50 protein-coding genes (2 of these 50 cut by a window edge) are annotated in these 56454 nt (G+C 73.6%); 28 read left to right on the top strand and 22 right to left on the bottom strand.

The annotated features are described in order from the left end of the window. On the bottom strand, positions 1-170 hold the 5' portion of the coding sequence (locus AB2U05_RS29355; RefSeq protein ID WP_369184709.1) for an MFS transporter. The gene continues 1081 nt to the left of window position 1, outside the view; 170 of the gene's 1251 nt are visible here — the first part of the coding sequence; the start codon lies at positions 168-170; the stop codon falls past the left edge of the window. A gap of 138 nt (positions 171-308) precedes the next feature. On the opposite strand from AB2U05_RS29355, the gene AB2U05_RS29360 reads away from it, so the two are divergent. Next, positions 309-1244 carry a LysR family transcriptional regulator gene (locus AB2U05_RS29360; RefSeq protein ID WP_369184710.1) on the top strand — a complete coding sequence of 312 codons (936 nt, stop codon included), beginning with the start codon at positions 309-311 and terminating at the stop codon, positions 1242-1244. Positions 1245-1262: 18 nt separating this feature from the next. On the opposite strand, the gene AB2U05_RS29365 is transcribed toward AB2U05_RS29360, so the two are convergent. Beyond that, a complete protein-coding gene (locus AB2U05_RS29365; RefSeq protein WP_369184711.1) occupies positions 1263-2780 on the bottom strand; it encodes a hypothetical protein in 1518 nt (505 codons plus the stop codon). An 83-nt stretch (positions 2781-2863) separates the two neighbouring features. Between AB2U05_RS29365 and AB2U05_RS29370 the strand changes: the two genes are divergently transcribed. Continuing rightward, complete coding sequence (locus AB2U05_RS29370) at positions 2864-3334, top strand: DUF6210 family protein (protein WP_369184712.1); 471 nt, start codon at positions 2864-2866, stop codon at positions 3332-3334. A gap of 30 nt (positions 3335-3364) precedes the next feature. On the opposite strand, the gene AB2U05_RS29375 is transcribed toward AB2U05_RS29370, so the two are convergent. Continuing rightward, positions 3365-3877 (bottom strand): hypothetical protein, encoded by a 513-nt coding sequence (locus AB2U05_RS29375; protein ID WP_045695605.1) that lies wholly within the window; start codon positions 3875-3877, stop codon positions 3365-3367. 93 nt (positions 3878-3970) lie between these two features. Between AB2U05_RS29375 and AB2U05_RS29380 the strand changes: the two genes are divergently transcribed. Next, complete coding sequence (locus tag AB2U05_RS29380) at positions 3971-5338, top strand: HEAT repeat domain-containing protein (protein WP_369184713.1); 1368 nt, start codon at positions 3971-3973, stop codon at positions 5336-5338. A 10-nt stretch (positions 5339-5348) separates the two neighbouring features. On the opposite strand, the gene AB2U05_RS29385 is transcribed toward AB2U05_RS29380, so the two are convergent. Then, the gene (locus AB2U05_RS29385) at positions 5349-6161 is read right to left on the bottom strand and encodes an alpha/beta fold hydrolase (protein WP_369184714.1); all 813 of its coding nucleotides are present in this window, start codon (positions 6159-6161) and stop codon (positions 5349-5351) included. 154 nt (positions 6162-6315) lie between these two features. Between AB2U05_RS29385 and AB2U05_RS29390 the strand changes: the two genes are divergently transcribed. The 3 genes from AB2U05_RS29390 (at position 6316) to AB2U05_RS29400 (ending at position 11995) form a co-directional block, all read left to right on the top strand. Beyond that, positions 6316-6864, top strand: coding sequence for a PadR family transcriptional regulator (locus AB2U05_RS29390; RefSeq protein WP_369184715.1), 549 nt, complete (start codon positions 6316-6318; stop codon positions 6862-6864). 85 nt (positions 6865-6949) lie between these two features. After that, positions 6950-7432, top strand: coding sequence for a nitroreductase family deazaflavin-dependent oxidoreductase (locus AB2U05_RS29395; RefSeq protein WP_369184716.1), 483 nt, complete (start codon positions 6950-6952; stop codon positions 7430-7432). An 81-nt stretch (positions 7433-7513) separates the two neighbouring features. After that, entirely contained in the window at positions 7514-11995 is a 4482-nt protein-coding gene (locus AB2U05_RS29400) for a caspase family protein (RefSeq protein ID WP_369184717.1), read from the top strand. Positions 11996-12041: 46 nt separating this feature from the next. Here AB2U05_RS29400 and AB2U05_RS29405 read toward each other — a convergent pair whose 3' ends face one another. Continuing rightward, positions 12042-12611: a CGNR zinc finger domain-containing protein gene (locus tag AB2U05_RS29405; RefSeq protein WP_244178743.1), complete on the bottom strand. Its 570-nt coding sequence runs from the start codon at positions 12609-12611 to the stop codon at positions 12042-12044. 73 nt (positions 12612-12684) lie between these two features. Here AB2U05_RS29405 and AB2U05_RS29410 point away from each other — a divergent pair, with 73 nt between their 5' ends. The 5 genes from AB2U05_RS29410 (at position 12685) to AB2U05_RS29430 (ending at position 15163) form a co-directional block, all read left to right on the top strand. Further along, positions 12685-13989 (top strand): MFS transporter, encoded by a 1305-nt coding sequence (locus tag AB2U05_RS29410; RefSeq protein ID WP_369184718.1) that lies wholly within the window; start codon positions 12685-12687, stop codon positions 13987-13989. A 108-nt stretch (positions 13990-14097) separates the two neighbouring features. Further along, a complete protein-coding gene (locus tag AB2U05_RS29415) occupies positions 14098-14220 on the top strand; it encodes a hypothetical protein (protein WP_369184719.1) in 123 nt (40 codons plus the stop codon). Beyond that, entirely contained in the window at positions 14220-14384 is a 165-nt protein-coding gene (locus AB2U05_RS29420; protein WP_369184720.1) for an alpha/beta fold hydrolase, read from the top strand. The genes AB2U05_RS29415 and AB2U05_RS29420 overlap by 1 nt, the downstream gene beginning before the upstream one ends. Before the next feature lie 123 nt (positions 14385-14507). Continuing rightward, entirely contained in the window at positions 14508-14672 is a 165-nt protein-coding gene (locus tag AB2U05_RS29425; protein WP_369184721.1) for a hypothetical protein, read from the top strand. Between the two features lie 137 nt (positions 14673-14809). Beyond that, positions 14810-15163: a hypothetical protein gene (locus AB2U05_RS29430; protein WP_369184722.1), complete on the top strand. Its 354-nt coding sequence runs from the start codon at positions 14810-14812 to the stop codon at positions 15161-15163. Positions 15164-15305: 142 nt separating this feature from the next. Here AB2U05_RS29430 and AB2U05_RS29435 read toward each other — a convergent pair whose 3' ends face one another. The 3 genes from AB2U05_RS29435 to AB2U05_RS29445 all read right to left on the bottom strand — a co-directional run bounded on the left by AB2U05_RS29435 (position 15306) and on the right by AB2U05_RS29445 (position 18321). Beyond that, positions 15306-16043: an SUKH-4 family immunity protein gene (locus tag AB2U05_RS29435; protein WP_369184723.1), complete on the bottom strand. Its 738-nt coding sequence runs from the start codon at positions 16041-16043 to the stop codon at positions 15306-15308. 179 nt (positions 16044-16222) lie between these two features. Next, positions 16223-17023 (bottom strand): isocitrate lyase/phosphoenolpyruvate mutase family protein, encoded by an 801-nt coding sequence (locus AB2U05_RS29440; RefSeq protein ID WP_369184724.1) that lies wholly within the window; start codon positions 17021-17023, stop codon positions 16223-16225. Beyond that, positions 17020-18321: a hypothetical protein gene (locus AB2U05_RS29445; protein ID WP_369184725.1), complete on the bottom strand. Its 1302-nt coding sequence runs from the start codon at positions 18319-18321 to the stop codon at positions 17020-17022. Before AB2U05_RS29445 ends, AB2U05_RS29440 begins: the two co-directional genes overlap by 4 nt. Positions 18322-18386: 65 nt before the next feature. Here AB2U05_RS29445 and AB2U05_RS29450 point away from each other — a divergent pair, with 65 nt between their 5' ends. The 3 genes from AB2U05_RS29450 to AB2U05_RS29460 all read left to right on the top strand — a co-directional run bounded on the left by AB2U05_RS29450 (position 18387) and on the right by AB2U05_RS29460 (position 20010). After that, entirely contained in the window at positions 18387-19145 is a 759-nt protein-coding gene (locus AB2U05_RS29450) for an ArsR/SmtB family transcription factor (RefSeq protein WP_369184726.1), read from the top strand. Positions 19146-19303: 158 nt separating this feature from the next. Beyond that, positions 19304-19510, top strand: a complete 207-nt coding sequence (locus tag AB2U05_RS29455) for a hypothetical protein (protein WP_369184727.1) — start codon at positions 19304-19306, stop codon at positions 19508-19510. A 38-nt stretch (positions 19511-19548) separates the two neighbouring features. Then, the gene (locus AB2U05_RS29460; RefSeq protein WP_369184728.1) at positions 19549-20010 is read left to right on the top strand and encodes a hypothetical protein; all 462 of its coding nucleotides are present in this window, start codon (positions 19549-19551) and stop codon (positions 20008-20010) included. A gap of 34 nt (positions 20011-20044) precedes the next feature. On the opposite strand, the gene AB2U05_RS29465 is transcribed toward AB2U05_RS29460, so the two are convergent. Further along, the gene (locus AB2U05_RS29465) at positions 20045-20749 is read right to left on the bottom strand and encodes a hypothetical protein (RefSeq protein ID WP_369184729.1); all 705 of its coding nucleotides are present in this window, start codon (positions 20747-20749) and stop codon (positions 20045-20047) included. Between the two features lie 256 nt (positions 20750-21005). Here AB2U05_RS29465 and AB2U05_RS29470 point away from each other — a divergent pair, with 256 nt between their 5' ends. Further along, a complete protein-coding gene (locus tag AB2U05_RS29470) occupies positions 21006-21896 on the top strand; it encodes a caspase domain-containing protein (protein WP_369184730.1) in 891 nt (296 codons plus the stop codon). Next, complete coding sequence (locus AB2U05_RS29475) at positions 21815-22804, top strand: hypothetical protein (protein ID WP_369184731.1); 990 nt, start codon at positions 21815-21817, stop codon at positions 22802-22804. The genes AB2U05_RS29470 and AB2U05_RS29475 overlap by 82 nt, the downstream gene beginning before the upstream one ends. Here the strand turns inward: AB2U05_RS29475 and AB2U05_RS29480 are convergent. After that, positions 22713-23306, bottom strand: a complete 594-nt coding sequence (locus tag AB2U05_RS29480; RefSeq protein WP_045695644.1) for a TetR/AcrR family transcriptional regulator — start codon at positions 23304-23306, stop codon at positions 22713-22715. The two genes, AB2U05_RS29475 and AB2U05_RS29480, sit on opposite strands and share 92 nt — an antisense overlap. 129 nt (positions 23307-23435) lie before the next feature. Here AB2U05_RS29480 and AB2U05_RS29485 point away from each other — a divergent pair, with 129 nt between their 5' ends. Both AB2U05_RS29485 and AB2U05_RS29490 read left to right on the top strand, forming a co-directional pair. Then, complete coding sequence (locus tag AB2U05_RS29485) at positions 23436-24563, top strand: FAD-dependent oxidoreductase (protein ID WP_369184732.1); 1128 nt, start codon at positions 23436-23438, stop codon at positions 24561-24563. Positions 24564-24585: 22 nt separating this feature from the next. Then, entirely contained in the window at positions 24586-24990 is a 405-nt protein-coding gene (locus AB2U05_RS29490) for a DUF4440 domain-containing protein (RefSeq protein ID WP_369184733.1), read from the top strand. Positions 24991-25019: 29 nt separating this feature from the next. On the opposite strand, the gene AB2U05_RS29495 is transcribed toward AB2U05_RS29490, so the two are convergent. Next, positions 25020-25985 (bottom strand): GlxA family transcriptional regulator, encoded by a 966-nt coding sequence (locus tag AB2U05_RS29495; protein ID WP_369184734.1) that lies wholly within the window; start codon positions 25983-25985, stop codon positions 25020-25022. A gap of 120 nt (positions 25986-26105) precedes the next feature. On the opposite strand from AB2U05_RS29495, the gene AB2U05_RS29500 reads away from it, so the two are divergent. Together AB2U05_RS29500 and AB2U05_RS29505 are read left to right on the top strand one after the other, a co-directional pair. Continuing rightward, positions 26106-27014 (top strand): NAD-dependent epimerase/dehydratase family protein, encoded by a 909-nt coding sequence (locus AB2U05_RS29500; protein ID WP_369184735.1) that lies wholly within the window; start codon positions 26106-26108, stop codon positions 27012-27014. Positions 27015-27121: 107 nt separating this feature from the next. Next, complete coding sequence (locus tag AB2U05_RS29505) at positions 27122-31573, top strand: hypothetical protein (protein ID WP_369184736.1); 4452 nt, start codon at positions 27122-27124, stop codon at positions 31571-31573. Positions 31574-31580: 7 nt separating this feature from the next. On the opposite strand, the gene AB2U05_RS29510 is transcribed toward AB2U05_RS29505, so the two are convergent. Continuing rightward, positions 31581-32432: a hypothetical protein gene (locus tag AB2U05_RS29510; RefSeq protein WP_369184737.1), complete on the bottom strand. Its 852-nt coding sequence runs from the start codon at positions 32430-32432 to the stop codon at positions 31581-31583. Between the two features lie 241 nt (positions 32433-32673). On the opposite strand from AB2U05_RS29510, the gene AB2U05_RS29515 reads away from it, so the two are divergent. Continuing rightward, complete coding sequence (locus tag AB2U05_RS29515; RefSeq protein ID WP_369184738.1) at positions 32674-33468, top strand: SDR family NAD(P)-dependent oxidoreductase; 795 nt, start codon at positions 32674-32676, stop codon at positions 33466-33468. Between the two features lie 69 nt (positions 33469-33537). Next, positions 33538-34389, top strand: a complete 852-nt coding sequence (locus AB2U05_RS29520) for a helix-turn-helix transcriptional regulator (RefSeq protein ID WP_369184739.1) — start codon at positions 33538-33540, stop codon at positions 34387-34389. Between the two features lie 95 nt (positions 34390-34484). Here AB2U05_RS29520 and AB2U05_RS29525 read toward each other — a convergent pair whose 3' ends face one another. Both AB2U05_RS29525 and AB2U05_RS29530 read right to left on the bottom strand, forming a co-directional pair. Further along, positions 34485-35024 carry a flavoprotein gene (locus AB2U05_RS29525; RefSeq protein ID WP_369184740.1) on the bottom strand — a complete coding sequence of 180 codons (540 nt, stop codon included), beginning with the start codon at positions 35022-35024 and terminating at the stop codon, positions 34485-34487. Further along, positions 35021-36295, bottom strand: coding sequence for a helix-turn-helix domain-containing protein (locus tag AB2U05_RS29530; RefSeq protein ID WP_369184741.1), 1275 nt, complete (start codon positions 36293-36295; stop codon positions 35021-35023). The genes AB2U05_RS29525 and AB2U05_RS29530 overlap by 4 nt, the downstream gene beginning before the upstream one ends. A 177-nt stretch (positions 36296-36472) precedes the next feature. On the opposite strand from AB2U05_RS29530, the gene AB2U05_RS29535 reads away from it, so the two are divergent. From AB2U05_RS29535 to AB2U05_RS29550, 4 genes are all read left to right on the top strand, one after another. Next, positions 36473-36934, top strand: coding sequence for an ATP-binding protein (locus AB2U05_RS29535; RefSeq protein WP_369184742.1), 462 nt, complete (start codon positions 36473-36475; stop codon positions 36932-36934). Positions 36935-37304: 370 nt separating this feature from the next. Next, positions 37305-37544: a DUF397 domain-containing protein gene (locus tag AB2U05_RS29540; RefSeq protein ID WP_369184743.1), complete on the top strand. Its 240-nt coding sequence runs from the start codon at positions 37305-37307 to the stop codon at positions 37542-37544. Between the two features lie 73 nt (positions 37545-37617). Then, positions 37618-38100 (top strand): hypothetical protein, encoded by a 483-nt coding sequence (locus AB2U05_RS29545; protein WP_369184744.1) that lies wholly within the window; start codon positions 37618-37620, stop codon positions 38098-38100. An 8-nt stretch (positions 38101-38108) separates the two neighbouring features. Next, on the top strand, positions 38109-38996 hold the full coding sequence (locus tag AB2U05_RS29550) for a cupin domain-containing protein (protein WP_369184745.1): 888 nt from the start codon (positions 38109-38111) through the stop codon (positions 38994-38996). Between the two features lie 202 nt (positions 38997-39198). Here the strand turns inward: AB2U05_RS29550 and AB2U05_RS29555 are convergent, their stop codons facing one another. After that, on the bottom strand, positions 39199-39729 hold the full coding sequence (locus AB2U05_RS29555; protein ID WP_369184746.1) for a DUF6879 family protein: 531 nt from the start codon (positions 39727-39729) through the stop codon (positions 39199-39201). A 304-nt stretch (positions 39730-40033) separates the two neighbouring features. After that, the gene (locus AB2U05_RS29560; protein WP_369184747.1) at positions 40034-40222 is read right to left on the bottom strand and encodes a hypothetical protein; all 189 of its coding nucleotides are present in this window, start codon (positions 40220-40222) and stop codon (positions 40034-40036) included. 321 nt (positions 40223-40543) lie between these two features. Here AB2U05_RS29560 and AB2U05_RS29565 point away from each other — a divergent pair, with 321 nt between their 5' ends. Together AB2U05_RS29565 and AB2U05_RS29570 are read left to right on the top strand one after the other, a co-directional pair. Further along, complete coding sequence (locus AB2U05_RS29565; protein WP_369184748.1) at positions 40544-44098, top strand: caspase family protein; 3555 nt, start codon at positions 40544-40546, stop codon at positions 44096-44098. A gap of 280 nt (positions 44099-44378) precedes the next feature. Next, positions 44379-45605, top strand: a complete 1227-nt coding sequence (locus tag AB2U05_RS29570) for a S53 family peptidase (RefSeq protein ID WP_045708515.1) — start codon at positions 44379-44381, stop codon at positions 45603-45605. Positions 45606-45712: 107 nt separating this feature from the next. Here AB2U05_RS29570 and AB2U05_RS29575 read toward each other — a convergent pair whose 3' ends face one another. From AB2U05_RS29575 to AB2U05_RS29600, 6 genes are all read right to left on the bottom strand, one after another. Next, positions 45713-47473 (bottom strand): FAD-dependent monooxygenase, encoded by a 1761-nt coding sequence (locus AB2U05_RS29575; RefSeq protein WP_045703289.1) that lies wholly within the window; start codon positions 47471-47473, stop codon positions 45713-45715. Beyond that, the gene (gene ubiG, locus AB2U05_RS29580; RefSeq protein WP_045708517.1) at positions 47470-48243 is read right to left on the bottom strand and encodes a bifunctional 2-polyprenyl-6-hydroxyphenol methylase/3-demethylubiquinol 3-O-methyltransferase UbiG; all 774 of its coding nucleotides are present in this window, start codon (positions 48241-48243) and stop codon (positions 47470-47472) included. The genes AB2U05_RS29575 and ubiG overlap by 4 nt, the downstream gene beginning before the upstream one ends. A 13-nt stretch (positions 48244-48256) precedes the next feature. Beyond that, on the bottom strand, positions 48257-50098 hold the full coding sequence (asnB, locus tag AB2U05_RS29585) for an asparagine synthase (glutamine-hydrolyzing) (protein ID WP_369184749.1): 1842 nt from the start codon (positions 50096-50098) through the stop codon (positions 48257-48259). 67 nt (positions 50099-50165) lie between these two features. After that, the gene (locus AB2U05_RS29590; protein WP_052706177.1) at positions 50166-50678 is read right to left on the bottom strand and encodes an SRPBCC family protein; all 513 of its coding nucleotides are present in this window, start codon (positions 50676-50678) and stop codon (positions 50166-50168) included. 53 nt (positions 50679-50731) lie between these two features. Continuing rightward, positions 50732-51424 carry a class I SAM-dependent methyltransferase gene (locus AB2U05_RS29595; RefSeq protein ID WP_045703283.1) on the bottom strand — a complete coding sequence of 231 codons (693 nt, stop codon included), beginning with the start codon at positions 51422-51424 and terminating at the stop codon, positions 50732-50734. 52 nt (positions 51425-51476) lie between these two features. After that, on the bottom strand, positions 51477-56454 hold the 3' portion of the coding sequence (locus AB2U05_RS29600) for a type I polyketide synthase (RefSeq protein ID WP_369184750.1). Its footprint extends 2027 nt past the window's final position; only the last 4978 of its 7005 coding nucleotides appear in the window; the start codon falls outside the window, past its right edge; it ends in the stop codon at positions 51477-51479.

The raw sequence follows: 56454 nt of genomic DNA on the forward strand, positions 1-56454 counted from the left end.
ACCGCCGGCCCCACCGCGGACAGCGCCGACACCTGCGCCGGGCCGGCGTCCAGCGCCAGCACGGCGATCAGCGGTAACGCCCCGAACCCCAGCCCGGACCCGTACGCGCTCACCGCGTACGCCGCCCACAGCCAGCCGAACTGCCGGCCCAGCGGCCTCCTGCGCACCATCTTCCGCACTCCCGTCCCGAACCCGCCCGGACAAACCGACGTTGACCGGGGAGAGCCAACCGCCCGGCACAAGCGCAGGTCAAACAACCGCCGCAGCCGCGTCCCACAACCGATCGTTGTGCACTAGGGTCGGTGGGCGTGGACCTCGAAGCCGTACGCACCTTCGCCGCCGTCGCCGCAGCGGGCCAGTTCCAGAAGGCCGCCGCCGACCTCCGCCTCACCCAGCAGGCCGTCTCCAAGCGCATCGCGACGCTGGAACGCGACCTCGGCGTCCGGCTGTTCACCCGCACCCCGCGCGGGGCCGAACTCACCATCGACGGGCAGGCGTTCCTGCCGCACGCGCGCGAACTGCTGCGCGTCGCCGAGCGGGCGGTCGGCTCCGTGCGGGCCGGGCGGCGGCCGCTGCGCGTCGACGTGATCGCCTCGCGCGGCGCGGGGGCGAGCCTGATGCGCGGCTTCCACGGCGCGTACCCCGAGATCGACCTCGACGTGGTGATGCTGTTCGACGTCGAGGCGGCCGTCACCGGGATCCGGTCCGGCGCGGTGGACGCCTCCTTCCGCGCGGTCCGCGCACCCGGCCGGCCGCTGCCCGAGGACATCGCCTCCGCCCGGGTGCTCGACGAGCCGCTGGAGCTGCTCACCGGCCCCGGGCACGCGCTGGCGGGCGCGCGGTCGGTCACCCTCGACCAGCTGGTCGGGCACCGGATCTGGATGCCCGGCATCGTCCCCGGCACCGAGTGGGCCGCCTACTACGACGACCTGGTCGCCGAGTTCGGCCTCACCATCGAGGCGACCGGCCCCAACTTCGGCTCCGACGTGCTGCTCGACACCATCGCCGACACCCCGGCCCTGGCCACCTTCATGAGCGAGCGGACCAGGCTGGTCTGGCCCGCCGGCCACGACCTGCGGCGCATCCCGGTGACCGGCCCCGTGCCCGTCTACCCGCACTCGCTGCTGTGGCACCGCGACAACCCCCACCCGGCGCTGGCCACCCTCCGCGCCCACCTGGCGGCGGTCGGCGGCGGGCACGACGCCGCGGGGACGTGGCGGCCCGGGTGGGTGCTGCCGGACTGACGGCCCTTCCGGCGGGCGTCAGCCGCAGCGGTCGAGGAGGGCGTGCAGGCGGGCGGCGGGCAGCCCGGGGTTGGCGGCCGCGCCCTCGGCGGCGTCCGGGTCCGGGCCGTCCAGGAGCGCGTCGAGCACGGCGGGCGCGAGCAGCGGGTTGGCCGCGGCGGCGCGTCGGACGGGCCCGTCCGGGTCGGTGAGCAGCGCGGTGGGCGGCGCGGGGAGGGCGGGGTCGGCGGCGGCCAGGGCGCGGACCTCCGCGTCCTGGTGGCCGAGCAGGTGCGCCAGCCCGGTGCGGGGCAGGCGCGGCAGGGTGAGCAGGTACGGGCGCCGGCGCGGTAGGGCGAGGAAGGCGTCGAGGACGGCGGCGGGCGGCGCCAGCGGGTGGTTGAGCGCCAGCAGGTGGCGGACGTCCGGCTCGGGGTCGGCGGCCAGCCGGTGCACCACCTCCTCGGGCAGCAGCCGGCAGGTCGCGGCGACCCGGCGCAGCAGCGGGTGCGGTGAGTCGGCGCAGGCCGCGTACCAGGCGGTCTCCGGTTCGCGGACCATCTCGGGGACCGGGCCGACGCACTCCGCCGTGGACCGGGCCCCGCAGGCGGTGCCGCAGCCGCGCACCCGGTCGATGGCGCTGCGCTGCGGCCAGGTGCGGGGCAGCGGCTGGACCAGGGCGCGCAGCCGTACGGCCTCGTCCGGGTCCTCGGCCAGTTCGGCCAGCAGCGGCGGGTCGAGGTCGGCCCGCGCGGCGACGCGCTCGCGCACCTTCGGGTCGGGGTCGCGGGCGAGCCGGGCGACGGCGGCGGCCGGCGTGTGCGGGTTGGCGGCGAGGGACCACAGGTTGCGCCGCTCGGCGAGGCAGCGCTCGGCGACGGCGTGGGAGACGGCGTAGTTGACGAGCAGCATGTTCCGGGTGTGCCCGTCGCGGTCCGGGAGGTCGGCCTCCATCGCGGCCGGGTCCAGCTCGCGGTCGCGGCGGCGGGCCGCCGCTGCGACGGCCTCGTCCGGGTCGGCCAGCAGGGCGGCGCGCTGCTCGGGGGCCAGCCAGAGCCACAGGCCGGTGGCCTTGGCCCGCAGGGCCGGGTGCGGGTGGGTGAGCAGCGCGCGGCGGAACGCCTGCGGGATCTGGCCGGAGAACTCCAGCTCCTCGGCGATCTCGCCCGCCGTGAACCTCTGCTCGCCCGGGTGGTCCCCGTCCCGGGCCGTCAGCAGCGCCACCAGGACGGCGTCCGGCAGCGGCTCGGGCGGGCCCAGCCGGGGCCGCGGACCGGCGGCCAGGCTGATGCGCACGAAGGCCTCCGGGTCGTCGGCCAGCCGGCCGCGCTGCTCGGGCGCGGCGCACCGGCTGCGGGCGAAGGCCCGCCGCACCGCCGACTCCGGGTGCGCCAGCACCGCCTCGACGACGTCCGGCGGCAGGGCGCGCTGCTCGCACAGGACGGGCCAGGCGGGGCGTCCGGCCCGGGCCAGCAGGCGCAGCAGGACCTCGGACGGCGCGGCCGGGTTGGCGGCCACGCCGCGCAGCAGGGCCTCGGCGAGGGGGGTGGTGGACATCGGGCCATCATCGCAGGCGCCCCGCACGGGCGGGGGCGGATATTCGGTGGCCCGGCGGCGCGCGGCTGGAGTTCCATGCCCGCATGACTCCTGCCCAGCTGCAGCCCCAGCCGCTGCCGACTGCTGACGCCCCGAAGCGCTACGTCTTCCTCGACCCGGACGGGTGCGGCGGAGGCTGGGTGTTCGTCATCGTGGCCGCGCCCACCGGCGTCGTCTACCAGAACCAGTGCGGCGGCTACAGCTGCGACCAGTACGAGCAGGAGGGGTACCTCGTGCCGCTGTACGGGGCCGACCCGGACGAGGAGTTGCGGAAGATCTTCGTCGGCGAGCTGAAGGGCTGGGGCCACCGCGGCCGGGCGTGGTCGCCCGAGGTGCTGGAGCGGGTGCGCGCCGCCGTCCGGGACTTCGGCATCTACGGCTCCGGGGGCACCGACGAACCCGTCCCGCCGTCGCTGGTGCTCGACGAGTCCCGCCTCGCCGAGGCCGCCGAGGCCTGGCTCCCGGTCCTGACCCCGGACGGGCCGGGGGTGCTGGTCTGGGAGAACTCGGACTGACGCGGTTCGTTCGGCCTCACCGCGCTTCCTTCAGGCGGCGGCGCGGCCGGTGCCGGTGATCCCGTCGAGCCGGGCCGTGAGCGGGGGCAGGTCCGCGGCGGCGCGGCCGCCGGCGACGGCGCCGCTCAGGGCGAGCGCCGCCGCACCGAGCTCGGTGAGCGCGCGCCGCTCCCCGGCGGTGAGGCCGGTGCCGGGCAGCACGAAGCCGTTCAGCACCAGCGCGACGTCCGCGGAGACGCCCCCGGTGTCGTGGTCCGCCGGGTCCAGCTCCTGGCCGCAGGTGAGGACGGCGGCGCCGAACTCGGCCAGGTCGAAGTCGGCCGTGCGGGCGGCGAGTTCGAAGACCCACGCGGCCGCCCGTCCGGCCGCCGCCGTCGCCGCCTCCACCGCGACCAGGAGCGCGAGCCGCCGCTGGGCGTCCGGCTGCTCGCTCCCGGCCAGCTCGCGGAGCTCGCGCCGCACCCGGTCCGCGCGCTCGGCGGCGGCCCGGGCCCGGCGGGCGGGGCTCGGCGAGGCGGGCGGCTCGGGGAAGGGATTCGTCATGCCCTGCCCAACTCCCGTTCGCCGAAGCGGGTTACGGCATCGGCTGCGGCGATCGCGGGCCGGCTGTCGGTGTGCCCGGCTAGGGTGCGCGCCATGGACGCGCGCACGCTGACCGACGACCTCTCCGGGACCTTCCACGAGACCCGGGCGGCCCGCGACGCCCTCGTGGCGCGGGGCGCGGCGGTGGTCCCGGCCGTGCTGGGCCTGCTCTGCGACGTCGCGTCGCCCGTCGACTGGATCGTGCCGTCCGACGTGCTGCGCAGGGTCGGCGAGCCGGCCCTCGCGCCGCTGGTGCGGGCGGCCGAGGACGCCGGAACGCGGGAGGTGGCCCGGCGGGTGGCGTTCACGCTGGCGGGGGTGAAGGTGGCCGACCTCGCGGCCTACCTGCCGCTGCTGGACCACCCGCGCAGCGGGGTCCGGGCCTGCGCGCTGTCCGCCTTCCAGGACCGCGGCGAGGCCGCGGCCGGGTTCGTCGACCGGCTGGTCCCGCTGCTGGGGGACCGGGAGGGCACCGTCCGGGACCGGGCCGTCCTGGCCCTCCGGGCCATCGGCAGCGCGGCCGTCCCCGCACTGCGGCGGGTGCGCCGCCGCCCCGCGCCGGGGCCCCGGGTGCGGGCCGGCGCGCTGGAGGCGCTCGCGGCGATCGGCGGGCCGCCCGCGCTCGACGACCGGGACCGGGCCGCCTGGCGGCGGCTGACCGCGATCGAGCTGGCGGCCGAGCTGCCGGAGGCCATGCACGCGAGCGGGTGCTGGTACGCCGTGCCGACCACCGACCAGGAGGCCGTGCTGGCGGCCTTCGACCTCTCCGACGCCGAGCCCGTCACCCTCCGGACCGGTGAGGCGGCCTGGATCGCCGACCAGGGGTGGGTGGGCCGCCGCCCGCACGAGCGCTGCGCCCGGGTCTTCGTCAGCCCCGGCCTGGACGGCTGGACGCTGGTCTTCGGTGACACCGCCGAGGACTCCCACCGCGTCGACGACGCGGACGACCCGGAGGCGGCCCTCCCGCCGGTGGTGCGGCAGCGCTGCGCGGAGCTCAGCCGCCGGTTCGGCTCGGCCCAGTGGTACGGGACGAGCTGCGCCGACGACTGGACGGCCTGGTGCGTCGCCGAGGGCGGCGAGGTGGTGCGCCACTACGACGGGCACCTGGCGGCGGAGGAGGGCGACGACGGCCCCGGGCACCCGGCCGAGGCCGGCTACCTCCTGCCGCACCAGGACGGCTTCCCCGCCGGTGCCTTCGACGGGGTCGACCCGTACGACTCCGAGGCGTTCCTCGCCCGGCGCCGCCGGCTGAAGGAGGAGCTGGGGATCCCCGACACCTGCGACGCCTCCACCATCGCCGCCCGGCTCTCCGTCGACCCCGGCGGCCTGGGCCCGCGGGTCGCCGTCACCGGCCACGGCGTGCTCGCCCTCACCGCCTGCGGGCGGCGGCACGGCCACCCGGCGGGGGCCCTGCCGGTCTGACGCCCGCGGGTCAGGCGGCGGTCCGCAGGCTGGTCGCCTGCAGGAAGTCCCTGGTCAGCCGGGTGAACTCGGCGGGCCGCTCGGCGCGGAAGACGTGGCCGCAGTCCAGTTCGGCGTAGCTGCTGCCGGGGATCGCGGCCCGCAGCTCCCGGGCGTTCTCGACGGGCACCAGGGCGTCCTCGGCGCAGCCGACCACCAGCGTCTCGGCCTGGATCAGCGGCAGCAGGGGGCGGATGTCGAGGCGGCGGACGAGGTCGAGCTGCCGCAGGATGCCGCTGGTGGGCCGCATGACACCGGCGACGTGCTCGACCACCTCGTGGCCGACCGTGCGCAGGTGGCGGCGGCTGAGGGCGACCAGGGCGCTGTACCGGCCGAAGGCCTCGGGGTCGTGGGCGAGGTCCAGCCAGACGCCCGTGGCGGTGCGGAAGTACGGGTCCTCCGCGTGGCCGAGGCCCGCGACCAGCACGAGCCGGCGGACCAGGTCGGGGCGGGTGGCGGCCAGCGCGGCGGAGGTGACGGCGCCCAGCGAGTGGCCGACGACGTCCACCGGGCCGGGGCCGAGGTGCTGCTCCTGGCGCGCGTGCTCGATCACCGCGGCCACCTGTTCGGCGAGGACCTCGACGGTGAGGTCGGCGCCGTCGTCCTCGACGCGGGCGCTGCCGGAGAGGTCGGGCAGCAGCACGGTGTGCCGGTCGGTGAACCCGCCGCTGAGGGCGTCCCAGGTGACCGACCCGGGGCCGGTGCCGTGGACGAGCACCAGGCCGGGCCCGCTGCCTTCGGCGCGGTACTGGACGCGGGCGTTGCCGACGACGATCTCGGTCATGGTGCTTTCCTCCGGCGTGATCTGGCGGATGGTCAGACAGTCGGTGACTCTAATCGTGGCACTCGAATCGAGTCAACACTGATCGAGTGGGCTCTGGTCGAGTGGGCTCTGATCGAGTGGACACTGATCGTGGGTCGGCCGCTACGATGGCGGCGTGCTGAGCTTGAGCATCCTTGGATTCCTGGCCGAAGAGCCGCTGCACGCCTACGAGCTGCGGGCCCGCATCTCCGGCCTGTCCGGCCACGTCCGCCCCGTCAGCGACGGCGCGCTCTACCCCGCGCTGAACCGGCTCCGCAAGGCCGGACACCTGGACCGCCAGGAGGAGCCCGGCCGCGGCGCCACCCCGCGCCAGGTGCTCTCCCTCACCGCCGAGGGCCAGGCAGAACTGCTGCGCCGCCTCCGCGAACCCGCCGAGGTCGAGATCACCGACCGCAACTCGTTCCTCGTCCTGCTCGCCTTCCTCGGCCGGCTGCCCGACCCGGCCGACCAGGCCCGCGTGCTGCGCCGCCGGCTGGAGTTCATGGACCGCCCGGCCAGCTACTTCTACGCGGACGGCAAGCCGGTGCGCGCCACCGAGATGGACGACCGCTTCCGCCGCGGCATGCTCACCCTCGCCGCGGGCACCAGCCGCGCCGACCGCGCCTGGCTGCGGGAGACGATCGCCGAACTCGACGCCGAGTCGGCAACCTCGGGCGCGCCCTGACGCCGGCCCCGGCGGGCGGGCCCCGTGCGGGGCCGGGGGCTTGCCGTCACACTGGGAGGTGTCGGCGGAGAGTGGGGTGAAGGCGATGCCTCTTGAGGGCGAGTACGAGCCGAATCCGGCGCAGAAGCAGTGGATCCGCGAGCAGGTCGAGCTGTACGAGCGCTCGGGCGGCACGCAGGGCACGACGCTGTGGGACACGGGGCTGCCGGTCGTCATCGTCACGATGCGCGGCGCGAAGAGCGGCCGGATCCGCAAGCTCCCGCTGATGCGGGTGGAGCACGAGGGGCGGTACGCGGTGGTGGCCTCGAAGGAAGGCTTCCCGCGCCACCCGGACTGGTACTTCAACCTCAAGGCCAACCCGCAGGTCGACCTCCAGGACGGCCCCGAGCAGCGGGAAATGACGGCCCGTGAGGTCACCGGCGACGAGCGGGCCCGGTGGTGGCGGCGCGCGGTCGCCGCGTACCCGCCGTACGCCGAGTACCAGGAGCGGACCCACCGCGTGATCCCGGTCCTCGTCCTCGAAGCCCTCGAACCCCTCGAAGCCCTCGAAGCCCTCGGACCGGAATGACCGGGGCTATCCTGTGGCGATGGTGGATCGCTGAAGTCGGGGCGCTGATCCGGTCGTTGGGGTGGGTGGGGGACGGGCTGGGTGGGGAGATTCTCGGCGCTGCTGATCGGGGCCGCCGATTACGGCGAGGGCGAGTCGCTGCACTTCGTGCACCGGGACCTGGAGAAGCTGGGCGAGGCGCTGCGGGAGCGCGGGGTGGAGGTCCTCCGGCCCCGGCCGGTGGCGGGGCGCCAGGTGACGGCGAACTTCGTGAACGGCGAGGTGAACGGGTTCCTGAAGCGGGCGCGGCCGGGTGACCGGCTGCTGATCTGCCTCAGCGGGCACGGGACGCACATCGACGGGCAGGACTTCCTGGTGCCGGAGGACATCCACCCGGAGGTGCAGTACAAGTCGGGCTGTGTGGCGATCGATTGGAAGGAGCAGCTGCAGGGCACCCGGGCCGCGCAGGTGCTGATCATGATCGACGCGTGTCGGCAGGGTGTCCGGGACTACATGGCGGGCCCGGTGGGCTGGGCGTCGGGTGAGGTGCGGGCGGTCGCCGGGCGCAAGGTGGCGCGGCTGTACGCGTGTTCGCCGGGGGAGTTGGCGCGCTTCGCGCCGGCGGCGGAGCCGTCGTGGACGCAGGACGACGGTTCGTTCAGCCTGTTCTCGCGGGCGGTGCGCGACGTCCTGGTCGCGCACGACGGGCCGCTGGACCTGCAGCAGCTGTGCGAACAGGTGCAGGTGAAGGTCGAGTTGCTGCACCGCGAGACCGGGCGGAGCGGCGCGGCCCAGGCGGTCCGGCTGCTGACCGACGTCGTCCAGTCGGAGTTCGTGGTGGTGGAGGCGCGGCGGACGGCCGAGGTGCCGGAGGTGCCGGAGGCCGTCCCGGTGGAACTGTCGGTCGAACCGATCCCGGAGCCGCAGCCGGGTGTCACGGACTACGCGAAGCTGGCGGCGGACGTCGTCTACCAGGTGTTCTCCTCCGGGCGGACCGAGTACCTGGAGGAGTTCGCGACCGGCGGCCCGGCGCCCGCGCTGCTCGAACTGAGCCACCGGCTGCCCGGGTGGGCGGTGGAGGCGATGTGGGCGGCGGCGGCGCGGCTGCGGCCCGTCGAGGCGCTGGTCGAGCTGGCGGCCGCCGTCCACGGGGTGGGCCAGGCCGAACTGGCCCGGCGGATGGTGGAGTCGGCGGTCGCGGCCCGCGCCGCCGGCGACCTGCTGGCGCTGCTGCTCGCGGACGACGGCCTGCCCTCCGAACTGGTGGAGCCGTTGCGGGCGGCGGTGGTCCGGGCGGTGGGCGGCCTGCCCGCGCCGGACATCGCCGGGTTCGTCGGCAGCCTGTACGACGCCGACCGCGCCGCCACGGCGGAGCTGCTGCTGACGGCGGCGCGGCCGCTGGAGGACCTGCCGGACCTGCTGGCCGCGCTGGAGGCGGCGGGCCTGCGCAACCAGGCCGCCCGGCTGGTGCTGGAGGCCGCCGAGGGCGGTGAACTGCCGGCGCTGGAACAGCTGTTGGCCGTCCTGGCCGCGTCCGGGCGGGACCGGGACCGGGACGCCGTGCTGGCGGCGATCGCGGGTGGGGCACTGGATCGGCTGGTCGCGTGGCTGGCGGTCGCCGCGGCACGGGCGGGTGGCGGCGAGGAGGACACCGTACGGGTCCTGGAGACCGCCGTCGCGCTGCGCGGTGACGGGCACCTGCTGCCGGACGCGCTGCGGGCGTCGGGCCTGGCGGACCACCTGCGGTGGGTGTACGCGGAGGCGGTGCGACTCGCCCCCGCGCGGCTGCACGCGCTGCTGCGGCGCCTGCACGCGGTGGGCGCGGAGCAGGACGTCCGGGCCGTCCTGGGGCGGGCGGTCGAGCCCTTCCGCCCGTTCGAGGCGGCGGCGCTGGCGGGCCTGCTCCGGACGGACGGACCGGCCGGGCTGCTCGACACCCTCTGGGCGGCGCTGCGCCGGGCGCCCGTGGACGAGGCGGCGCTCTTCCTCCGGGTGGCGGGGGAGAGCGATGACCGCCTGGTCGACGAGGCCGTGGCGGTGCTGGCGGAGTCCTGTTCGCTGACGGAGCTCGACGCCCTGGCGGAGGCCCTGGACCGGTACGGCTTCGGCGCCGCACTCGTCGACCTCCGCCGAGCCGTCCAGGTCACCCGCCCGGTGGCCGACCTGCTGACCATGGTGGAGCGCGCCCGGGACGAGGACCGGCCCGTCCTGGTCGAGCGGGTGGCGTCGGTGATCCGGCTGCCGGAGGCGTACGCCGAACTCGTGGAGATGCCGGGCCGCCCGGCCCTGCGCGGGCGGATCGGCGCGCAGCTGGCGTCCGGCCTGCTCGCCCACGGCGACGACGAGGTGCGGGGCATGCTCGCCGAGCTCGCCGCACGGGACTGGAACGCCGGGGCCCGGCTGCTGCTCGGGCAGATCGCCGAGGGCGGGGACGTGGAACGGCAGGCCGGGTTCGCGGTCTGGCTGGCGGGCGAGGGGCACGGGTGGCAGGCCCGGTCCCTGCTCGACCGGGTCTGCACCGCGCGGGACGCGGCGTCCGTCGCCGAGCTCGCCGTGCTGCTGCTGACGGGCCCGAGCCCCGGTCTGGGCAGGTACGTGCTGGAGGAGGCGGCCGTGAAGTGGTCGGCCGCCGAGGTGGCCGCGCTGGCCGAGTGCCTGGCCCGGGCCGGTGGGTCGATGGTCGACCAGGGCGCCGCCCACCTGCTGACCGAGGCCGTGGCCCGACGCCCGCCCGCGTGGGCGGCGGAGCTGTTGCTCGGGTTGGACGCCCGGCCGCAGGAGGCCCTGGCGTCGGTCGTGGACGGCGTGGTGAGGACGTACCTGGAGACGCGATCGCTCGCGGAGACGCTGACCCGGATCGCGAGCCTGCGGGCCGCGAACCCCGAGCGCGCGGTGGCCCGCTGCGTCGCCGAGGTGGTGTGGGTGAACGCTCCCTGGCTGTTCGGAGCGGCCCGGGCGGACGGGTCGGGCCAGGCCACCGACTGCCTGCTGGCCGTGTTCGCGAACGGTCGGGTCGGTGACGCGGTGCGGCTCTGGAACCTGCTGCCGAAGCTGCGGAGTTCCGGCAGCGAGCCCGAGGCGGAGCGGGTGCGCGACGCGGTGCTGCGCGCGATGACGCCGCAGGAGGCGGGCGCGGCTGTGGCGTTCTTCCGCAACGGCAGCGCGGCGGACTACGTGGCGGCCTGCCAGACAGCGGGCGAACGGCCGCCGGGGGAGGTCGCGGACGCGCTGGTCCGGCTCTCCGGCATGGTGGGCGGGGCGTCGGGGCTCACCGACTGGCTGGGCTACCGGGTCGACCAGGACCGGTGCCGGGCCCTGCTGGTCGAGCTGTTCGGCCGGGGGCAGGACGCGCTGGCCGGGGACGTGCTGACGGCCGCGCCGTGGTCCGGCTCGGGAGCGGCGATCGGCGACCTGCTCCTCGCCGTGGACGGGCAGGGGCGGGCGGCACCGGCGGTCCTGCTCGACCGGTCCGGCAATCTGGCCCCGGCGGAGGGGATCGCGCTCCTGGAAGGAGTTGTTCGGGGCGGGGCGTCGCACGATCTGCTCTACTTCCTCTTCTGCACTCTCGCGACGGCGCAGCACGCCGTCGCGATCTGGACCGGTCTGCACCGACTCGGCCGGTTCGGACTAGCGGCCCTCCTGCTCGAAAGGGTGCCCCCGGACACCGAGTTGGGGGCGTGGTACCGGGCGCTGTCCGAGAGCTTCCCGGAGATCGACCGGCCGGCGGTTTTGCGGGCGGCGGGGGCCGATCGTCCGGTCCCCGAGCTCGTCGCCTCGGTTCCGGCGGTGGCTGCGACGTCGGGGCGGGCCAGGGTGGCCCTGGCGACGGCCGTCCTCTACCGGTCACCCGAGGATGCCGTCGCGCTGCTGGACACGCTGGCGGCGCTGGGCAGTGACGAGGCCGAGCGGTGTGTGGCCGAGCTGTGCAAGGTCCTCGCCGCGGCGCGGCCGGCGGATGAACTGGTCCGGATCGTCGAGTCGTTGATGAACCGGGGGCGGACCGACTGGGTCCGGATCACCGCCCTGCTCCTCTACGGCGAGCCGCTGGCCCGCCTTGCCGGAGTCCTGGAGGCCGCGCCGTGGACGAATGGGCAGGCGCCGGGAGTCGCGTCGAGACTGGTCGACATGACGGTCCGGGAGGGGGCGGCCTCGGCCTGGCTCGCCGTCAGGTTGGACGCGGCCGGGCACCAGCGGGCCGCCGAGCGGCTGGTCGCCGAGCTGGCGGCCGTGGTGCGCGACAGCGAGTCGGCGGCGCGCCTGGTCGCGGAGCTGGCGGCCGGCGGTGTGGGGCCCGCCGTCCGTGGTCGGCTGGTCGACGTCTTCTGCCGGGGCCGTTCGGGCTGGGCGACCGGTGAATTCCTGCGCCACCTGCACTGCACCGCCGGACTGGACGCGGACGTGCGGGCGGCGATCGCGGTGACGGCGGCCAGCCTGGCCGCCGACATGTCCGGACGTCGGCTGCCGGTGGTCAGGGCGGCCGTCGACCGGCCGGGGAGCCGGGAGGTGTGGAAGCGGCTCAGCGCCGAGATCGGGAAGGCGGGCGGGGAGGTGCCGAAGACGCCGCGGTTCTGGTGGCGGTCCTGAGGTTGGGCGGCCTGCGGACCTCACACCTGGTCGGCGACGCGGAAGGTCACGCCTCGCCGCTCGCGCGGCGGGAGCGGAACGCCGCCGCCTTGACCCGGTTCTGGCAGGCCGTCGAGCAGAACTGGCGTCCGGCGTTGCGCGAGGTGTCGACGTAGACGCGGTCGCAGCGCGGGGCCGCGCAGACGCCGAGGCGGCCGCCGTAGTCGCCGCCGAGGGCCATGGTGAGGCCGGTGGCGCAGCCGGCGCTCCAGCCGGTGGCGTAGGAGTCGTCGGAGCCGTGGAAGTGGACCTGCCACGGTTCGCCGGGGGCGCGGCGGAGCTGGGGGTGGGCGCCGGTCTCGCGGATCAGGGTGTTGAGGGCGAGGGCCGCGTCGTCGAGGCGGTCGGCGGCGGCGCCTTCGAAGACGGCGCGCAGGGTACGGGCGGTGGCGGCCAGCCGGTCGGCCTGGTCGGGGCCGAGGTCCGCCCCGGCGGCGAGGGCCGCGCGGACGGCGCCCACCCGTTCGGCGCCTTCGGGGGCCAGGTAGCTGCGGCCGCGGGCTTCGCCGTCGGTCAGCGCGTTGACGAGTGCGACCGAGGCGTCGAGCAGGGTGCGCATGTGACTGTCGAAGAGCACTTGACCGGTTACCTTTCGCTGCCTACGGTGTCCGTCACCGACATTAGCTCATTCACCAGTGACGGGAGGCGCCATGTCGCGCCCCGAACCGCCGCCCCGCCGTGAGACGTTGCCGCGCCCCGCAGCACTGCCCGGCCCCGACCCGCTGCCGCGCCCCGAACCGTCGCCCCGCTCCGAGCCACTGCCCCGCTCCGTCCGGCTGCTGTTACTCGCCCGGTTCGTCAACCGGCTCGGGGCCTTCTCGCTCCCCTTCCTCACCGCGCTGATCTCCACCGGCCGCGGCGCGAGCCTGACCGTCGCCGGGCTGGTCAGCGCCGCCTTCGGGCTCGCGACCATCCCCTCGCGCCTCGCCGGCGGCCGCCTGGCCGACCGGGTCGGACGCCGGACCACCATCCTGCTCGGCCTCTGCGGTTGCGCCGCCGCCCAGTTGGCGATCGCCGCCTCCACCTCGCTCGCCTGGACGATCGCCGCAGCCGTCCTCCTCGGGCTGGCCTTCGAGCTCTACGAACCGCCGAGCCAGGCGATCATCGGCGAATCCGTCCCGGCACGGCACCGGGTGCGCGCGTTCAGCCTGTTCAGCGCCGTGCTCGCCGCGGGCGGCATCGGCGCCGGACTGCTCGCCGCCCTGCTCGCGGGCCGGAGCCTGCGCTGGCTCTTCGTCGCCGACGCCGTGACCTGCCTGGCCTGCGCGCTGCTGATCCGGCTGGCCCTGCCCCGCGACCGTCCGGCGCCGCCCGCAGCCGCCTCGTCGGAGCGGGGCGACGCCGCCGTAAGGCCGCTGCACGACCGGGCCCTCCTGGTCGCCCTGGCCACCGGAACCGCCTACGCCCTGATCAACCAGCAGACCGTCCTGACCCTGCCGCTCGCCCTCGTCCACCAGGGCCGGCCCGCCGCGGACGCCGGGCTGCTGTTCACCGCCGCCGCGGCCACCAACGTCCTCGCCCAGCCGCTGGTCCGGCTGCCCTGGACGACCCGGCTCGCGACACCCGTGGCCCTCGCCCTCGCCCACCTCCTGCTGGCCGTGGGTCTGACCGGCTATGCCCTCGCCCGTACCCTGCCGGCGCTGCTCGCCTCGGCCGCCGTGTGGAGCCTCGGCGACCTGCTCGTCATGGGCCGCGTCTACGCACTCGTCACCGACCTCGCGCCGCCCGGCGGGACCGGCCGCTACCTGGCGGTCTTCGGCCTCAGCTGGGGATTCGCCGCGACGCTCGCGCCCGTCCTCGGCACCCAGCTCCTCGGCCACGCCGGGACGACCGCGCTCTGGTCCGCGATGGCCGCGCTGTGCCTGCTGCTCGGCGCCCTGCACCTCGGGGTGACGCCGGGTCGGGCGGTCCGGCGGGGCGTCAACTCTCCTACGCTTTCGCCCGGATCGCATTGACACGCGGCTGACGGGCCGGTCCAGACTGGTGCGCATGAACCCGGTGCGGCCGACCGAGGCCTCGAACCCGGCAGCGGAACCCCCGGACGCGCGGGCGGAGCCGGTGCGATGACAGCCTTCCGGACCGGATCGGTCGTCTCCCGGGACGGCACGGTGATCGGGTACCGCGAGCTCGGCAGCGGCCCTGCCGTGCTCCTCGTGCACGGCGGCGGCCAGGCCGCGCAAACCTGATGCGGCTGGCGGAGGCCCCGGCCGGCACGTTCACCGTGTACGTGTCCGACCGGCGCGGCCGCGGGCTCAGCGGGCCGGCCGGCGCCGGATACGGGCTCGCCGCCGAGTGCGAGGACATCGCCGCCCTGGTCGGGCACAGCGGCGCCGAACGCGTCTTCGCCTGAGCTCGGGCGCGCTCGTCTGCCTCCGCGCCGCCCTGACGGTGCCCGGCACCGGACGGCTCGACGCCGACCTCCTGGCTGCCCCGCTACGAGGACGAACTCGCGCACGGCCGGCTCGGCTCCGCCATGCTCACCGCGATCCGGGGCACCGGCACCGCCCCCGCCTTCCTGCGCCTGCCGCCGCGCCGGCTCGTCGCCCCTTTGCTGGACCACGTGGTACGGCCCGGGGCCGGGGCCGACGCCGAGCTCCGCGCCTTCTTCGGGACGGCGGACGAGGACCGGGCGCGCTGACCTCGTCGTGTCGGGCGTGGACACCACCCGGGCAGGCCGAGCCGGCTTCGGCACGACTCGCCTGACCGGAGGGCGTGCAGCGGCTATTCTGAGCCGCAGTCGATCGTCGAAGTCGACGCGCGGACATGATCGTTGGGGTGACTGGGGGAATGGTGGACGAGCCGGAGATCGGTGCGGGGTCCGAGTCGCTGGTGTTCTGGGTGACCGAGGCCGAGGAGGAGGCCGAGGGCGACGGCGACAGCATGGGGCTGTTCCGCCGTGACCGGGAGGCCGTGCTGCGCAGGATCCCGATCGGGACGCTGCGGACGAACCTGGAGCAGACCGTCGACTCCCTGCAGGCGATGTTCGAGCGGATCGCCGACCGGGGCGGCTCGCTGCCGCTCAAGGAAGTGCAGCTGAGCTTCGAGGTGTCGGCCAAGGGCGGCGTGCAGCTGGTCGGCACGTCCGAGATCCAGGGGACCAGGGGGATCACCTTCGTCTTCGGCAAGTGATCGGCAAGTGATCGGTAAGTGACGGGCGGGTGGGGAGATTCTCGGCGGAGATCGTCGTCGAGCCCCCGCCCCCGCCGACCGGCTGGTTTCGCCGGAGGCGCTGACGCGCCCCACCCCGGGGCGGGGCGGATCAGGTGGCGGATCAGGTGAGCGCGAGGTCCACCGGGTGTCGGGGTTCGCGGGTGGCGAGGTCGTGGATGCCGCGGGCGGCGAAGTACTCGGCGGAGTGGCGGTTCCAGGCCCAGGAGTCGAAGGCCTGGTCCTCGTCGGCGTGGTCGATGAGCCAGGGGTACCAGAAGGACTCGAATCCGTCGTCGTCCCCCTTGGGCGGGAAGACGGCCCGGTCCACCTCGCGCACACCGAAGATGACGCCCTTGAGCACCGACCGCAGGGCGGTCGCGTACTCCTCGTCGGTGCCCTCGCGGAACTCCTCGAAGGGGCGGCCGTCGACGATGCGGTGGAGCTCGATCCGGGCCAGGAAGGTCAGGAACTCGGCCACGCCGCTGTTGACCAGGATCCGCTCCACGTTCTCGTGCGGCCCCCGGAACCAGTAGAGCCGGCCGGACTCCGGGTCGAGGAGGATGTCCTCGCCGTTGAAGTCGCCGAGGTAGAGGTAGTGGCCGAACTCGGTGCAGAGCCGGGTGCCGAGCGATCCGGGCGCGAGGTCCTCGAAGCGCTCCCGGACGGTGGGCCGGCGCTGGTCCTCGTGCAGGTCCAGGGAGAAGAAGCCCGGCCCTTGAGGCGGCAGCCCGAGCTCGGTCACCAGCCGGCGGGTGGGCTCGTGGCCGATCCGCGCGGCCGCCCACTCGGGGGCGACCTTTCGCAGCGCCCACTCCCCGAACGCGCGCCGGGCCAACTCCGCGACGTCTTCCGTCTCCACCGCGCTGCTCCCCCCGGTTGTGACCGTCGCGTCACTCTAGTGATCTGCCGGCGGGGTCGGTGCGCCGGGGCACTTCGGTCACCGGAGGAGCCGGCGGACCTCACCCGGGGCGGGGAGGTCTGCCCGACCCCGCCCGTCCACCGTTCGGATGAACGGGCGAGCGTGTGGATGGGCGGTGGTCAGCCCTGGGGGGACAGGGCTTGGACGGTGGCGTAGGCCGGGGCCGTGGTGGTCCGGGGGAGCGAGCCGTGGGTGCGCAGGTGGGTGGCGGTGTCGACGGCTGCGCCGAGGGCGAGGCGGAAGAGGAGGGAGCCGAGGCTGGCCCGGCGGACGCCGAGGTCGGCGAGCTGGGTGAGGGAGGGGCCGTCCGGAGTGGCGAGGACGTTGAGGGGGAGGGCGGTCGCGGCCACCGCGCCCGCGATGGCGGCCGGATCGGTCAGGCCGGGGACGAAGACGCCGTCCGCGCCGGCGTCCTGGTAGGCCGCCAGGCGGGGCGCCGTCTCCGGGGCGCGGGCCCCGCCGAGCCAGTGGGTGTCGGTGCGGGCGTTGACGAAGAGCCGGGGCACGGCCGACTTGACGGCGGTGATCTTCGCCGCGTGCAGGTGCGGCGGGGTGAGGGTGCCGTCCGGGCGGCCGTCCTCCAGGTTGATGCCGACCGCGCCGGCCTCGGCGAGTTCCGCCGCGAGGTCGGCGACCTCGGCCGGGTCGTCGCTGAAGCCGCCCTCGATGTCGACGGAGAGCAGGGCGGGCCCGCCGCCGATCCGGCGCGCGAGCCGCAGCGTCTCGGCGCGGGTCCGGCCGGCGCCGTCCGGCAGCCCGGCCGCGGCGGCGACGCCCAGGCTGGTGGTGCCGATCGCGGCGAAGCCGGCCGCGGCCAGGGCGGCCGCCGAGGCGTGGTCCCAGGCGTTCGGCAGCAGGAGCGGGGCGCCGGGACGGTGGTGCAGCGCGTGGAAGGCGGCGGCGGGATCGACGGTGTTCATGACTGCTCCTTGCGGAAAAGGTCGGTGGTGGCGCCGAGACGGCCGACCGCCCCGGCGTAGTAGTCCAGCGAGCCGGCGACGTGCGCGGCGAGCAGCCGGAAGGACCAGCCCCGGCCGGGCGAGCGGTCCAACTGCGCGTCGCTCAGCGCCCGGAGGCGGTCGGCCCAGATGCCGTCGAGCCGGACCAGGCGGCTGCGCGCCTCGTCGAGGTCCTCCGCGGTGAACGGCGCGAGGTCGGCCGGGGTGGTGGTCGCCGAGGCGTGCCAGTGGTCCGGCTGGGGCTCCTGGCCGGCCAAGCGGGCCTCCAACTCGGCGAGGTGGTCGACGAGATGGTCGGCGACCCGGCGGATCGCCTTGTGCGGGGTGTAGACGCGGCCGTCCACGGCGAGCGGTCGTCCGTCCCAGGCGGTCCAGGTGGCGGCGAGGTCCAGCACCCGGGCGACGGCCTCGGTGATCTGCCGGGCCGGGTCGTCCCGCTCCAGCAGGCCGGCGGCCAGCGCCATCGCCTGGGCCCGGCCGGGGCAGTGGTGCGGGCCCGCGCCGAAGGCCAGCGGGGTGCACTCGGCGGGGGCGTCCGGCTCGGCGGCGGTGACGTCGATCAGCACCACGTCCCCCGCGCGGAGGCCCAGCGCGCCGACGCGGACGTCGGCCAGCGCGCGTCGGCGCAGCGTGGTCACCGGCGGGTCCTGGCGCAGCACCTCGGCGAGGAGGGCGTCCGCGCCGCCCGGCGGGAGGCCGTCCGGCGCGGCGCGGCGGGCGTGCTCGACCAGGCGGGCGGTCGCGTCGCAGGCCTGGACGAGCAGGCCGATCCGCTGGGCGGCGGCCTCCGGGGGCCGCGGGTCGTCCTCCCGGGCGGTGAGGGTGAGCAGGCGCGAGACGGCTTCGTCGGCGGCCCGGCCCTGGGCGGGCGTGAGGGCGCTGCCGAAGTATCCGGCGGAGACGGTCAGGACGGCGGCGGCCACGGCGTCCGGCTCCGGCAGGCCCAGCTGCTCGGCCAGCACGCGGACGACCGTGTGCCGGTCGTCCGCGCCGACCGCCGAGCCGGCGGCCGCTTGCCGTAGGTCGCGCGGGTCCAGGGCGGCCAGGTCCTCGACGGCGTGGGCGCGGCGGCGGGCGTGCGTCTGCCCGTCGCCGGTGAAGCGGGCGACCGTGGCGCGCAGCCAGGCCAGGGAGCCTGCGGGCGTGTCCGCCGGGTCGGCGGCCGGTTCGGGGACCAGCAGCGGTTGGTCGAGCACCGCGCGGGCGTCGGCGTACCCGGTGACGCGGGAGGGGAGGGCGGCCGGTTCGGAGGTCGTCATGCGGCCCACGCTAGGTGCGGGAGACTTCGGCGGACGCCGAACCGTGGCCGGGGCATGATGGACCCATGCCCGCGCAACCCACGTCCGCGCAGTCCAGCTCCGCGCAATCCATGTCCGCGCAGCCCCTGGCCCGGCTCGCCGGGCTGCTGGCCGACCCCACCCGTGCCGCGATCTGCCTCGCCCTGTTGGACGGCCGCGCCTGGACGGCGGGCGAACTGGCCCACCACGTGGGCGTGGTGGCGTCGACCGCGAGCGAGCAGCTGTCCCGGCTGGTCGCCGGTGGGCTGCTGGTCGAGGAGCGCCAGGGCCGTCACCGCTACCTGCGGCTCGCCGGGCCCGGCACCGCCGCGCTGGTGGAGGAGCTGGCCGCGTTCGCCTCGGCGTCGTCCGCCCCGGAGCTGTCCGCCCCCGCACCCCGGCCGCGCAACCTGCGGGAGAGCGTCCGCCGCAGCGCCGAGGCGCGCGCCCGGACCTGCTACGACCACCTGGCCGGCGCCCTCGGCGTCGCCCTCGCGGACGCCCTGCTGGCCCGCGGCGTCGTCACGGACGACAGCGGCCTGGCCGTGACCGCACCGGGCCGCACCTGGCTGGCCGGCATCGGCATCGACCTGGACGGGACGCGCCGCGGCTCCCGCCCGCTGGTCCGCAGCTGCCTCGACTGGACCGAACGCCGCCCCCACCTCGCCGGCGTCCTCGGCGCCGCACTGCGCGCGCACGCGCTCGGCACCGGCTGGCTCGAACCCATCGGCACCGGCCGCGCCCTCCGGATCACCCGCCCCGGCGCCGACGCCTTCCAGGACCTGTTCGGCATCACCCTCACCTGACCTCGGCGCTGCGGCGGCCATGAACTGGGCCTGCGGCCCGCGCACTTCGAACCCCAGTCGATCGCGACGAGAGAGCGGTCGATTACTATCCGACAACACGATCGCATCGTGCATGCGGCCCTGGGGGGTGTCTCGGGGCCCGACCAGGGGGGGAACGCATGGCGCCCGAGTTGAACGGCTGCGGACAGAGCGCGCAGCACATCGGTGGCCTGATCCAGGGGCAGGCTTCGAAGCTCACCGATCCGTGCGACGCCAAGGATCTGCACATCGATCCGTCCCGCGTCTGCTGGGATTCCGATTCCAAGGCCCTCCCCTACTTCGGCAGGATCATCGCCGGGGAGCCGGTCTGGAGGGTGCCGTCGTGAGGCGATCACAGTCCATTCGGGCAGCGGTCGCGCTCTTCGTGGCGATCGCCGCGATGGCACTGAACGCCTGCGGGGCGAACCCGCTGCAGGATCCCACCATGACGCTCGCCCAGGCCAGGAAGCAGATCGACAGCTACCAGGCGGACATCCTGGCGAACCTGCCGATCAAGCCCAGGTCGAACTCGGGCTCATTCAGCGACCTGGAATGCGGCGCCAACGACAACGGTCCGCACGGCCGGGAGCAGACCTGGCGTTCCGCCACCTTCGAGGACCTTCCCCTGCCCGGCAGAGCGCAAGCAGCAGCCGCCTTTCGCACCTACCTCACCGGACGAGGCTTCCAACTGGCATCGGACTCCGGCGGCGATATCGGCTGGGTCAAGCTGAAGAACCCCAAGGACGGCTTCGTCGCCATCCTGGACGGTGCGGGTGACACGAGCCGCACCTTCAGCCTGGAGGTCATCTCCCCCTGCGTCTGGCCCAACGGCACCCCATCTGCCTGACCCGCGAACCCTCGCTCCAGGCCGCACGCCACCGTCAGAGTCGGTGGCGTGCGGCCCTTGCCGTGCTGTCCGAGGGATCCCGAGAGCCGGACCGGTGCGGGGGAAGGGCGCCGACCGGGCCGGGTGGGGTGGTCGGGGCGAAGTCGGTGGGCGGCCCGTCGAGGGTTGCGTCGCGGCACTGGTCGGGTGCGGTGCACAGGTCCAGGGGGACGGACTGGCCGGGTTGGGGCAGGCGGACGTGGTAGCCGGCGAAGGTCACGATCTCGTCGTAGCCGAGGACGACCGTCCGCGTGTGGACGGGGCCGACGACGTACGCGGAGTCGGGGCTCACCCGGACGTCGTTCACGGCTCCGTGGAAGGCGGTGAAGACGTACGAGTCCACGCTCGGCATCGCGTTCTCGGCGGTCGGTTTGCTGATGGTCAGGCCCTCGATGGACGTGAAGCCGACGGTCATCCAGTGGGTGTCGAGGTTGTCGATGGCCACGGAGCAGACGTTGACGTCGTCGACGAGCCAGAAGGCCTCCGCCCAGGAACGGTCGTCGTCGTCCAGCACCGCCAGGGTCGCCAGCGTCGGCTTCGGGCAGCGCGGTGGCCGTACGTCCTCAGGGCTCACGGCGTCCAGGATCCACTGGGCGGACGGCGGGGCCGGCTCGGGGAGCGCGGTGCCGAAGGGACGGCACGCCGTCACCGCGACGACCAGGACCGCCGCTGAACACACCGCACCCAGAACGCGATTCATCGCTCACCCCCGTCAGCGACCAGTGCCTCCAGCGTCCGCTGCGGTGGGCCGGCCGACAAGGCCCCGGGGTGTCTCGGATTCGTCGCAGTCCGGTCGTCCCGCTGTTGCACGGACTCCGGATGGAGGCGAATTCGCCGTGGACCACCCGTCACCGCGGCCGGTCACCCGACCGGGGCGGGGGCTATTCTGTGGCGGCGGTCGATGGTCGAAGTCGGTGCGCTCGCATGATCGTTGGGGTGGGTGGGGGACGGCCCTGGTGGGGAGATTTTCGGCGCTGCTGATCGGTGCCAGCGCGTACGACGAGGCGCCGCTCGGGTTCGTGCTGCGAGACCTCAAGAAGCTGCGTGAGGCGTTGCAGCGGCGTGGGGTGCGGGTCGAGCTGCCCCGGCCTCCGGCGGGCTGGCCGGTCACGGCCAACTTCGTCAACGGTGAGGTGGTCGGCTTCCTGGCGCGCGCCGAGCCGGGGGAGCGGCTGCTGATCGGCCTGAGCGGGCACGGTACGCATGTGGACGGGCAGGACTACCTGGTTCCGGAGGACATCCACCCCGAGCAGCGGCCGTTGTGGAAGGGGTGCATCGCGATCGACTGGAAGCAGGAGCTGCAGGAGACCCGGGCGGCGCAGGTGTTGTTCCTGGTCGATGCGTGTCGGCAGGGGATCCGGGATGCGATGGGGCCGCCGGTGGGGTGGTCGCCGAGCAAGATGCGGGCGGTGGCGAGTCGGAAGGTCGCGCGGCTGTACGCTTGTGCGCCCGGGGAGTTGGCGCGTTTCGTGGCGTCCGGCGAGTCGACGGCACAGGCGGGTGACGGGTCGTTCAGCCTGTTCTCGCGGGCGGTGCGGGAGGTGCTGGTCTCGCACGAGGGGCCGTTGAACCTGGACGAGCTGCGGGCCGGTGTGCAGCAGCGGGTCAGCGCGCTGCACCGCGAGTACCGGAAGGCGGCTGAGTGGCCTGGCGGGTGGCCTGGGCGCGGTGCAGGCGGCGCGGCGGTGCTGACCCAGCCGCCGGACGCGGTGGCCGGCTGGCGGAGTTGCGGAGATCCTGGTACCGGGGCCTTTCCGCCTCTCCGGTGGAGATCGACCGGTCGGCGGCCCTGGTGGCGTCGGGGGCCGATCGCCCGGTTGCCGAGCTCCTCGCCCTGCCGAGGCTGACCAGGGCGCTCCTGGCGACGGCGGTCCTGTTCCGGCCGTCGCAGGACGTGGCCGAGCTGCTGGCCGGGCTCGCCGGGCCGGCCGGTCAGCCCGCTCTGGCGGAGCTGTGGCGGCTCCTGGCCGCCGTCAGGCCGGCGTCCGAACTCGACGCGGTGCTGCAGATACTGATGAACCGAGGGCAGGCCGAGGACGCAGAGGGGATCGTCGACGCGCTCCTCACGTTCGAGCCGGCCGCACGGGTCGGCGAACTCCTGGAGGCCTCCCCGTGGCCGTACGGGCCGGTGTTCTGGCCGGAAGCGGCAGGGCTGATCGCCCGCGCGACCATGGGCTCGGGGAGCACGGCCGTCCTCATCGGCAATCTGCTGGACGCCGGGCACGGGCGTGCCGCCGAGCTGCTGCTCGACGAGTTCGCGACCACGGAAGCCAGCGCCTCGGACGCGGTGCGGCTGCTCGTCCGACTGGCCGCGGAGCGTGTGGGGCCCGAAGTGCGTGACCGGCTGACCGAGGGCTTCTGCGAGCGTCGTCCGAGCGAGGACGTGGCCCACTTCCTGCACCTGCTGGGCCGCCGCACCCGCCAGCTCGGCGAGGATCTGGCCAGGGCCGTCGCGGTGGCCGCGGAGACGCGCCGGGCGGACCTGGACACGATCAGGTCGGTGCTGACGGCCGAGGGCAACGAGAAGGTACTGCGGCGCATCGCGGTCGCGACCGGGGAGCTCCCGCCCGACGCCCCGCCGACCCGCGCTGGTTCCGCCCGAAGCGCTGACCTGCAGCCGCTCGGGCTCCGGCCGACAGGCCCGCGTCCCGGCGAGGGCGGTGTCAGCTGCCCGGGTGGGAGGCCGTCCAGCCGTGTTCGAGGAGGGCGAAGGCCTCGTCGGCGGCGCGGTGTGGTTCGGGGTGTCGGAGGATGAGGCCGCGGGCTTCGAGGGCGAAATGGGCCAGGGCTGCGCAGCCGAGGTCGTCCTCGGGGGCGCCGACGGCCTCGGCGATGGCCAGTGCGAGGGCGGCTTCGTGGCGCGTCCACATGCGGTGGGCGTAGTCGCGCAGCGCGGGGGTCTCCCGCACCATGCGCGTGAAGTCGGCGAACCGCGGGTCCGTGGCGTGGACCGCGAGCTGGGTCCGGGCCAGCAGGATGTGCTCGCGCAGCGCCTGCGGGATCGACCGGCCGGGGGCGCGGTCGCGCACCGCTGCGACGAGTGCGGCTTCCAGGTCGTCGTCCTGGTCGAAGACCAGGGCTTCCTTGCTGGGGAAGTGCTTGAACAGGGTGGTCACCGAGACGTCGGCGGCGTCGGCGACGTCCTTGACGCCGACCTGGTCGTAGCCGCGGTCGAGGAAGAGTTCGAGTGCGGCGTCGGCCAGGGACTGGCGGGTCTGGGCCTTCTTGCGCTCGCGGCGCCCGGTCGGTTCGGTCACTCGTCCACCATATCCCAGGGTGCATCGACTGCAAAAGTTGAGTCGTTGCACTTTTTGGGTGAGTGTGCTTTCTTGGTGGAGCCGGGCCGGACCTTCCGGCGGCTCACTCACCTCCCTGGGGGCACTCCCATGAACCAGACCCCTGCCCGTGGTCCCCGCATCGCGATCGTCGGCGCCGGCCTCGGCGGCCTGACCTGCGCCCGGGTGCTGCAGCGGCACGGCCGCTCCGTCACCGTCCTCGAACGCGAGGCCTCCGCCGACGCCCGCCCGCAGGGCGGCACCCTCGACCTGCACGCCGACACCGGTCAGGCCGCGCTGCGGGCGGCGGGGCTCCTCGACCGGTTCCAGGCCCTCGCCCGCCCCGAAGGGGAGGAGTGGCGCGTGCTCGACTTCGCCGACGCCGCCCTGCTGGCGCATCAGGGGCCGCCCGCCGCCGGCGCCGACGGCGGCGGACGCCCGGAAATCGACCGCGGCCAACTGCGCGGACTGCTGCTGGACTCGCTCACCGAGGGCACGGTGCGGTGGGGCCGCGCCGTCACCGGGGCCACGCCGCTGCCGGACGGCACCTGCCGGCTGCGGTTCGGGGACGGCGCCACCGAGGACTTCGACCTGGTGGTCGGCGCGGACGGCGCCTGGTCGCGGATCCGTCCGGCGCTGTCGCCCGCCGTACCCCGCTACACCGGCGTCACCTTCGTCGAGACCGGATTCGACCACTGCGACACCCGCCACCCCGACCTCGCGCGGCTGGTCGGCAACGGATCGATGCTGGCGAAGGGCATCGGCAGGACCCTGGTCGCCCAGCGCAACAGCAACGGCCACATCCGCGCCTACATCGCGCTCCGCGAGCCCCGGGACTGGCACGCTGCCGCCGGTGTCGACCTCGGTGACCAACAGGCGGTGCGGGCGCACCTGTTGAGGATGTTCGACGGCTGGGACGAGCGCCTGCGCTACATCCTGCGCAACGGCGACAGCGCGTTCGTCAACCGCCCCCTGTACGTCCTGCCCGCTCCGCACACCTGGGAGCACGTCCCCGGCGTCACGTTGCTCGGCGATGCCGCGCACCTGATGCCCCCGGTCGGCCTGGGCGCCAACCTCGCCATGCTGGAAGGCGCCGACCTCGCCCACGCCCTCGTCACCGAACCCGGCATCGACGACGCCGTCCGCGCCTACGAGGGCGTCATGCTGCCGCGCTCGATCGAGGCCGCGACGGGCAGTGCGCAGGGGCTCGACCACCTCGTTCCCGCGACGGCATCCTGAGCTCGAGCCTGAGCCACCCACCGTGACTGACTCTCGCGACCGCGCGGCCCTGATCGAGCACGATCGGCGCTTCTTCGACGCCCTGGTCGCCGGCGACGCGGCCCGTCTGGGCGAGCTGCTGGCGGACGACTTCCTCCTGGTCGGCGTCGAGGACGGTTCGGTCGTCCCCCGGTCCGCACTGCTCGACGCGGTCACCGCCGGGGCCGTCACCTTCCCCGCCGTCGAGTCCTTCCCGGAGGAAGCCGTGGTCCGCCGCATCGGCGACGTCGGCATCGTCGTCGGGCGCACCGGCATGAACTTCGTCAACTCCGATGGCACCGGCTTCGTCGCCGGAAGCCGTTACACCCACGTGTTCGCGAAGGACTCCGCCACCGGATGGCGTCTCGTCTCCGCCCAGGGCACCCGGATCACGTCCGCCGACCGGTGAGGGCCCGCCGGAGGCGGAACCCGCAGTGATCAGCCTCGTGCCCCCGGGCGCCGGCTGAAGGCGACGCGGTACGCGCTGGGGGTGAGGCCCGTCCTCCTCGCCAGGTGGTGACGCAGGGAGTCGGTGGTGGCGAGGCCGCTGAGGCGCGCGACCCGGTCCATCGGCAGGTCGGTCGTCTCCAGCAGCTCCTGGGCCCGGAGCACGCGCTGGTGCAGGAGCCACTGCAGCGGGCTCAGGCCCGTCTCGTCGTGGAACCGGCGGGCGAGCGTGCGGACGCTGGTCCTCGCGTGGGCGGCGAGCTCGGCGCGGGTGAGCGGTTCGTGCAGGTGGTCGAGTGCCCAGGCCCGGGTCGCGGCGAGCGAGGTGCCGGTCTCGGGTGGCAGCGGTGTCGCGATGAACTGCGCCTGCCCGCCGGGACGTACCGGTGCCGCGACCATCAGCCGGGCGACGGCGTTGGCCGTCGCGGCGCCGTAGTCGGTACGGACGAGGTGCAAGCACAGGTCGATGCCGGCGGACAGCCCGGCGGAGGTCAGGACGTTGCCGTCCTCGACGTACAGCACGTCGGGCCGCAGCCGGACCGTGGGGTAACGGGCTGAGAACTCCTCGGACTTGGCCCAGTAGGTGGTGGCGCTGCGGCCGTCGAGAAGTCCCGCCCGGGCGAGGACGAACGCGCCGGTGCAGATCGAGGCGACCCGCCGGCCCGCCGCCGACGCGCGGCGCAGTGCCTTCAGGACGGCCGGTGGGATGTCGTCGCGGGCGCCGGTTCCGGTCACGATGACCGTGTCGGCGTCGTCGACGGCCTCCAGCCCGTGCGGGACGGTGACCTCCAGGCTGCCGCTGGTGGCGATGCGGCCGGGCCGGGCCGTGCAGACGCGCACCTGGTAGCCGGGGCGGCCGTCGACGGTCGTCTCCCCGAGGACGAGCTCGGGGATGGACAGGTCGAAGGTGGTCGCCGGGGGTACAGCGATGACGGCGACTCGATGTACGGCCCGCATGGCCCGAACCTCCGGATGTTTGGCATTCGGGCCACTACCTTACGGATCGCCCGTGGCGGGAGGGTGGAGGCGTCGGGGCGGGCTCGCCCCAACTCCTCGACCAGAGCAGGGAGTGCAAGCGTGTCCACGCACGTCATCATCGGAGCCGGAGCCACCGGATCGGCCGCCGCACGGCTGCTGGCGGACGCCGGTGAGCAGGTCCGGCTCGTCACCCGCCGGGGCAGCGGGCCGGCGCACCCCCGGATCGAGCGGGTGGCCGCCGACGCCACCGACACCGCGCGGCTCATCGAGCTGACCCGTGGGGCGGCGGTGCTGTTCAACTGCGCCATGCCGGCCTACGACCGCTGGCCGTCCGAGTTCCCGCCGCTGGCCGCCTCGCTGCTGGCCGCGGCCGAACGCGGCGGCGCGGACTACGTCATGCTCGGGAACACGTACGGCTACGGGCCCGTCGACGGACCCGTCACCGAGGACCTCCCGATGGCGCCGACGAGCGTCAAGGGCCGTGTCCGGGCCCGGATGTGGCACGACGCCCTGGCCGCCCACGAGGCGGGCCGGGTGCGGGTCACCGAGGTCCGGGCCGCCGACTACCTCGGCGCGGGAGCCTACTCGCCGTTCACCCTCATGGTGGGGGCGCAGGTGCTGGCCGGCGCGCCCGTCTCCTACCCGGGCGACCTCGACGCCCCGCACAGCTGGACCTACACCGGCGATGCGGCCCGGACGCTCGTCGCCGCCGCCCGCAGCGAGAACTCCTGGGGCCGGGCCTGGCACGTGCCGTCCACCTCCCACGCCCCGGTCCGCGAACTGGCCGCCCGCCTGGCGGTGGCGGCAGCCGTACCGGAACCGGAGCTGACGCACATGGCGAGGGCCGAGCTGGAGCGGACCGGTCGGGCCGACTCGGTGATGGCGGAGTTCCCGGAAATGCTCTACCTGTACGACCGTCCGAGCATCCTCGACGCGTCGGTCACCGCGACGGTCCTGAACCTCGCCCCGACGCCGATCGGTTCGGTCCTCGCGGAGATGGCCGCCTGACGAGGGCTCTGCGGGGGAAGCCCCGCCGGGGCTATCCTGTGGCGGCGGTCGATTCGTCGAAGTCGGCCCGCTGCCATGATCGTTGGGGTGGGTGGGGGACGGCCCGGGTGGGGAGATTCTCGGCGCTGCTGATCGGGGCCAGTGCGTACGACGAGGCGCCGCTCGGGTTCGTGCTGCGGGACGTCGAGCAGTTGGGTGAGGCGCTGCGGGGGCGTGGGGTGCGGGTCGAGGTGCCGCGGCCTCGGGCGGGCCGGCCGGTCACGGCGAACTTCGTCAATGGTGAGGTGGTCGGGTTCCTGGCGCGTGCCGAGCCGGGGGAGCGGCTGCTGATCGGCCTGAGTGGGCACGGCACGCACGTCGACGGGCAGGACTACCTGGTTCCGGAGGACATTCACCCCGAGTTGCGGCCGTACCGGTCGGGGTGCATCGCGATCGACTGGAAGCAGGAGCTGCAGGAGACCCCGGCGGCGCAGGTGTTGTTCATGGTCGACGCGTGTCGGCAGGGGATCCGGGATGCGATGGGGCCGCCGCCGGGGTGGTCGCCGAGCAAGATGCGGGCGGTGGCCGGCCGGAAGGTGGCTCGCCTGTACGCCTGCGCCCCGGGCGAGTTGGCGCGCTTCGTACCCGCCGAGGATTCCACGGCACAGGCGGGCGACGGTGGTTCGTTCAGCCTGTTCTCGCGGGCGGTGCGGGAGGTACTGGTCTCGCACGAAGGGCCGTTGAACCTGGACGAGCTGCGGGCGGGGGTGCAGGAGCGGGTCAGTGCGCTGCACCGGGAACACCGGAAGCCGGGCAGGCCACAGGAGGTCCGGGTGCTCACGGAGGCGGTGCACGCGGAGTTCGTGGTCGTGGGGGCGCTGATGGTGCCCGTCGTGCCCGTCGTTGCCGTCACGGAGACGGAGACGGAGCCGTTGCCGGTCCTCCCGGCGGCCCTGGACCCCGCCAAGCTGATGGCGGACGCCCTGCACCAGGTCGTCACCACCGGACGGACGGAGCTTCTGGAGCAGTTCGCCGTTATCGGGCCCGCCGCCGACCTGGTGAAACTGAGCGGCTTGACTGCGCTCGGCAGGGCGGTCGACGCGATGTGGACGGCGGCGGCGCGGCGACGGCCCGTCGAGCCGCTGGTCGAGCTGGCCATTGCCCTGTTCGACGCCGATCAGGCTGATATCGCTCGCCACCTGGTGGACTTGGCGGTCATCGTCCGCCCGGCGGAGGACCTGGTGGCGCTGCTCACCGCAGGCGACCCGTCGTCCGAACTGTCGGGCCTGGTGCAGGCGACCGTGGTGCGCGTGGTGGGCCGCCGGCAGACCTCGGAGACGGTCGACCTGGCGGTCCGGCTGTACGGCGCGGACTGTCGCGACCTGGTGGCGCAGCTGCTGAGCGTGCCGCGGCCGTTGGAGGACCTGCCCGCGCTGCTGGATGCTCTGGACGCCGCCGGTCTGCACGCGGAGACAGACCGGCTGGTACGGGATCACGCCGCAGACGGCGCGCGATCGGTGGACAACCTGCTCGCCCGGCTGGCTGCGGGCGGCCGGGGCCGGGACTGCACCGCCGTGCTGACGGCGATCGTCACCGGGTCGCTGGACCGGCTGGTCGAGTGGCTGGCGATCGGGGAGGTGCGCTCCGGCTTCGCCGAGGACGCCGCGCTGGTGCTGCGCCTCGCCGTGGCCCGGCGCGAGGACTGCCACCTCCTCATGGCCGCGCTGCGCGCCGGAGGCGAGCAAGGGCACCTCCGGGCGCTCCACGAGATAGCGTCCGACCTCGAACCGACCTTGCTGCAAAAGCTGTTGGAGGATTTGAACGAGGCGGGAGCCGGAGAGGACGCCGAGGCCGTCATCCGGTGCGCGGTCGAGCCCTTCCTCCCGATCAGGGCGGCCGGATTGGCATTCCTGCTCCGGCAGCAGGGACCGGCTGCTCTGCTGCCGGTGGTGTTCGACGCGCTTTGCGGGGCGAGTGCCCACCAGGTGGCGGACTTCCTCCGGGCGGCGCGAGAGATCGGCGGCGACGGTCTGGTCGGCGAGTCCGTGGCGGCGCTCGCGGAGCGCTATCCCGCAACGGAGTTCAACCGATTGGCCGTCCAACTGGACGACCCCGGCGTCTACGGCATGGCGCCCGACCTCTGGCGGAACGTGCTCGACCACCGGCCGATGGCCGACCTGTTGGACATGCTGGAGGGCACGGGGGAGGAGGGGCGGCTCGCGATGCTGGAGGGGATGGCGTCGAGTGACCGGCCGGCCGGCGATCTCGCCGAACTCGTCGAGCTGCCCGGCCGCGAGGCGCTGCGCGAGCAGATCGGCCCCCGAGTGGCGGCTAGCCTCGTCGCTCGGGGCGACGAGGTGGTGAAGGGTGTGCTCGTCGAACTCCTGGCACGGGGATGGGAGTCGGGGACACGCCTGGTGATCGGGCAGGTCGGCGAAGCCGGACAGGCGAGACAGCAGGCCGGGCTCGCCATCTGGCTGTTGAGGGAGGGCTACGGGGAGCGGGCCCGATGGCTGCTCGACCAGGCGTGTGAGACTCGGCGCACATCGCATCTGGGAGTCCTCGCGGAGTTCTTGCTGGCCGGCTCGGAGCCGCAACTCGGCAGGTACGTGCTGGCCGACGCGGCCCGGAGGTGGCGGACCCGCGATCTGGTCCGGATGGCTCGCGGGCTCGCCGAGACCGGTGTTCGAAAGGGAAGCCAGGCGACTGCTCAAGGGGCCACGTACCTGCTCACCCGGGCTGTGCGGGTGCGCACGCCGACGTGGGCGGCGGAACTGCTGCTCGCTCTGGACGCCGAGCCGCAGGGCGGCCTCTTGCCGCTCGACGACCTGCTCGGCGAGTTCCTGACGGCGGATTCATGCGCGGAGACCGTCTCCCGGATCAGGTATCTGCGGGGCGCGAAGCCCGGGAGCCGGCTGGCTCAGGGCGTCTCCGACCTGGTGTGGACGAATGCCTCAGCGCTGTTCCAGGCGGCTCGGCAGGCGAGGTCCGCGGAGGCCACGGAGTGTCTGCTGGCCGCGTGCGGGGACGGTCTTCCGGGCCGGCCACCGGCGCTTCAGGACCTGCTGGCGGAGCTACGGATGTCCGGCTGCCGGACCGAGGCGGACCTCGTCCGGGATGTGGCGGTGCGTTCACAACCTCCGGACGCGGTGGCCGCGTACCTGGTGGTGTTCCAGGACGGCCCCTCGTCCGACTACGTGGCGGCCTGCGGCGCGGTGGCCGGACGGCCGGTCGAGGAGGTCGCGGCGGTGCTGGCCCGGCTAGCCGGGACCGAGGGCGCGGTCGAGGGCTTCGCCCGGTGGTACACGCAGGCAGCTGATCAGGAGCGGTGCCGGGCGCTGCTGTGCGAGCTGTTCGCCAGGGGGAAGGACAGGCTGGTCAGGGAGGTGCTGAGCGCGGCGCCGTGGTCCGATTCGCCGGTGGCGCTCGCGGCCCTGTTCCTGGACGCGGACCGGGTGGGACCGAACGGGGGCGCGCTGATCGGTCTGGCCGCCGGTCTGGACACGTTGAAATCGGTCGATCTGGTCGTACGCGTCGTTGAGGGCGGGGCGTCGCCCGGGATGCGCGCCGCCCTCCTTCGGATGCTCGCGCTGTCGAGCAAGGCATCCGAGGTCTGGACGCGCCTGCAGACCACGGGCCGGTTCGAGGACGCGGCGGACCTGCTCGATCTCGCCCTGCCGGACACGGATGTCGCAATCTGGTACCGGGGCCTGCTCGCTGCCCCGGTGACGGTCGATTCGTCCGCGATGGTGGAGGCGCTGGGCGCCGATCGTCCGATTCCCGAGATCATCGCGTCGTCGGGTCGGACCAAGGCCCTCCTGGCGGCGGTGGTCCTGTTCCGGCCACCGTGGGACGTCGCTGACCTGCTGGCCGGGCTGGTCAGGCTGGCCGCGCCGGGCGACCAGGGTGCCCTGCCGTTGTTGTGGCGCCTCCTGGCCTTCGCCCGTCCGGTGCCCGAACTCGTTCTGCTGTTCCAGGCGTTGATGAAGCGCGAGCAGGCCGGCGATGCCCTGGGGATCGCCGGCGAACTCCTCCAGGACGAGTCGGCCGCTCGGGCCGCCGAGGTCCTGGAGGCCACCCCGTGGACGTACGGGCCGGAGCACGTGCCGGGAGCGGCCGGGGTGTTCGTCCAGGCGACGATCGACGCGTGGGACGTGGCAGAGCTCATCCAGGCGCTTCTGAAAGCCGGATACCGGCGTGCGGCCGAGCGGGTGGTCGATGAACTCACGATCGTGGCGTCCAGGCCCACATTGGTGGCGTACACGATCAAGAAGCTGGCCGAGAAGGGCTTGGGGTCGGAGTTCCGCGACCGGCTGATCGAGGGCTTCTGCGAGCGTCAGCCGGCTGAGGCGATCGCCCACTTCCTGCACGATCTCGGCTACAGGCAACTCGACGCAGACCTGGAGAAGGCGATCGCGGTGGTCGCCGGGACGCGCAAGGCTGATCTGGAGGTGGTCAGATCGGTTCTGATGCAGCTGAGTTGGAAGGACGGGAAGGTGCTGCAGCGGTTCGCGGCTGCGACCCGGGAGCGCGACGCCGACCCCCGGTCGTCGTCCTGGTGGTCCCGCTGGAAGCGCTGACGTGCGGCTACGCGGCGGCATCCTCGGGTCGACAGGCGCCGAAGCCCGCCTTGGCGGCGTGCAGGAGTGCTCGGGCGCGGGCGGCTCCGGTGGTGGCTGTTGCCGCTGCGCTGCGGGCTGAAGCCGCCGGGGTGCCGAGGCCCGCGCAGGCTCGGCAGATGCCGGGGCGGGGGACCGGGTCGTGGCACCTGGCGCACTCGGCGTACCGGGCCGGTGCCGGGGGCCGGGCCGGTGGGAGCTTGTGCGCCAGGCGGTAGCGGAGCACCGCCGCCGCCGAGTGCAGGGGCGTCGGGAGGCCCGGCAGCAGGGCGTGGGCGAGGTCGGTGGGGGTGCTGCCGCGTTCCAGCCACTGGGCGACCAGGGGAGCGAGTTCGCGTGCCTCGGCCTCGCCCAGGCGCAGGCGGGGTTCGGGGCGGATCACCCGGAACAGGGTGGCGACCGCCTCGCGTTGCTGGGCGTCGTCGTCGGGGAGGGTGGGTTCTTTCTCCGGGTCCTTTACGAGGGCGACAGCGCGGCCGGTGGCCGCTTCACCGGGCGCCGGAGAGGTGGTACTCGGCGGCGGCGCGAACCACGGTGTGTCGTACACGTGGGTCTCGGTGCGGATCGTGCCGTCCGGCATCCGGATCTTCTCGACGCGGTAGAAGCCCGCGTCGGTCAGCTCCTTGAGGGCCTTGCGGATGGCGCCGCGCCCCTGCGGGCTGGTGTCGGCCATGTGCCGGCCGTCCTCGCGCCAGCCGTCCGGGCGGGAGAGGAGGTCCGCGAGGAGACCGCGGGCGGTGTAGGACAGCTGCCGGTACTGCAGCACGGCATTGGGCAGCACGGTGAAATTGCGCGCGTGGGCGCTACGATGGATACGCATCGGGAGTGTCTGTCTCCTGGTGCCGGACCCCGGAGCGTTGGCGCGCTGCCGGGGTCGCCTTTTTGTGTTTGTCCACGGAACTTAACACAACGACCAGGCGGACAAGGCGCGTTGACGCCATCGGTCGCTATTGGTCCAAGGTCGGTCAATTTCGGCAGAGTTGTGTACCGCAGGGTGGTCCTCGGAGACCCAGGTTGGGCCGGGCCTGGTTGGTGCGGGGCGCGGTCGCGAGGCTGGTGCCATGACCGACAACAGCACCGATATGACCGACTTCGACGGCCGCGTGGTCCTGATCACCGGTGGGACGAGCGGGATGGGCCTGGCCACCGCGCGTCTGCTTCTGGAGGGCGGCGCGCACGTCGTCATCACCGGCCGCACCGAGGAACGCCTCGCCCGTGCGGCTGAAGAACTGGGCGAGGTGTCCGAAGGGGGCGCCCGGCTGCTCACCGTTCGGGCGGACTCCGCCAGTCTCGCCGACCTCGACCGGCTGGTCGCCCTGATCCGGGATCACCACGGGCGGCTGGACGGGGTGTTCGCCAACGCCGGGGTCGGGGTGTTCCAGCGCGGCTCCGAAGCCACCGAGCAGGACTTCGACCACCTCGTCGACGTCAACTTCAAGGGGGTGTTCTTCACGATCCAGAAGGCTCTGCCGCTGCTGGAGGCGGCGGGTGGCGGATCCGTGGTGATCAACGCTTCCTGGACGCTGCACCGGGGCATGGCCGTCGCGCCCGTGTACGCGGCCACCAAGGCCGCCGTCCACAACCTCGCCCGTACGCTGGGCAGCGACTTCGCCGAGCGCGGCATCCGGGTCAACTCGATCAGCCCGGGCTACATCGTCACCGAGATGTTCGAGGCAGCCGTCCCCGACCCGGCCTCGCACGAGGCCATCCGCTCGCAGGTGCCGCTGAAGCGGCTCGGACGGGCGGAGGACATCGCCGAGACCGTGGCCTTCCTGCTCTCCCCGCGGTCGTCGTACATCACGGGCCAGGACATCGCCGTCGACGGTGGGCTGGTCACCGCGATCCCGGCCTCGTGACGGGCGGTGGCGGTTGCCTGGTCCTGCCAGGGCCAGGCAACCGCCACCCCGACCGGCCACAATCGTCGTATGAGCACAGCGATCAGCATGAGCGAGTTCCTGCGGACCCGCCGCTCCCTCCTGCACCCGGCGGACGTCGACCTGCCCGACTACGGTGGCCGACGCCGGGTCGCCGGCCTGCGCCGCGAGGAGATCGCCCAACTGGCCGGGGTGAGCGTCGACTACTACACCCGGATGGAACAGGGCCGCGTGCCCAACCCCTCGGATGCGGTGCTCGACGCCCTCGCCCGCGCGCTCCAACTGGACGAGGACGAGATCCGGCACCTGCACCGCCTCGCCCGCCCCCAGCCGCCCCTGCGGCGCGAAGCCCGGCCGCAGGGCGTGCGCCCCATGGTCCGGCGCCTCCTCGACGAACTGACGGACGTCCCGGCCGTCGTGATGGGCCGACACATGGACATCCTGGCCTGGAACCCCGCGGCCTGCGCCCTCTTCGGCGACTACGCGGCCCTCGACCCCGCCGAGCGGAACATCGCCCGCATCACCTTCCTCGACGAGACCACCCGGGAACTGTACGCGGACTGGACGTCCTGCGCCCGCGAGAACGTCGCCTACCTCCACCTGGAGGCCGGCCGATACCCCGACGACCCCCAACTCGCCAGTCTGATCGGCGAACTGTCGATGAAGAGCGAGGACTTCCGCCGCTGGTGGGCCGAACACCCGGTGCAGGACAAGACCTCGGGAACCAAGCGCTTCCACCACCCGGTGGTCGGCGACCTGGAACTCGCCTACGACACCCTCCGCGCAGCGGACGACCCCGACCAGGCCCTGGTCACCTACGCCGCCGAGCCCGACACCCCTTCGCATGACGCCCTAAGGATGCTCATCGCCTGGGCCGCCGGGGCCCCCACCCGCGAGCGGTGACGGCAGACGGACGGCCGCGCAGGAAGTCGGCCGGGCCGACTTCCTGCGCGGAGGGTCGTGCTGCTGGGCAGGTGGTGAAGAGGCGGCCGCGGGCGTCAGGCCGGATGCACCGCGGGGCGGAGAAGGTCCAGTACGTGAGTCCAGTTGTACTTGTCGCGACCTCCGCCGGACTTGGGTCGGTGGGGTGCGTAGTCGCCGATGAGGACGCCCATCGATCGGAGCCGGGCCAGGCTCTCCGCGTATGCGGGGTGGGCGGCCTGGGCGGAGTTGAGGTAGGGCTGCACGGCCGTGGGAATGCCGAGTCCGTAGGCCTCGCAGAGAATTCCGAGCGCGAGCGTGTCGGAGATGCCGGCGGCCCACTTGTTGATGGTGTTGAAGGTGGCGGGGGCCACCGCGATGGCGTCGGCCCGGGGCATCGGCCGTGACGCGCTCGGCGTGTGCCAGGCCGAGCGGATCGGGTAGCCCGTCTGGGACTCGATGGCCTTCTGGTCCATGAACCCAAGGGCACTGGGGGTAGCGACCACGCCGACGTTCCAGCCCTCCGCGTGGGCAGCCGAGATCAGCTCGCCGACACCATCGGCGATGCCTGCAGCGCAGACGACGACGTAGAGGAACGGGTCGCGGTGCTCGGTCAAATCGGAACCCCCAACTCCTGGCAGAAACGAAGCAGTTCAGGAACGGTACCGCGCCGATCACGCGCGGCCATGTCTCCGGCCAGTTCCAACACGCTGGGGCGCCGACGAATGTCCTCCGACGCGCAGCTCTCCGCGATCCTGAGCGCTTGGAATCCCTCGACCAGTCTGCCCTGTTGGCTGTAGGCGCGAGCAGCGTCCACCCAGAGCGCGGCCCGCCGCTCGGGAACGGGGATGCGGCGACGCATCAGCGGCTGGGCATCTGCCAGCGCCGCACCGGCATCGCCGAGAGCCACGGCGGAGCTGACCGCGTGGAGCGCAACGTTGGTGGGGCTGAAGTTCGCCCAGGAATCCGGACCATCGAGATCGACGTACCGCGCGACGTCCCCGGCCTCGGCCAGGAACTCCGCTGCCTTCGCGCGGTCTCCGCCAGCGCTCGCGGCGGTCACGCCGCGAAGGAGCAGGAGCCCGAGGGCTGCGAGATAACCGGGCGGCCTCCGGTCATAGCCACCCTCGAGTTGATCAACGGTGTGACGAATCAGGTCGATGGCGGGTGCGGTGTGCCGGTCCCGGGCCAGGACGTGGGCCTGGACGCGGACGCTGGACGCCATCACCACGGGATCGCAGCTCCGCTCCGCCTCGGTCATGGCCCGGCCGACCGCGAGCCAGGCGTTGCCCTGGTCACCGAGCTTGAGCAACAGACTCACCGCAGTCTGGTAGGCCGTCGCGAGCATCCTGGAGAGCGCCTGGTCATCGCCTGGGGCCGCGTGCTTCGCCCCCCGCAGGTCTGCGATCAACTGCGGCAGGGCCACCTCAAGTTCAGCGTAGCGGCAGGCGTAGAAGTGCCTGCGGGCCTGGGACAGCCGGACCGAGAGCTCAGCTGCTGACGGCGGTGGCTGATCAAACCACGCCGGTCCGGGAAGAAGCTCGCGGATGAGCTCCCTCGCTACACGCGGATGGCCTGCCGGGGCCGCGAGCGCCATTGCGCTCGCGGCCAGGAAGTTTCGGCGGTGCATATCGTCCGTCCTGCTGTCCGTGGGGGCCGGGGACGCAAGGCCGAAGCTCGTCAACGGAATGCCGAGCACCCCTGCGACAGCCCGCAGAACGCCGATGTCCTGCGTCCCCGAGCCGTTCTCCAGGCGGCTGATCTTCGACTGGTGGTAGCCGAGCTCCGCGGCCACATCGGCCTGAGTGCGACCGCTGAGCACTCTCGCCCGGCGAATCACCTCGCCGGGCGAGAGTGCAGTGAATTTTCCCCGGGCCGTCTGCGACATGGTTTCTCCTGCTTGCACTGATCACACCCGATATGCCGAGCGTATCCGGGCCGGAACTATCCGTGATGCGTGATCTGCATAAGTCATGCTCAGCATGCCTGCAGCTCCGCGGCACGGCACTGACGTGCAGTTGCCTGTTCGTCAGCAGCCCGCCCCAGTCGCTAAGGAGAAGCGCTGATGAACCTCCTCTCGAACACCGTGAGAGGCGCTGCCGAACCGCACCCGGGCGTGGGCTTCGGAGTCCGGCAGCACTCGGGTCCGGCGACGGTCTGCCTGCCCTACCGGGCCGAGTCGGTGGGGGCCGCGCGGCGGTTCGTCTGTGCCAAGCTCCGGGAGTGGGGGCTGGACGAACTGGTGGACGATGCCGCCTTGATCGTCAGCGAGTTGGCCACCAACGCTGTCAAGACCGGCTGCCAGGCGCACATGGTCGTCGCCGTGCGGCGGCCGTCCTCCCGGGTCGTCCGCATCCTCGTCGGTGACGGGTCCCGGGTGATGCCGGTGATGATCCGGGCGAACTGCGGTTCCACGTCGGGCCGGGGGCTGGCGATGGTGCACCGGCTCACGCGCGGGAAGTGGGGCGTCACGCCGCTGCCGCTCGGGAAGGTCGTGCACGCCGATCTCCCGACCGGCGAGCGGTGAAGCCCGGCATGCCGGAGGACTCCGAGGTTCGGGTCTGGACCGCCTGTGGGGTGTCGGTGGTGGCCGCATTGCACGTGGTCGCCGTCGCCCTGCTGCTGATCAACCGCTCCCACTGAAACCTGCGGGCGCGTCGCCGGCGCGGCGACGCGCCCGGAACGCCAACTCCCTTCCCTTGTAAGGCGGAAGGAACACGGCTGCGGGGCGAATACTGGCCCGCCCAACCCTCGCCACCACCTGATTCTCTGGTGGCCGCCGCCCGGCGCACGACGCCGGGCGGCGGCCACCGGGCCACAACGTCCGGGCAGTCCCAACTGCCCGGCGCTCGGGGGCCGTCCGGCCTCCGAGAGGACGTCAACGGCATGGAGGAACCATGACCACCAACCTGTACGCGCTGCCCATCGAGGGTGCGCGGTTCGAGCGCCAGTGCGGCGGCAACCTCGGGAGCGAGAACGAGTCCTGCGTCGACCTGGCCCGCATCCCCGGGGTGGTCGACGGCTTCGTCCTGCGGGACACCAAGCCGGAGGGCGGCGGCCGCGAGCTGCGGTTCGACGCGGCCGAGTTGGACGCGTTCGCCCTCGGCTGGGCGTCCACCCGGGGCCTGACCGTCTGACCTGTCTGACTGACGAAGGCGCCTGCTCCAAGGTCTGGTTGGAGCAGGCGCCTGCGCTTCCTGGAGGATACCCATGGAGTTCTCCGGCCACTGGCACGGCTACGGTCCCTGGATCGGGACCTCGGACCAGTACCACACCGAATACCTGCGGCGGCCGACGCCGTTCAACGTCAACGACCTCCGGTCCCCCAAGGGCGGCTCGCCCGATCAGGCGTCCTACGTCTCGTTCGAACAGCGCACGATTCCGCCCATGTTCACCGGCCACTACCTCCTGCGCCGCCCCGCCGACCTCGATGCGCGCACCTGGAAGGACGTGGACTCGGCGGTGTCCTGGCTCAGCACGCTCTACCGCAGGCACCCGCCGGCGCCCCACGCGGACGGCCGGGCCGCCGACTGCGGCCTGCCGGCGAGGACCGACTACGCCCGCACCGCGCTCGACCACGGCTGCGACGTCGTCTGGTGCTACTACCTCCCCGGCACGCAGCTGATCAACTACGCGGTGGTCTGCTGCCCGAACCTGCCGTTGCACCCCGACATCCCCTGCCCCCTCGGATGAGGAACCCCATGCCACTGTCCCAACTGCTCGGCCCCGCAGCGCAGTCCCTGCTCCGGGCCTGCCCCACCGAGCCCGCGCTCCACCGGCGAGACGACTCCGCACTCGACCGGGAGATCACGCTCCACCTCATGGACACCCACATCGACCACGACCTGCTGAACCCGGCCTTCACCGCCGCCGTCCGCGACGGGCAGGCCGTCCACCCGGGCCGCTTCTCCAAGGACGGACGGATGAGGCCCGGCAAGCTGCGGGCGCTGCTCGACGAGGGGCACACGCTCAACCTCCGCGAGCTGCAACGCACCGTGCCGCACCTCGCCGAGCTGTGCCGCGCGATCCGGGAGGAGACCGGCTACACGCTCTACGTCTCCGGGATCATCACACCCCCGGGCGGCCGGGGGCTGCGGCACCACTGGGACCAGTTCACGGCCGTCGTCACCCAGCTGCACGGCTACAAGGTATGGCCGGTCTGGCGCCCCGAGGTCGAGCTGCCGATGGACGACTACCTGGACTCCCCGGCCATGTGGACCCGGGAGATGCAGGACCGCTGGGACACCACCGAACCGTACGCGGAGTACCACCTCGGCCCCGGTGACACTCTCGTCCTCCCCAGGGGATGGGTCCACAGCCCCCACAACACGGACGGAGAGACGACCAGCTTCCACCTGACCTTCGCCCTGCGAGAGCGCACGGTCCTGGACCTGGCCGAAGCCCTGCTGGCCACCGCCCTGCCCAGGCAGGAGTTCAGGGCCGGCATCGCGCCCGACGACCTGCGCGAAGACACCCTCCCCGAAACCCTGCGCACCGTCCTCCGGACACTCGCCTCGCACCTCGACCGAACCGACCCGGCGGCTTCCGCTGACCTGATCCGCGCAGGCCTGACCGGGCGCTCCCGCTGAACCCCCGGCCGCGCCGCCGGCTCGGCGGCGCGGCCGGGTTTGCCAACTCCGTTCCGCATCAAGCGGGTTTGCCCGATTGGTGTGCGCCGCAGTCTGAGGGCGGCACCCCGGCGGATCCGGTCGAGCTGATCGGCGAGAGTCTTCCGCGCGGCTTGGGCACCGGAGAGAGGAGAGGAGGACATGAACCGGGCGGCTGTGGTGACTACTCGCCGATGGCGTAGGCCTCGTGAGGGACAGCGCGCTCCCACACGGCGTCGAAGGCGGCCGCGCAGAGCCGTGCCACAGCAGGATCGTCACTTTGATCCGTGTGCACCCACCGGCCATCGCCGTCAAAGATGTTGAACTGGACGACCCTGCCGTCGAACAGCCAGAAGTCATTTCCGGGCAGCAGAAGATCGGAGGCACTTCGGCGGGGCAGCCACCGCACCTCCTCACCGCCGGCCACATTGGTGAACGTGAACGAGTGCTCGTACCGGATGTACTCGCTGGCAGGCTCGGAGATGATCCTGGCTCGCTTCACGGAGACACCGTTGGCAGTTACCTCTTGGACGAGGTCGAGCCACGGCCTCCACCAAGACGCGCGGTCAGCAGGGTTGAGTCGGTGACCGGACTTCCAAGCCCGGAAGCCTTGGTTTTCGTTGTCGACCGAGTAGACATCGCGCAGCTCCAGGTGGACTGCGGACTTCCGCGCCGACCTCAGAAGGTCGGCGAAGCTGTTCAAACTCTGCGACATCCAGCGCCTCCTTGATCGTCTTCGCCGTGCGGGCAGGGATGCGGACCGCAGTCCCGTGATCTGGGATCGGACCGTCAGCCAGGCAGCCCGCCGTCGGTGCCTTGTCGATCTTCCATCCCTGGATGACGAGGTCCCTGGTCTTCGGGTCCACCCGCACGATGGGCGAGCCGCGGTTCCCAGACTTCTCGTCCTTCGCAACGGACCGTAGTGCCATCCGACCCTCCCGTGTCGAGCCGGGTGCGCTTAGTGACAGACCAGAGTTGGTGCCCATACTCCGCGCGTTGGGGCATGTTGCTGCCGGTGCTCAGGCGGCCTGATCCCCGCCCTGGCCTCGATCTGAGACGGCCAGCCGGATGTGAATGCCGTTCAGGTAGTGGGGCAGGTGCTCGTGGTTCAGGAGAATTGATTCTTTTTCACGATCGTGGCGCAGTGGGAGCACCTCAACTGGTTGGTGGTGTACGGCTGCAGCGTGTTCTTGCCGCAGTTCGGACACTTGTGCCCCTTCGCCACGGTGTGACCTTTCGCTGGGAGTTCCCGCCCCGGACGAGGGCGTTCGACGCTTGATGGTGGTCGGATTTTTCCATTGCGTCAATATGGAACCTTTGACCTGCAGTTTTAGGACTAATGGTTGAGTGGGGTGGAATGGCGCCAAAGATCCGGTTTAGTGCGACTTCGGGTATGAGATGCCGCTTCGGTGGAGAAGCCGGACCGGGGTAGGTGCTTGTGTGCTCGTGCAGGCTCGGCCAGGGCATGTAGGGGGCTATTCTGTGGCGGCGGTTGAGGGTTGACGTCGGGGAATGGTGGACGGGTCGGGGTGGGGAGATTCTCGGCGCTGCTGATCGGTGCCAGTGCGTACGACGATGCGCCGCTGCGCTTTGTCCCGCGTGATGTCGAGCAGTTGGGTGAGGCGCTGCGGGGGCGTGGGGTGCGGGTCGAGGTGCCTCGGCCTCGGGCGGGTCGGCCGGTCACCGCGAACTTCGTCAATGGTGAGGTGGTCGGGTTTCTGGCGCGTGCAGAGCCGGGGGAGCGGCTGCTGATCGGCCTGAGTGGACACGGCACGCACGTCGACGGGCAGGACTACCTGGTTCCGGAGGACATTCACCCCGAGTTGCGGCCGTACCGGTCGGGGTGCATCGCGATCGACTGGAAGCAGGAGCTTCAGGAGACGGCCGCTGCGCAGGTGTTGTTCCTGGTGGACGCCTGCCGGCAGGGGATCCGGGACGCGATGGGGCCGCCGCCGGGGTGGTCGCCGAGCAAGATGCGGGCGGTGGCCGGCCGGAAGGTGGCCCGGCTGTATGCGTGTGCGCCGGGGGAGTTGGCGCGGTTCGTGCCGGCCGAGGAGTCGACGGCACAGGCGGGTGACGGTTCGTTCAGCTTGTTCTCGCGGGCGGTGCGGGAGGTACTGGTCTCGCACGAAGGGCCTTTGGACCTGGGTGAGTTGCGGGCGGGGGTGCAGGAGCGGGTCAGCGCGCTGCACCGGGAACACCGGAAGCCGGGCAGGCCGCAGGAGGTCCGCGTCCTGACGGAGGCGGTGCACGCGGAGTTCGTGGTGGTGGGGGCGCTGAAGGTGCCCGCGGTGCCGGTCGTTGCTGCGGTCGAGAGCGAACCGGTGCCGGGCCCGCCGGTGGTCAAGGACCCGGCCAAGTTGATGGCGGACGCCCTGCACCAGGTCGTCACCACCGGACGGACGGAGTTCCTGGAGGAGTTCGCCGTCATCGGGCCCGCCGCCGACGTGCTGAAGCTGAGCGCAGTGGTGGTGCCTGCGGCGGTCGACGTGATGTGGACGGCGGCGGCGGGACGGCCCGTCGAGCAGTTGGTCGAGTTGACGGTCGCCCTCTACGGCGCGGACAAGATCGAACGCGCGGTCTGGCTGGTCGGCATGGCGGTCGCCGCTCGCCCACTGGAGGACCTGCCCGGGCTGCTGGACGCGCTGGAGGCGGCGGGCCTGCGGGCTCAGGCGGACGGACTGGTCCCGATGGTCGCCGCCGCCGGGGATCCGCCCACGATGGAGCACCTGCTCGCCCTGCTGGCCGATGCCGGGCGGGACCGGAACCGGGCCGCCGTGCTGTCGGGGATCGCGGACGGGTCGATGTCTCGGCTGGTCGAGTGGCTGGAGATCGGGGGGAACCGAGCGGGCTTCGACGAGGACGCCGCGTTCGTGCTCAACGCCGCCGTGGCCCGGCGCGACGACCGGCATCTCCTCCTGACCGAGCTGCGCCGCATCGGTCAGGACGGGCACCTGCGGACGGTCCAGGAGGAGGCCCGTCGCCTCGAACCCCCGGTGCTGCACGCGCTGTTGGAGCGCCTGCACGCGGCGGGAGCCGATGAGGACGGCGAGGCGGTCACGAGGTGCGCGGTCGACATGGCCCGCCCGGTGACGGCGGTCAGGCTGGCAGCCCTGCTCCGGGAGCGGGGGCCGGCCGAGCTGTTCCCGCTGGTGCTCACGGCGCTCTGCCGGGCGGACGTCGACCAGGCGGCGGGATTCCTCCTGGTGGCGCTGGAGGACGGGGATGACGACCTGGTCGACGAGGCGCTGTCGGCGCTCGCGGAACGCTTTCCGTCCGAGGGATTCGACCTGCTGGCCGCGGAGCTGGACGTCCACCCCGACCTGGTCGCCGGCCTCCGGCGGAAGGCGCTCGACCTGCGCCCGATGGCCGACGTGCTGGCCATGCTGGAGCGCGCGGGCGACGAGGAGCGGTCCGCGATGCTGGAGCGGCTGGCGTCGAGCGACCGGCCGCCGGGCGAGCTCGCCGAGCTCGTCGAGATGCCGGGCCGTCATCGGCTGCGCAGGCGGACGGGCGCCCAGGTGGCGGCCTGCCTGCTCGCCCGCGACGACTCGGCGCTGACGGGCGTGCTCGCCGAACTCCTCGACCGGGACTGGACGGCGGGGGCCCGCCTGCTGCTCGGCCAGATCGTCGTCGGTGGAAACCCGCGGGAGCAGGCCGGAGTAGCCGAGTGGCTTCAGGACACGGGACGCGGGGAGCAGGCCCGGTCGCTGCTCGACCGCATCTGTGAGGAGCGGGGTACGGCCCACCAGAGCATGGTGGCCGAGAAGCTGCTGGCCGGCGGGCAGCCGGAGCTCGGCATGCACGTGGCGGCCGTAGGGGCCAGGACGTGGCCCACCCGCGATCTGGTCCGGCAGGCCCGGCGCCTGGCCGAGGTGGGTGCACGGGCGGAGAGCGGGGCGACCGTGGGAGGGGCCGCGTTCCTGCTCACCCACGCCGTGCAGGTGCGGTCGGCGGAGTCGGCGGCGGAACTCCTGCTCGCCCTCGACGCCGAGCCGGAGGAGGACGGCCCGGCGCCGGTCGACCAGCTGCTCGTCGAGTACCTGACGGCGGGTCCGCGGGCGGAGGCCGTTCCCCGGATCGTGCTCCTGCGGGACGCGAGGCCGGGGAGCCGGGTGGCCCTGGGTGTCTCCGCGTGGGTGCGGGCGCATGCTTCCCTGCTGTTCCGGGAGGCCTGGCAGGCAGGGCCGGCGGAGGCCGTCGAGTGCCTGCTGGCCGCGTACGGGGACGGCGGCTCGGTCGGGCCGCTGGAACTGGGGATCCTGCTGCCGGGGTTGCGGAGCTCGGGCAGCGGAAGCGAGGCGGACTTCGTCCGGGACGCGGCGGTGCTGGCCGCCCTGCCGTGGTCGAGCAGTTCGAGCAGTTCTCTCGATCGGCAGGGGATCGTGCGAGCGCTGGGCACGGACCGTCCGATTGCCGAGATCGTCGCATCGCCGGGACGGAACAGAGCCCAGTTGGCGACGGCGGTCCTGTTCCGGCGGCCGGAGGACGTCTCCGAGTTGCTGGCCGGGGCACCGTCGCCGGAGCTGCGGCAGATCCTGGCCGTCGTCCGGCCGGTGCCCGAACTCGTCGAGGTGCTCCGGGCGCTGATGAAGAGCGGTCAGCGCGACGACGCCGCCCGGATCGTGGACATCATGCTCGCCGCCGAGTCGCCGGCCCGGATCGGCGAACTGCTGGAGGCCACGCCGTTCGTGCACGGGCGGGAGTACGTGGCAGGGCCGGCCTGGGTGGTTGCCGACAGGTCCATGCGCAAGGGGACCACGGCGGAGCTCGTCCGCGCCCTGCTGGACGCTGGGTACGGGCGTGCCGTCGAGCGGCTGCTCGATGAACTCACGGTCGCGGCGACCGGCGCCAAGGGCGCGGCGGCCCTGGTCAAGCGGCTGGCCGCGACCGGCGTCGGGCGCGAGGTCTACGGTCGGCTGATCACGGGCTTCTGCGAGCGTCGTCCGCACGAGGCGGTCGAGCGCTTCCGGGAGCACCTCGGCCCCTTCCGACCCGAGGTGGCTCCGCGTGAGAAGGACCGCGAGAGGGATGACGCCACTGCCCCGCCCCCGTCGAAGGGCTGGTTCCGGCGGAAGGGCTGACCCAAACGCCCGTGGGTAGGTCCGTTTTTCCGTCCTGATGTTCTGTGTATGAAGCAGCCCCCACATCCGACTGCCCTTGCGTAAAAGGCTGGTCTTATCTTCCGTTCACCTGTTGTTCGGGTTGTCGCGGCCCCGCTAACTTCGGCGCAGCTTCCTCCAGTCGAGCACCGGCGGCCCCAAGCATCCCGCCGGTCCGACCTGGTTTCAGCCGCTGTGCTCCCGCTATGCCCCGTTGTGCCCCCGTTGTGCCCCCCGTTCCCCCTCAACAGGAGGCAATACCTTGCGTACCCCCACGTCCGCCGTCGCTCGCAAGTCCGTTCTCGCCGTTGCCGGTGCCGCCGCTCTCGCGATATCCAGCTTCGCCGCCGCCGCTCCCGCCGGCGCCGCGCCGACCGTGTACTCCAAGGGCGGCACGTCCTGGGTCCGTGCCTGCGACACGCTCGCCAAGGGCGACACGGTGTCCTGCCACGCGCTGAAGGTCGTCAACACCCCCCAGCAGCTGAGCCCGAACGCCACGCCGTCCGGCCTCGGCCCGAGTGACCTGCTGAGCGCCTACAAGCTGCCGGCCAACGGCGGCGCCGGCATGACGATCGCGATCGTCGACGCCTACGACGACCCGAACGCCGAGTCGGACATGAACGCCTACCGCGCGCAGTTCGGCCTGCCGTCCTGCACCACCGCGAACGGGTGCTTCAAGAAGGTCAACGAGACCGGCGGCACCAAGTACCCGCGCGCCAACAGCGGTTGGGCCGGCGAGATCTCGCTCGACCTGGACATGGTGTCGGCCATCGCGCCGAACGCGCACGTCATCCTGGTCGAGGCGAGCACCGCGAACATGACCGACCTCGGTGCCAGCGTGAACACGGCCGTCAAGCTGGGCGCGAAGTTCGTGTCCAACAGCTACGGCGGCGCCGAGTCCTCCAGCGACCTGACCTACGACAACACCTACTTCAACCACCCGGGCGTCGCGATCACCGTCTCGGCCGGCGACAGCGCGTACGGCGCGCAGTACCCCGCCTCCTCGCCGAACGTCACGGCGGTCGGCGGCACCGCGCTGCACCGCGACTCCTCGGCCCGCGGCTGGAGCGAGTCGGTGTGGTCGACCAGCTCCACCGAGGGCACCGGCTCCGGCTGCTCGGCGTACGAGCCGAAGCCGACCTGGCAGAAGGACACCGGCTGCTCCCACCGCACCGTCTCGGACGTGTCGGCCGTCGCCGACCCGGCCACCGGCGTGGCGGTCTACCAGACGTACGGCGGCTCGGGCTGGGCGGTGTACGGCGGCACCAGCGCCTCCTCGCCGATCATCGCGGGCGTGTACGCCCTGGCCGGCACCCCGAGCGCGAGCATCCCGGCCGCTGACGGCTACAGCCACACCTCGGCCCTGAACGACGTCACCACCGGCTCGAACGGCACCTGCTCGCCGTCCTACCTGTGCACGGCGGGCGCCGGCTACGACGGCCCGACCGGCAACGGCACCCCGAACGGCCTGGCGGCCTTCACCGGCTGACGCGGCAACATCGGCCCGCGCGGCGGAGCCGGCCGATGAGGTAGAAAGGACCGAGTGCCCGTCCCCCACCACGCAGGGGGACGGGCACTCGGTCGTTCAACCGGACACTAGGCCCGCGCGGAGTGCACCACGCTCGCCAGCACCTTCGGCAGCTCCGCCGCCGTCTCCGCCGTCTGCGCCCGCCAGGCGACGTGCCCGTCCGGGCGGACCAGCACGCAGCCGTCGGCCGCGACCTCGCGCAGCCGCTCCCACTGCCCGTACGGGTCCCGCAGGCCCTCGGCGGCGCCGATCACCCGCACGGTGACCTCGACGCCGGTGAGGCGGGCGGCCTCGCGGGCCGCGTCGTGCCAGGGGGCGCCGCCGCGGCCGGTGAGCAGGACGAAGCGGCCGCGGCCGGTGACGTCCAGGGTGGAGCGGCGGTGGCCGCCGTCCTCCAGCCAGGCGTGCGGCACGCGCGCGCCGGGCCAGGTGGTGGCCTGGTAGTACAGCTCCGGGTCGCGCTCGGGAGCCGGCTCGGGGGTGCCGTCGTCGACCCGGGCGCCGCCGCGGTAGCGGTAGCCGATCTCCACACCGTGCGCGTTGGCCTGGTAGTTGATCCGGTCGGTGGCGGCGGCCAGCGCGGCGCGCCGGGCCTCGGCCTCCTCGCCGTCGTCGCCGAGGGAGCGCAGCAGCTCCCACTGCTCGGCGGCGCTCTGCTCGGCGGTGTAGCCGAGCGCGGCGGGGATGCCGAGGAAGTCCATCATGCTGCGCACCGCGCGGTCGACGACCTGGCCGCCGACCGGCTGCCGCTCCTCCTGGTAGGTGTCGAGCAGGCTCGGGGCGGCGGTGCCGTCCAGGACCAGCTTGAGCTTCCAGCAGAGGTTGAAGGAGTCGGCGACGGCGGTGTTGAGGCCGAGGCCGTTGGTGGGCGGCATCTGGTGGACGGCGTCGCCGACGCAGAAGACCCGGCCGGTGCCGTAGCGCGGGGCGACGGTGGCGTTGACCTCCCAGGGGGAGACCCGCTTGATCGTGATGGGCACGACCGGGTCGCCGATGCTCTCCCGCAGGTGGGCGATGATCTCGGCGTGGTCCTCCGGGTCGAAGGAGTCGCCGTCCTTGAAGAACCGCAGGTACATCCACTCGTTCCACGGGCGGACGTTGACGAACACCCGGCCGTCCTCGGGCGGGTTGCCGGGGACGGCGCCGATGTACAGGATGCCCGGGCGGTGGGCGCTGTAGCGGGAGAGGTCGGCCTCGAACCAGATGGAGGCGACCTTGGACAGGCCCTTGGCGCCCTCGACGGTGAGCCCGGCCTGCTCCATCACCTGGCTGCGGGCGCCGTCCGCGCCGATCACGTAGTCGGCGCGCACGGTGTACGTCAGGCCGGACTGCCGGTCGGCTATCACCGCGGTGACGCCGTCCTCGTCCTGTTCCAGGCTCAGGAACTCGTGGCCGAAGCGCAGTTCGCCGACGCCGGCCTCGCGGACCTGGTCGACGAGCACCGGCTCCAGCAGGTGCTGCGGCAGGTTGCACATCTGGCTGGGGCTGGCGGCCTGGTAGTCGCCGACCCGGTCCGGGCCGTTGCCGTAGGCGCCGAGGCGGCTGACCTCGGGGCCGGAGAACGTCGTCATGAAGACGAAGTCGGCGAGCAGTTCGCGCGGCGCGGCCTGGGCGAGCACGGCCCGCTCGGCGCCGAGGTCGCGGAAGATCTCGCCGGTGCGCTGGTTGAGCAGGTGGGCGCGCGGGGTGTGCGCGGTGCCCGGGTACTTGCCGACCGCGAGGTGGCGCACGCCGTAGCGGGACAGCGCCAGCGAGGCGATCAGGCCGGCGGGGCCGGCTCCGACGATCAGGACCGGGACGCGAACGTCGGGGGTGGTGCGGTTGTTCACGAGGTTGCCTTCCTTGCGTACCCGCCGTAGACCACGGAGGTGTCCTTGTGCTCGGTGAGCTGGAACCGGCGGCCCAGCTCACCGTAGGTGATCTTGCCCTTGGCCCGCAGCCGAATGTCGCGAAGGACCTGGAACTGCGACCGGTTGGAGGCGAAGCCGACCAGGTCCTGGTTGTCCAGCCCGTGCCGGCGGAAGACCGCGTGCAGCTCCTCGGGCTTGATGAAGGCCGCCCAGTCGTGCAGGTCCTTGGGCGCGAAGCTGGTGGACTTCCAGTCCTGCGCCATCTTGATCATGGCGAGCTTGGACTGGAAGGTCCGGTTGATCGTGTCGTAGAGGTAGTAGGAGCCGGGCTTCAGCACCCGGACCGCCTCGGAGACGGCCTTGTCCACCGACGTGACGTGCTCCAGCGTGTCGCAGCAGTACACCAGGTCGAAGGTGCCGTCCGCGAAGGGCAGTTCCTCGGCGACGCCCTGCCGGTACTCGATCTCCAGCCCGGACTGCTTCGCGTGCGCGGCCGCGGCCTCCAGCGAGGGGCCGGACGGGTCCATCCCGATGACGTCGGCGCCGGCGCCGGCCCACAGCTCGGCCAGCAGGCCGCCGCCGCAGCCGATGTCCAGCACCTTCAGGCCCTTGATGTCGATCCCGAGCCGGGTGGTCAGCACCTTGTGGAAGTACTTGAACCGGGCCGGGGTGAACGCCTCCAGCGTCGCGAACGGCTGGTCGTCGTTCCACCAGGAGAGGTTGTTGTAGACGTCGTTGTCGACAGCCATGATCGCGAACTCCTCAGGAGAGCTTGATGGTCGGGCGGTAGAGGTCGAGCCAGACGGCCAGGTCGAGGACGCGCTCGAAGGCCTCCCGCTCGTCCCGGCTGACGGCCTCGGCCGCGTTGTGCGCGGCACCGGTGAGTGCCGTGCGGTCGAAGAACGCGACCGCCTGGTGGTCGCCGGACAGCAGCTCGCCGACCTGGCGCTGCAACTCGGCAACGTAGCGCAGCTCCTGCGTGTTCGGGTAGAGCGCCTTCCGACGCTCCAGCACCGACTGCGGCAGCACGTCGGCGACGGCGGCGCGCAGCAGGCTCTTCTCGCGGCCGTCGAAGGTCTTCATCGCCCACGGCGTGTTGAACACGTACTCCACCAGCCGGTGGTCGCAGATCGGCACCCGGACCTCCAGGCCGACCGCCATGCTCATCCGGTCCTTGCGGTCCAGGAGTTGGCCCAGCAGGCTGGTCAGGTGCACGTAGCAGAACCGGCGCATCCGCTGCTCGTGCGCGGACTCGCCCGGGATGACGGGGAGTTGGGCGACGGTGTCGGCGTAGCGCTGCGCCCAGTAGCCGGGCACGTCGAGGGTGCGCAGCAGCAGGTCCGGGTCGATCAGCTTGGTGGGGTGGGACTTGGGGACCAGGCCGGAGGCGGTCACCCAGGGGAACATCTCCACCTCCTGGACGGCCGGGAGGTGGAACCACGGGTAGCCGCCGAAGATCTCGTCGGCGGACTCGCCGGACAGCGCGACCGTCGAGTGCTGGCGGATCGCCTTGAACAGCAGGTACAGCGAGTTGTCGGCCTCGCCGAAGCCGAACGGCAGGTCGCGCGCGGTGACGGTGGCCCGGCGCACCTCGGGGTTGGCCAGCTCCTGGTGGTCGAGCACGATGTTGTGGTGCTCGGTGCCGACGTGCTCGACGACGGCGCGGGCGAACGGCGCGTCCTGCGAGCCGCGCCAGTCGTCCGGGCGGAACGCCTCGGGCTGCTCGAAGTCGACGGTGAAGGTGCGGGCCCGCTCGCCCCAGGTGGCCATCTTCCGGCCGGCCAGCGCGGTGAGGGCGCTGGAGTCGAGCCCGCCGGAGAGCAGCACGCACTGCGGGACGTCGGCGACCAGCTGCTTGGCGACGCTGTCCTCCAGCAGCTCCCGGACGCGGCGCACGGTGGTCTCGGTGTCGTCGCGGTGCTCGGCGACCTCCAGCCGCCAGTACACGTGCTCGCGCAGTCCGGAGCGGTCGACGGTCACCATGGTGCCGGGCTTGACCTCGTGCATGCCGGCCCAGACCGAGCGGCCGGGCTCCTTGACGAAGCCGAACAGCTCGCGGAAGCCGTCGGTGTCGACCACCGGCGCCACCGACGGGTGGGCGAGCAGCACCTTGGCCTCGGAGCCGAACAGCACGCCGTGCTCGGTGGGGTGGTAGTAGAGCGGCTTGATGCCGAGCCGGTCGCGCACCAGCACCAGCCGGTCCACCCGGCCGTCCCAGATGCCGAAGGCGTACATGCCGTTGAGGTGGTCGGCGAGCTCCAGGCCCCACTCCAGGTAGCCGCGCAGGACCACCTCGGTGTCGCTGGTGGTGCGGAACTCGTGGCCGCGGCGGCGCAGTTCGTCGCGCAGCTCGGCGAAGTTGTAGGCCTCGCCGCTGTACGTCATGGCGACCGTGCCGTCCGGCGTCTCGACCACCATGGGCTGCACGCCGCCCTCCAGGTCGATCACCGCGAGGCGGCGGTGCCCGAGGGCGGCGCAGCGCGACACCCAGGTGCCGCCGGCGTCCGGGCCGCGGCAGATCATGGTCTCGGTCATGGCGTGCAGTGCTGGCAGTTCACGTTCGAGGTCGAGCTGGAAGTCGATCCAGCCGGCGATCCCGCACATTCGCGTGTTCCTTCGGTCGGTCGGGAGAGGGGAGCAGGGGGCCTGGGCCGGCCCCGGGAGGGCGGGGTCAGCGCAGCGGGTCGCGCCGCTGCGAGGCCATGTAGGTGGCCAGGCCGTCGATGTGCGAGCGTCCGGTGGGGGCGAAGAAGAAGCGGTCCAGCACGCCGCCCAGGTAGGAGTACGGGGGGTTCAGCGTCGCCGCCCAGCGCCAGCTGAACCGGGAGCCGGCCTCGGTGGGTTCGACGACGTAGTCCTCGACCAGGTGGCGGAAGATCGGGCTGGTCCCCTCGGTCGCGGTGAACGTCTTGCGGGTGCCCTCCTCCCAGCGGTAGAAGCGCTCGCGCAGGACGAGGCCGCTGTTCATCGCGATCTCCCGGGTGGTGCCGACCCCGAACGGGCGCGGGGAGGTCCAGGTCAGCTGCCGCATGCCCTTGGTCCAGCTCGACACGCCGTCCCCGACGAGGGCGGCCCAGGTCTCCTCGGCGGAGAACGGCACCTCGACGGAACGGGCGTGGTACAGCGGGGCGGAGGCGAACAGCGAGTCGTCGGCCTCCTCGATCGGATACCAGCGGCTAGCCATGGGGACGGGTCCTTTCCCGGGTGGGGCGGTCTGTTCTGTGGAGAGGGGAGGAGTTACGGCTTGCGGCCGCGGAAGAGCGCGACGCTGCCGCGCGTCACCAGGTCGAACTCGTCGAAGTTCTGCTTGAGCTGGTCGCGCAGGTCGGCCAGGTCGTCCTCGTCGTTGTGGAAGACGCCCTTCTGGTTGAGGTTCTTCATCAGCCACCGGCCCGCGCCGGAGACCGGCACCCCGGAGGAGAGGATGGTGTGGCCGAAGACGGTGCCGCCGGAGCGGACGGCGGTGGCGGCGTGCTTGATCGCCACGCCCTTCTCGCGCAGGCTGCCGGGGACGCAGTGCAGCAGGAAGCTCAGCGAGGCCGAGTCGTGGCTGCCCTCGGGGACGGGCAGCGGCTCCAGGCAGTTGGCGACCACCTTGGCGGTCTTGTAGTGCGCGAGCCGCTGGGCGGCGAAGTCGAGCGTGGCGGGGTTGAGGTCGGCCAGCGTGATCTCGGGGTTCGACACGGGGAAGCGGGCCCGGTCCAGCAGGTAGCCGGTGCCGACGCCGATCTCCAGGTGCTTGGCGCCGAGGCAGGTGTTGTACATCGTCAGGAAGTCGCGGGGCGAGGCGCGCCAGAACAGCGGGGCGCTGCCGCGGAAGACCATGAAGTCGTAGAAGGCCAGGTTGCGGCCGTGGTAGGGGGACTGCCCGTCGTCGACCGCCTGCTCCAGGGAGACGCCGGGGCGGTAGTCGTGGTCGGTGCTGCTCATTGTGCTCTCTTCCGGTTCGGTTCGGGGCTGCCGGTTCGGGACGGGCCGTGGGTCACGCGGTCGGTTCGGTGAGCCGGTCGAGGACGGCCCGCATGGTCGCGGGGGCGTGCTCGCCGGTCAGGGTGAAGTGGTCGCCGGCCACCTCGGCCTCGGTGTGCGGGACGGGCCAGGCCGCCTGCCACCCGGTGGCCGGGAAGCCGGGGAGCGGCCGGTCGGCCCGGAACTGCAGGGTGGGGGCCGTCAGCGGCCGCGGCTGCCAGTCGGCGAACAGCCGGCCGTAGCCGCCCATCGCGGTCAGGCAGGCGTCGTCCCAGCCGATCTGGTCGTCCGTCAGGTAGCCGGCGATCTGCTCCTGGATGCGCGGCAGGACCTCGCTGCCGGGCCGGTAGCTGTCCAGCAGGACCAGCGCGGCCGGGGCGGTGCCCTGCTTCTCCAGCCGCTCGGCGACGGCGTGCGCGATCCAGCCGCCCGCCGAGTGGCCGAGCAGGACGAACGGCGCGCCCCCGGCGAGGAGTTCGACGTCCTCGGCGTGCAGGCGCACCAGCGCGTCGAGGTCGGCGGGCAGCCGCTCGCCGGCGGTGAAGCCGGGCGCGGGCAGCGCCCACAGCTCGTGCCGGCCCCGCACCTCGGCGGCCAGCCGGGCGTACTGCTGGGCGCCCGAGCGGGTGGCGAAGGACGGGAAGCAGAAGATGCGCGGGGCGGCCGGCCCCTGGGCGAGCCGGACGGGTGCCGGGCGCTCCCCGGAACCGGGCGGGGCGTCGAAAGTGTCCCGGAAGCGGGCGGCGGCCGCAAGGAGTTCACCGAACTCGGCGAACCGGCCCTCGGCGGCGGCGCGCGGGGCGAGCGCGGTCAGCAGGCCGCCACCGGCCGCAGCGGGGTCCGCGGCCGCGGGGGCGGCCGCCAGCCCGGCGCGCAGGTGGGCGGCGAGCGCGTCCAGGGTGGGGTGGTCGAAGACGGCCGTGGCCGGCAGGGGCAGGCCGGTGGCGGCCTGCAGGGCGGCGCTCAGCTCGGTGGCGGCGAGCGAGTCGAGGCCCAGCTCGGGCAGGCCGAGGCCGGACTCGACCTCCTCGGTCGACTCGTGGCCGAGCGCGGCGGCCACCTGGGCGGCCACCAACTCCCGTAGCAGCGCGTGCTGTTCGGCGGCATCGAGGCCGGCCAGCCGCTCGCGCAGCCGGGGCGGCGCCGCCGGGGCGACCTCCTCGACGATCGGGGCCGCGGTGGCACCGGCAGCTGCCGCCGCCGTGACGCCCTCCGGCCAGAACCGGCGGCGCTGAAAGGCGTAGGTGGGCAGGGCGAGCGGCTCGGCCGCGACGCCCGCGAACACCGCCGCCCAGTCGACCGGCACGCCGTGCACGTGGGCGCGGGCCAGCGCGGTGAGCGCGCTCTCCGCCTCCGGCCGGCCGGACCGCAGCAGCGGCACCGCCGCCGGGGCGACGGCCCCGGGTTCGGCGGCCAGCGCGTCCCGGACCAGCGCCGACAGGACACCGCCGGGGCCGAGTTCGAGGAAGGCCGTCACCCCGTCCGCGGCCATCGCGCGCACGCCGTCGTGGAAGCGCACCGCCTCCCGGATGTGCCGCACCCAGTACTCGGGGGTGCACACCTGCTCCGTCACGGCCGGCTCGCCGGTCAGGTTGGACAGCAGCCGGATCCGCGGCGGACGGTACTCCAACTCCCGGGCCACCTGCCGGAACTCGTCCAGCACGCCGTCCATCAGCGGCGAGTGGAAGGCCCGGGTGACGCGCAGCCGCTTGGTGCGGCAGCCGCGCGCGGCGAGCTGCGCCGCCACCTCCTCGACGGCCTCGGCCAGGCCGGAGACGACCGTCGCCCGGGGCCCGTTGACGGCGGCGACGCCGACCACGTCCTCCCGGCCCGCCAGCAGCGCCAGCACCTCCGCCTCGGCCGCCTCCACCGCCGTCATCGCGCCGCCCTCGGGCGAGGCCTGCATGAGGCGGCCGCGCGCCGCGACCAGCCGGCAGGCGTCGTCCAGCGACAGCACGCCGGCCGCGCAGGCCGCCGTCAGCTCGCCGATCGAGTGGCCGCCGACCCAGTCCGGCGTGACGCCCCAGGACTCCAGCAGGCGGAAGGACGCCAGGCCGACCGCGAACAGCCCGGCCTGGGTGAACACCGTCTGGTCCAGCGACTCGGCCGCCGGGGTGCCCTCCTCGGCGAACAGCACCTCGCGCAGCGCGGGCCGGCCCGGCGCCGCCAAGTGGTCGTCCAGCCGGTCGCACACCTCGTCCAGCGCGCGGGCGAACACCGGGTACGCGTCGTACAGGCCGCGGCCCATGCCCGGGCGCTGGCTGCCCTGGCCGGGGAACAGGAAGCCGACCCGGCCGCCGGCGGCCGCGGTGCCGCGCACCAGGCCCGGCGCGGGCCCGCCCGCCGCGAGCGCGGCCAGGCCGGCGCGCAGCTCGTCCAGGTCGCGGCCGAGCAGGACGGCGCGGTGGGGGAGGGCGGCGCGGGTGAGGGCCAGGGAGCGGCCGATGACGGCCGGGTCCGGCTGGTCCGAGCCGGTGAGGTGCGCCGCCAGCCGTTCGGCCTGGGCGCGCAGCGCGGCCTCGCCCCGGGCCGACACCGGCCACGGGACGAGCGGCAGCGGGGCCCGCTCGGCCGGGGCCGGGGCGGGCCGGTGCGGCTCGGCGGGCGCCTGCTCCAGCACGACGTGCGCGTTGGTGCCGCTGATGCCGAAGGCGGACACGCCCGCGCGGCGCGGCCGGCCGTCGACCTCCGGCCACTCCACCGGCTCGGTGAGCAGCGCGAGGCCGCCGCCGGACCAGTCCACGTGCGGGGTGGGCTCGTCGGTGTGCAGGGTGGGCGGCAGGACGCCGTGCCGCATCGCCTGCACCATCTTGATCACCCCGGCCATGCCCGCGGCGGCCGCCGTGTGGCCGATGTTGGACTTGATCGAGCCGAGCCACAGCGGCCGCCCGTCCGGCCGGTCCTGGCCGTAGGTCGCGAGCAGCGCCTCGGCCTCGATCGGGTCGCCGAGCGGGGTGCCGGTGCCGTGCGCCTCCACCGCGTCGACCTCGCCCGGGGCGAGCCGGGCGTTGGCGAGCGCCTGCCGGATCACCCGCTGCTGGGCGGGGCCGTTGGGGGCGGACAGGCCGTTGCTGGCGCCGTCCTGGTTGGTGGCCGAGCCGCGCACCACGGCGAGCACCGGGTGCCCGTTGCGGCGGGCGTCGGAGAGCCGTTCCAGCAGCAGCACGCCGGCGCCCTCGCCCCAGGCGGTGCCGTCCGCGGCCGCCGCGAAGGGCTTGCAGCGCCCGTCCGGGGCGAGGCCGCGCTGGCGGCTGAAGCCGATGAAGGCCTGCGGCGTGGTCAGCACGGTGACGGCGCCGGCGATCGCCAGCGTGCTCTCCCCGGAGCGCAGCGACTGGCAGGCCAGGTGCATCGCGACCAGGGAGGAGGAGCACGCGGTGTCGACGGTGACGGCCGGGCCCTCCAGGCCGAAGGTGTAGGCGAGCCGGCCGGAGATGACGCTGGCCGCGTTGCCGGTCAGCAGGTAGCCCTCGACGCCGCCGCCCGCGCCCTGCGCGAGCAGCGGGTAGTCCTGGCCGCTGGAGCCGGCGAACACGCCGGTGCGGGAGCCGCGCAGCGCGCTCGGGTCGATGCCGGCGTTCTCGACGGCCTCCCAGGCGGTCTCCAGCAGCAGGCGCTGCTGCGGGTCCATGGCCAGGGCCTCGCGCGGGCCGATGCCGAAGAAGGCGGCGTCGAAGCGGTCGGCGTCGTGCAGGAACCCGCCCTCGCGGACGTACGAGGTGCCGGGGCGGTCCGGGTCGGGGTCGTAGATGCCGTCGAGGTCCCAGCCGCGGTTCTCCGGGAAGGGGGTGACGGCGTCGCGGCCGTCCGCGACCAGCCGCCACAGGTCGTCCGGGCCGGCGACCTCGCCGGGGTAGCGGCAGGCCATCGCGACGATGGCGATCGGCTCGTCGCTGTCGGCGGCCGCCTGCGCGGGCCCGGTGTCGCCGTCCGCGCCCGGGGTGCCGGTGAGTTCGGCGAGCAGGTAGGCGGCCAGCGCCTCGGGCGTCGGGCGGTCGAAGGCGACGGCGGCCGGCAGCCGCAGGCCGGTGGCGGCCATCAGCCGGTTGCGCAGCTCGACGGCGGTCAGCGAGACGAAGCCCAGGTCGCGGAAGGGGCGGCCGGGGGCGACCGGGTCGTCCAGGCCGAGCACGGCGGTGACGTGCGCGGCCACCAGGTCGAGCAGCAGCCGTTCGCGGTCGGGCTGCGCCAGGACGGCCAGCCGGGCGCGCAGTTCGGAGCCGGGGGTGCCGCTCTCGCGCTCGTCCGCCTCGGCGGCCGGGGCGCCGCCCGCGCGGCCGGCCGCGGCCGGGAGAGTCTCCACCCAGTAGCGGCGCCGCTGGAACGGGTAGGTGGGCAGGTCGGGGTGGTCGCCGGCGGGCAGGAACGGCGCCCAGTCGACGGGCAGGCCGTGGGCGTGCAGGTGGGCCGCGGAGGCCAGCACGCGGGTCCAGTGGCCCTCGGTGCGCCGCAGCGTGCCGGTGACCAGCGCGTCGGCGCTGTCCAGGGTCTCCTCGATGGCCGGGGTCAGCACCGGGTGCGGGCTGACCTCGACGAAGGCGGCGTGGCCCTGGGCGGCGAGGTCGCGCACGGCCGGTTCGAGCAGGACGGGCCGGCGCAGGTTGGTGTACCAGTAGGCGGCGTCGAGGGCCGTGGTGTCCAGCCAGCCGCCGGTGACGGTCGAGTAGAAGGGGACGGCCGCGGGCTTCGGCGCGATCCCGGCCAGGGCCTCGGCGAGGCGGGCCTCGATGGCCTCGACGTGCGGGGAGTGCGAGGCGTAGTCCACGTCGATCCGGCGGGCGCGGATCTCCGACTGCTCGCAGTGGGCGAGGAGTTCGTCGAGCGCGTCGCCGTCCCCGGCGACCACCGTGCTGGCCGGGCCGTTGAGCGCGGCGACCGAGATCCGGCCCGCCCAGCGGGCCAGCAGCTCCTCGGCCTCGGCGCGCGGCAGCGAGACCGAGGCCATGCCGCCGCGGCCACTGATCGCGGTGATGGCCTGGCTGCGCAGCGCG

Source organism: Streptomyces sp. Y1 (genome assembly GCF_041053115.1).
In the GTDB taxonomy this organism is placed as follows: domain Bacteria; phylum Actinomycetota; class Actinomycetes; order Streptomycetales; family Streptomycetaceae; genus Kitasatospora; species Kitasatospora rubellomurina.

Excerpts from the sequence above, each read along its gene's own strand:
- AB2U05_RS29365 (WP_369184711.1), bottom strand. The coding sequence starts at position 2,780 with ATGTCCACCACCCCCCTCGCCGAGGCCCTGCTGCGCGGCGTGGCCGCC.
- AB2U05_RS29370 (WP_369184712.1), top strand. The coding sequence starts at position 2,864 with ATGACTCCTGCCCAGCTGCAGCCCCAGCCGCTGCCGACTGCTGACGCC.
- AB2U05_RS29375 (WP_045695605.1), bottom strand. The coding sequence starts at position 3,877 with ATGACGAATCCCTTCCCCGAGCCGCCCGCCTCGCCGAGCCCCGCCCGC.
- AB2U05_RS29380 (WP_369184713.1), top strand. The coding sequence starts at position 3,971 with ATGGACGCGCGCACGCTGACCGACGACCTCTCCGGGACCTTCCACGAG.
- AB2U05_RS29385 (WP_369184714.1), bottom strand. The coding sequence starts at position 6,161 with ATGACCGAGATCGTCGTCGGCAACGCCCGCGTCCAGTACCGCGCCGAA.
- AB2U05_RS29395 (WP_369184716.1), top strand. The coding sequence starts at position 6,950 with ATGCCTCTTGAGGGCGAGTACGAGCCGAATCCGGCGCAGAAGCAGTGG.
- AB2U05_RS29410 (WP_369184718.1), top strand. The coding sequence starts at position 12,685 with ATGTCGCGCCCCGAACCGCCGCCCCGCCGTGAGACGTTGCCGCGCCCC.
- AB2U05_RS29415 (WP_369184719.1), top strand. The coding sequence starts at position 14,098 with ATGACAGCCTTCCGGACCGGATCGGTCGTCTCCCGGGACGGCACGGTG.
- AB2U05_RS29420 (WP_369184720.1), top strand. The coding sequence starts at position 14,220 with ATGCGGCTGGCGGAGGCCCCGGCCGGCACGTTCACCGTGTACGTGTCC.
- AB2U05_RS29425 (WP_369184721.1), top strand. The coding sequence starts at position 14,508 with ATGCTCACCGCGATCCGGGGCACCGGCACCGCCCCCGCCTTCCTGCGC.
- AB2U05_RS29440 (WP_369184724.1), bottom strand. The coding sequence starts at position 17,023 with ATGAACACCGTCGATCCCGCCGCCGCCTTCCACGCGCTGCACCACCGT.
- AB2U05_RS29445 (WP_369184725.1), bottom strand. The coding sequence starts at position 18,321 with ATGACGACCTCCGAACCGGCCGCCCTCCCCTCCCGCGTCACCGGGTAC.
- AB2U05_RS29450 (WP_369184726.1), top strand. The coding sequence starts at position 18,387 with ATGCCCGCGCAACCCACGTCCGCGCAGTCCAGCTCCGCGCAATCCATG.
- AB2U05_RS29455 (WP_369184727.1), top strand. The coding sequence starts at position 19,304 with ATGGCGCCCGAGTTGAACGGCTGCGGACAGAGCGCGCAGCACATCGGT.
- AB2U05_RS29465 (WP_369184729.1), bottom strand. The coding sequence starts at position 20,749 with ATGAATCGCGTTCTGGGTGCGGTGTGTTCAGCGGCGGTCCTGGTCGTC.
- AB2U05_RS29485 (WP_369184732.1), top strand. The coding sequence starts at position 23,436 with ATGAACCAGACCCCTGCCCGTGGTCCCCGCATCGCGATCGTCGGCGCC.
- AB2U05_RS29495 (WP_369184734.1), bottom strand. The coding sequence starts at position 25,985 with ATGCGGGCCGTACATCGAGTCGCCGTCATCGCTGTACCCCCGGCGACC.
- AB2U05_RS29510 (WP_369184737.1), bottom strand. The coding sequence starts at position 32,432 with ATGCGTATCCATCGTAGCGCCCACGCGCGCAATTTCACCGTGCTGCCC.
- AB2U05_RS29515 (WP_369184738.1), top strand. The coding sequence starts at position 32,674 with ATGACCGACAACAGCACCGATATGACCGACTTCGACGGCCGCGTGGTC.
- AB2U05_RS29520 (WP_369184739.1), top strand. The coding sequence starts at position 33,538 with ATGAGCACAGCGATCAGCATGAGCGAGTTCCTGCGGACCCGCCGCTCC.
- AB2U05_RS29530 (WP_369184741.1), bottom strand. The coding sequence starts at position 36,295 with ATGTCGCAGACGGCCCGGGGAAAATTCACTGCACTCTCGCCCGGCGAG.
- AB2U05_RS29535 (WP_369184742.1), top strand. The coding sequence starts at position 36,473 with ATGAACCTCCTCTCGAACACCGTGAGAGGCGCTGCCGAACCGCACCCG.
- AB2U05_RS29540 (WP_369184743.1), top strand. The coding sequence starts at position 37,305 with ATGACCACCAACCTGTACGCGCTGCCCATCGAGGGTGCGCGGTTCGAG.
- AB2U05_RS29545 (WP_369184744.1), top strand. The coding sequence starts at position 37,618 with ATGGAGTTCTCCGGCCACTGGCACGGCTACGGTCCCTGGATCGGGACC.
- AB2U05_RS29550 (WP_369184745.1), top strand. The coding sequence starts at position 38,109 with ATGCCACTGTCCCAACTGCTCGGCCCCGCAGCGCAGTCCCTGCTCCGG.
- AB2U05_RS29555 (WP_369184746.1), bottom strand. The coding sequence starts at position 39,729 with ATGTCGCAGAGTTTGAACAGCTTCGCCGACCTTCTGAGGTCGGCGCGG.
- ubiG (WP_045708517.1), bottom strand. The coding sequence starts at position 48,243 with ATGGCTGTCGACAACGACGTCTACAACAACCTCTCCTGGTGGAACGAC.
- asnB (WP_369184749.1), bottom strand. The coding sequence starts at position 50,098 with ATGTGCGGGATCGCCGGCTGGATCGACTTCCAGCTCGACCTCGAACGT.
- AB2U05_RS29590 (WP_052706177.1), bottom strand. The coding sequence starts at position 50,678 with ATGGCTAGCCGCTGGTATCCGATCGAGGAGGCCGACGACTCGCTGTTC.
- AB2U05_RS29595 (WP_045703283.1), bottom strand. The coding sequence starts at position 51,424 with ATGAGCAGCACCGACCACGACTACCGCCCCGGCGTCTCCCTGGAGCAG.